At 69.1% G+C, this 56,710-nt stretch carries 47 protein-coding genes and 1 riboswitch; of the genes, 22 read left to right on the top strand and 25 right to left on the bottom strand.

The genetic code is table 11. The features are described 5' to 3' along the window. Positions 1-166: 166 nt before the first annotated feature. Positions 167-910, bottom strand: a complete 744-nt coding sequence (locus ABT352_RS38330) for a GntR family transcriptional regulator (protein ID WP_350949955.1) — start codon at positions 908-910, stop codon at positions 167-169. Between the two features lie 441 nt (positions 911-1,351). Here ABT352_RS38330 and ABT352_RS38325 point away from each other — a divergent pair, with 441 nt between their 5' ends. From ABT352_RS38325 to ABT352_RS38285, 9 genes are all read left to right on the top strand, one after another. Further along, a complete protein-coding gene (locus ABT352_RS38325) occupies positions 1,352-2,728 on the top strand; it encodes an extracellular solute-binding protein (protein ID WP_350949954.1) in 1,377 nt (458 codons plus the stop codon). Between the two features lie 47 nt (positions 2,729-2,775). Beyond that, positions 2,776-3,675 (top strand): carbohydrate ABC transporter permease, encoded by a 900-nt coding sequence (locus ABT352_RS38320; protein WP_350949953.1) that lies wholly within the window; start codon positions 2,776-2,778, stop codon positions 3,673-3,675. Then, positions 3,675-4,586, top strand: coding sequence for a carbohydrate ABC transporter permease (locus tag ABT352_RS38315; protein WP_350949952.1), 912 nt, complete (start codon positions 3,675-3,677; stop codon positions 4,584-4,586). Before ABT352_RS38320 ends, ABT352_RS38315 begins: the two co-directional genes overlap by 1 nt. Continuing rightward, positions 4,586-5,653 (top strand): ABC transporter ATP-binding protein, encoded by a 1,068-nt coding sequence (locus ABT352_RS38310; protein WP_350949951.1) that lies wholly within the window; start codon positions 4,586-4,588, stop codon positions 5,651-5,653. Before ABT352_RS38315 ends, ABT352_RS38310 begins: the two co-directional genes overlap by 1 nt. Beyond that, entirely contained in the window at positions 5,653-6,729 is a 1,077-nt protein-coding gene (locus ABT352_RS38305) for an ABC transporter ATP-binding protein (RefSeq protein ID WP_350949950.1), read from the top strand. The genes ABT352_RS38310 and ABT352_RS38305 overlap by 1 nt, the downstream gene beginning before the upstream one ends. Before the next feature lie 20 nt (positions 6,730-6,749). Then, entirely contained in the window at positions 6,750-6,926 is a 177-nt protein-coding gene (locus ABT352_RS38300) for a hypothetical protein (RefSeq protein ID WP_350949949.1), read from the top strand. Between the two features lie 76 nt (positions 6,927-7,002). Next, on the top strand, positions 7,003-8,463 hold the full coding sequence (locus tag ABT352_RS38295; protein WP_350949948.1) for an NAD-dependent succinate-semialdehyde dehydrogenase: 1,461 nt from the start codon (positions 7,003-7,005) through the stop codon (positions 8,461-8,463). After that, positions 8,460-8,660: a hypothetical protein gene (locus ABT352_RS38290; RefSeq protein WP_350949947.1), complete on the top strand. Its 201-nt coding sequence runs from the start codon at positions 8,460-8,462 to the stop codon at positions 8,658-8,660. Before ABT352_RS38295 ends, ABT352_RS38290 begins: the two co-directional genes overlap by 4 nt. A gap of 1 nt (position 8,661) precedes the next feature. Continuing rightward, entirely contained in the window at positions 8,662-9,900 is a 1,239-nt protein-coding gene (locus ABT352_RS38285; protein ID WP_350949946.1) for an iron-containing alcohol dehydrogenase, read from the top strand. A 257-nt stretch (positions 9,901-10,157) separates the two neighbouring features. Here the strand turns inward: ABT352_RS38285 and ABT352_RS38280 are convergent, their stop codons facing one another. The 4 genes from ABT352_RS38280 to ABT352_RS38265 all read right to left on the bottom strand — a co-directional run bounded on the left by ABT352_RS38280 (position 10,158) and on the right by ABT352_RS38265 (position 13,022). Further along, a complete protein-coding gene (locus tag ABT352_RS38280) occupies positions 10,158-10,505 on the bottom strand; it encodes a DoxX family protein (protein WP_350949945.1) in 348 nt (115 codons plus the stop codon). A 96-nt stretch (positions 10,506-10,601) separates the two neighbouring features. After that, complete coding sequence (sigJ, locus tag ABT352_RS38275; protein WP_350949944.1) at positions 10,602-11,528, bottom strand: RNA polymerase sigma factor SigJ; 927 nt, start codon at positions 11,526-11,528, stop codon at positions 10,602-10,604. Positions 11,529-11,701: 173 nt separating this feature from the next. Continuing rightward, a complete protein-coding gene (locus tag ABT352_RS38270; protein ID WP_350949943.1) occupies positions 11,702-11,905 on the bottom strand; it encodes a hypothetical protein in 204 nt (67 codons plus the stop codon). A gap of 169 nt (positions 11,906-12,074) precedes the next feature. After that, positions 12,075-13,022 (bottom strand): NAD(P)-dependent alcohol dehydrogenase, encoded by a 948-nt coding sequence (locus tag ABT352_RS38265; RefSeq protein ID WP_350949942.1) that lies wholly within the window; start codon positions 13,020-13,022, stop codon positions 12,075-12,077. 117 nt (positions 13,023-13,139) lie between these two features. Between ABT352_RS38265 and ABT352_RS38260 the strand changes: the two genes are divergently transcribed. Then, positions 13,140-13,817 carry a TetR/AcrR family transcriptional regulator gene (locus tag ABT352_RS38260; protein WP_350949941.1) on the top strand — a complete coding sequence of 226 codons (678 nt, stop codon included), beginning with the start codon at positions 13,140-13,142 and terminating at the stop codon, positions 13,815-13,817. A 32-nt stretch (positions 13,818-13,849) separates the two neighbouring features. Here ABT352_RS38260 and ABT352_RS38255 read toward each other — a convergent pair whose 3' ends face one another. Next, positions 13,850-14,842, bottom strand: coding sequence for a MerR family transcriptional regulator (locus ABT352_RS38255; protein ID WP_350949940.1), 993 nt, complete (start codon positions 14,840-14,842; stop codon positions 13,850-13,852). A 111-nt stretch (positions 14,843-14,953) separates the two neighbouring features. Next, complete coding sequence (locus tag ABT352_RS38250) at positions 14,954-16,891, bottom strand: AfsR/SARP family transcriptional regulator (protein ID WP_350949939.1); 1,938 nt, start codon at positions 16,889-16,891, stop codon at positions 14,954-14,956. A gap of 112 nt (positions 16,892-17,003) precedes the next feature. Here ABT352_RS38250 and ABT352_RS38245 point away from each other — a divergent pair, with 112 nt between their 5' ends. The 6 genes from ABT352_RS38245 to ABT352_RS38220 all read left to right on the top strand — a co-directional run bounded on the left by ABT352_RS38245 (position 17,004) and on the right by ABT352_RS38220 (position 22,356). Further along, complete coding sequence (locus ABT352_RS38245) at positions 17,004-17,882, top strand: alpha/beta fold hydrolase (protein ID WP_350949938.1); 879 nt, start codon at positions 17,004-17,006, stop codon at positions 17,880-17,882. A 116-nt stretch (positions 17,883-17,998) separates the two neighbouring features. Beyond that, positions 17,999-19,234: an epoxide hydrolase family protein gene (locus ABT352_RS38240; RefSeq protein WP_350949937.1), complete on the top strand. Its 1,236-nt coding sequence runs from the start codon at positions 17,999-18,001 to the stop codon at positions 19,232-19,234. A 252-nt stretch (positions 19,235-19,486) separates the two neighbouring features. Continuing rightward, positions 19,487-20,044 (top strand): hypothetical protein, encoded by a 558-nt coding sequence (locus tag ABT352_RS38235; protein WP_350949936.1) that lies wholly within the window; start codon positions 19,487-19,489, stop codon positions 20,042-20,044. Positions 20,045-20,188: 144 nt separating this feature from the next. Then, positions 20,189-20,842 (top strand): copper resistance CopC family protein, encoded by a 654-nt coding sequence (locus ABT352_RS38230; RefSeq protein WP_350949935.1) that lies wholly within the window; start codon positions 20,189-20,191, stop codon positions 20,840-20,842. Between the two features lie 58 nt (positions 20,843-20,900). Then, entirely contained in the window at positions 20,901-21,416 is a 516-nt protein-coding gene (locus tag ABT352_RS38225; RefSeq protein WP_350949934.1) for an MFS transporter, read from the top strand. Between the two features lie 340 nt (positions 21,417-21,756). Continuing rightward, positions 21,757-22,356, top strand: a complete 600-nt coding sequence (locus ABT352_RS38220) for a sigma-70 family RNA polymerase sigma factor (protein WP_350949933.1) — start codon at positions 21,757-21,759, stop codon at positions 22,354-22,356. Between the two features lie 158 nt (positions 22,357-22,514). Here ABT352_RS38220 and ABT352_RS38215 read toward each other — a convergent pair whose 3' ends face one another. The 5 genes from ABT352_RS38215 to ABT352_RS38195 form a co-directional block, all read right to left on the bottom strand. Further along, positions 22,515-23,315, bottom strand: a complete 801-nt coding sequence (locus ABT352_RS38215) for an alpha/beta hydrolase (protein WP_350949932.1) — start codon at positions 23,313-23,315, stop codon at positions 22,515-22,517. 28 nt (positions 23,316-23,343) lie between these two features. After that, complete coding sequence (locus ABT352_RS38210) at positions 23,344-24,114, bottom strand: alpha/beta fold hydrolase (protein WP_350949931.1); 771 nt, start codon at positions 24,112-24,114, stop codon at positions 23,344-23,346. A gap of 62 nt (positions 24,115-24,176) precedes the next feature. Next, positions 24,177-26,945, bottom strand: coding sequence for a helix-turn-helix transcriptional regulator (locus tag ABT352_RS38205; protein WP_350949930.1), 2,769 nt, complete (start codon positions 26,943-26,945; stop codon positions 24,177-24,179). A gap of 313 nt (positions 26,946-27,258) precedes the next feature. Next, positions 27,259-27,939 (bottom strand): alpha/beta fold hydrolase, encoded by a 681-nt coding sequence (locus ABT352_RS38200; protein WP_350949929.1) that lies wholly within the window; start codon positions 27,937-27,939, stop codon positions 27,259-27,261. A gap of 115 nt (positions 27,940-28,054) precedes the next feature. Beyond that, positions 28,055-30,349 carry an ATP-binding protein gene (locus ABT352_RS38195; RefSeq protein ID WP_350949928.1) on the bottom strand — a complete coding sequence of 765 codons (2,295 nt, stop codon included), beginning with the start codon at positions 30,347-30,349 and terminating at the stop codon, positions 28,055-28,057. A gap of 329 nt (positions 30,350-30,678) precedes the next feature. On the opposite strand from ABT352_RS38195, the gene ABT352_RS38190 reads away from it, so the two are divergent. Further along, positions 30,679-31,710 carry an alpha/beta fold hydrolase gene (locus ABT352_RS38190; protein ID WP_350949927.1) on the top strand — a complete coding sequence of 344 codons (1,032 nt, stop codon included), beginning with the start codon at positions 30,679-30,681 and terminating at the stop codon, positions 31,708-31,710. A 1,371-nt stretch (positions 31,711-33,081) separates the two neighbouring features. Here the strand turns inward: ABT352_RS38190 and ABT352_RS38185 are convergent. The 3 genes from ABT352_RS38185 to ABT352_RS38175 all read right to left on the bottom strand — a co-directional run bounded on the left by ABT352_RS38185 (position 33,082) and on the right by ABT352_RS38175 (position 35,306). Then, positions 33,082-34,227: an RNA polymerase sigma factor gene (locus ABT352_RS38185; protein ID WP_350949926.1), complete on the bottom strand. Its 1,146-nt coding sequence runs from the start codon at positions 34,225-34,227 to the stop codon at positions 33,082-33,084. Continuing rightward, the gene (locus tag ABT352_RS38180; RefSeq protein WP_350949925.1) at positions 34,224-34,628 is read right to left on the bottom strand and encodes a YciI family protein; all 405 of its coding nucleotides are present in this window, start codon (positions 34,626-34,628) and stop codon (positions 34,224-34,226) included. Before ABT352_RS38180 ends, ABT352_RS38185 begins: the two co-directional genes overlap by 4 nt. A 252-nt stretch (positions 34,629-34,880) precedes the next feature. Then, complete coding sequence (locus ABT352_RS38175; RefSeq protein ID WP_350949958.1) at positions 34,881-35,306, bottom strand: VOC family protein; 426 nt, start codon at positions 35,304-35,306, stop codon at positions 34,881-34,883. A 262-nt stretch (positions 35,307-35,568) separates the two neighbouring features. On the opposite strand from ABT352_RS38175, the gene ABT352_RS38170 reads away from it, so the two are divergent. Continuing rightward, positions 35,569-35,952: a MarR family winged helix-turn-helix transcriptional regulator gene (locus ABT352_RS38170; RefSeq protein WP_350949924.1), complete on the top strand. Its 384-nt coding sequence runs from the start codon at positions 35,569-35,571 to the stop codon at positions 35,950-35,952. 480 nt (positions 35,953-36,432) lie between these two features. On the opposite strand, the gene ABT352_RS38165 is transcribed toward ABT352_RS38170, so the two are convergent. From ABT352_RS38165 to ABT352_RS38155, 3 genes are all read right to left on the bottom strand, one after another. Next, complete coding sequence (locus ABT352_RS38165) at positions 36,433-43,104, bottom strand: LamG-like jellyroll fold domain-containing protein (RefSeq protein ID WP_350949923.1); 6,672 nt, start codon at positions 43,102-43,104, stop codon at positions 36,433-36,435. A 725-nt stretch (positions 43,105-43,829) separates the two neighbouring features. Further along, positions 43,830-44,711, bottom strand: a complete 882-nt coding sequence (locus ABT352_RS38160) for a hypothetical protein (RefSeq protein ID WP_350949922.1) — start codon at positions 44,709-44,711, stop codon at positions 43,830-43,832. Positions 44,712-44,812: 101 nt separating this feature from the next. Then, the gene (locus ABT352_RS38155) at positions 44,813-45,286 is read right to left on the bottom strand and encodes a nuclear transport factor 2 family protein (protein ID WP_350949921.1); all 474 of its coding nucleotides are present in this window, start codon (positions 45,284-45,286) and stop codon (positions 44,813-44,815) included. A 131-nt stretch (positions 45,287-45,417) separates the two neighbouring features. On the opposite strand from ABT352_RS38155, the gene ABT352_RS38150 reads away from it, so the two are divergent. Together ABT352_RS38150 and ABT352_RS38145 are read left to right on the top strand one after the other, a co-directional pair. Then, complete coding sequence (locus ABT352_RS38150) at positions 45,418-46,002, top strand: TetR/AcrR family transcriptional regulator (RefSeq protein ID WP_350949920.1); 585 nt, start codon at positions 45,418-45,420, stop codon at positions 46,000-46,002. Positions 46,003-46,179: 177 nt separating this feature from the next. Further along, positions 46,180-46,491: a winged helix-turn-helix transcriptional regulator gene (locus ABT352_RS38145; RefSeq protein WP_350949957.1), complete on the top strand. Its 312-nt coding sequence runs from the start codon at positions 46,180-46,182 to the stop codon at positions 46,489-46,491. 153 nt (positions 46,492-46,644) lie between these two features. On the opposite strand, the gene ABT352_RS38140 is transcribed toward ABT352_RS38145, so the two are convergent. From ABT352_RS38140 to ABT352_RS38125, 4 genes are all read right to left on the bottom strand, one after another. Beyond that, positions 46,645-47,412: a class I SAM-dependent methyltransferase gene (locus ABT352_RS38140; protein ID WP_350949919.1), complete on the bottom strand. Its 768-nt coding sequence runs from the start codon at positions 47,410-47,412 to the stop codon at positions 46,645-46,647. A gap of 133 nt (positions 47,413-47,545) precedes the next feature. Next, positions 47,546-48,289 carry an ABC transporter ATP-binding protein gene (locus tag ABT352_RS38135; RefSeq protein ID WP_350949918.1) on the bottom strand — a complete coding sequence of 248 codons (744 nt, stop codon included), beginning with the start codon at positions 48,287-48,289 and terminating at the stop codon, positions 47,546-47,548. Then, positions 48,286-49,335, bottom strand: a complete 1,050-nt coding sequence (locus ABT352_RS38130) for a FecCD family ABC transporter permease (RefSeq protein ID WP_350949917.1) — start codon at positions 49,333-49,335, stop codon at positions 48,286-48,288. The genes ABT352_RS38135 and ABT352_RS38130 overlap by 4 nt, the downstream gene beginning before the upstream one ends. A 56-nt stretch (positions 49,336-49,391) precedes the next feature. Next, entirely contained in the window at positions 49,392-50,477 is a 1,086-nt protein-coding gene (locus ABT352_RS38125) for an ABC transporter substrate-binding protein (protein ID WP_350949916.1), read from the bottom strand. Between the two features lie 168 nt (positions 50,478-50,645). On the opposite strand from ABT352_RS38125, the gene ABT352_RS38120 reads away from it, so the two are divergent. Together ABT352_RS38120 and ABT352_RS38115 are read left to right on the top strand one after the other, a co-directional pair. Further along, complete coding sequence (locus ABT352_RS38120; RefSeq protein ID WP_350949956.1) at positions 50,646-50,870, top strand: Fe-Mn family superoxide dismutase; 225 nt, start codon at positions 50,646-50,648, stop codon at positions 50,868-50,870. A gap of 256 nt (positions 50,871-51,126) precedes the next feature. Further along, complete coding sequence (locus ABT352_RS38115; protein ID WP_350949915.1) at positions 51,127-51,924, top strand: hemerythrin domain-containing protein; 798 nt, start codon at positions 51,127-51,129, stop codon at positions 51,922-51,924. A gap of 96 nt (positions 51,925-52,020) precedes the next feature. On the opposite strand, the gene metE is transcribed toward ABT352_RS38115, so the two are convergent. The 3 genes from metE to ABT352_RS38100 all read right to left on the bottom strand — a co-directional run bounded on the left by metE (position 52,021) and on the right by ABT352_RS38100 (position 56,683). Next, positions 52,021-54,255, bottom strand: a complete 2,235-nt coding sequence (gene metE / locus ABT352_RS38110) for a 5-methyltetrahydropteroyltriglutamate--homocysteine S-methyltransferase (RefSeq protein WP_350949914.1) — start codon at positions 54,253-54,255, stop codon at positions 52,021-52,023. A 119-nt stretch (positions 54,256-54,374) separates the two neighbouring features. Continuing rightward, positions 54,375-54,587, bottom strand: a riboswitch (cobalamin riboswitch). Between the two features lie 48 nt (positions 54,588-54,635). Next, on the bottom strand, positions 54,636-55,457 hold the full coding sequence (locus tag ABT352_RS38105) for a hypothetical protein (RefSeq protein WP_350949913.1): 822 nt from the start codon (positions 55,455-55,457) through the stop codon (positions 54,636-54,638). Between the two features lie 269 nt (positions 55,458-55,726). Next, positions 55,727-56,683, bottom strand: coding sequence for a ketopantoate reductase family protein (locus tag ABT352_RS38100; protein ID WP_350949912.1), 957 nt, complete (start codon positions 56,681-56,683; stop codon positions 55,727-55,729). Positions 56,684-56,710 lie beyond the last annotated feature (27 nt).

Raw genomic sequence — 56,710 nt, 5'->3', positions numbered from 1 at the left:
CACGGTAGTAGGGATACATGGTGTCGAGCTCCTCGGCGGCGTCGCCGGTCAGGAGCAGCGCTCTGGGCACCTGCTTCTCCTCGCATCTGGGCGGGTGAGATGGATCCAATCCGATCCGATCCGATCCGCTCCGGTTGGGTTAGCATTCCTCGGCCCGGCCCGCTCGTCAAGCCTTTGCCGCCATCGAGTCCGCGTCCTGGGCCTCGTCGAACAATCGCCGAAACCGCTCACCCGACAGCAGGATGTGCCGACGCATGGCGTAGGCGGCGGCGTCGGGATCACGCGCGGCGATCGCGGCCAGAACCTCTTCGTGCTCGGCCATGGCCAGGTGAGTGACCTGGGTGTCGTGCAGAAGCCGGAACAGGTGCACGTGCGTGTGCAGGCGAGCGAGCGCTTCGCGGATGACCTGGTTCTCCGCGCTCAGGGCGATGAGATCGTGAAAAGCGGCGTCGCGTAGCCCGAAGGCGCCATAGGCCATGGCCCCGTCGCCCCCCTCCAGCTCCGCCATCTCCTCCAGCATTCGTCGCATACCGTCCACCTGCTTCGAGGATGCGCGTTCGGCGGATCTGCGCGCCGCCGCCGGCTCGAGGAGCAGGCGGACCTCAACCATGTCCTCGAATCGGTCACGGGTGATCTGGGGTGGAATGCGATAACCGGCATGGGGCACACGCACGACCAGGCCCTCGGCCTCCATGCGGTTCAGAGCGTCTCGGATCGGTGTCTGCGAGACCCCGAGCTCTCGCGCCAGGGCATCGATCGTGACGCGGGAGCCAGGCTCGATCCGTAGCGACATCAGCTGTCCGAGCAGCGTGTCGTACACCTCGTCGGCAAGCCGGCCGCGAGATCTTCCCGGCGGCGTTCCGCCTCTCATGGCCCCACGGCGCCGCGCGATCACCGCTTCGTCGTCCATCGTGACGTGAGGTCCTTTCTTGCGCCTTCGGGAACCTGTTGACATCGGTCGCAACGCTACGGGATATTGACGCCCCCACCCGGATCGTATAGGAAAGGTGACGGATGCCAGCCATCCTTCACCAATCGGGGAACCGCCCGCCATCGCTCCGCTTCGATCAGTTGGAGCTCCCATGAGCATGCTCGACGTCCTACTCGATTCGCCATCGGGCCCACAAGGACCGAAGGACCTCTCGACTGCCTGAAGCCCATCACGTCGCGGCGTACTCGTGACGCCGGTCCGCGGGTCAGCCCCTGCGACAGCCGGCAACACGCCCGAACAACCCAGCAACTGCTCGGCGAAGCACATAGCAGGGCTCCAGAAGTTCCCACCCCCCAGAAAGCAGGCAAGAGGATGCGGTATCCCAAGCGGATAGGACGACTGTCCGTTCCCACTCGAAAGGTGCAGCTGGCGACGATGGCCATGGTGATGGCCACGACCATGGCGGCTTGCGGTGGCCAGGACGACGGCGCGGCGAGCGCCCCCAAGGCGCCGGCGGACATCCCGGAGCTCACCAAGGACCCGCTGACCCTCAGCTTCATCTGGTTCGAGTGGCCCCCCGCCAAAGCTCTGGAAGACTTCGCGAACGCGGAGTACACCAAGGAGCGGTCGAACGTGACCATCAAGGTCAACACCGTGCCGAACGCGAACTGGCACGACGCGATGTTCACCCAGTTCGCAGCGAACAAGACCGACTTCGACATCCCGATCCTGGACTCGCAGCACATCGGCGAGGCCGTGACGAACGGCAACATCCTCGACATCACCGACTTCGTCAAGAAGAACATCGACGTCGACGCCTACAACCCGTACCTCCTGGCGGCCTACGGCCAGTACCCCCAGGCGGAGACCGGGCAGCGCGACGAGAACGCCAGCCTGTACGGCCTGCCACTGCTCGGCGACACCTGGACGATGATCTACCGCAAGGACCTGATCGGCGACAAGCCGCCGCAGACCTGGGACGAGATGATCGCAGCCGCCGAGAAGTGCCAGACGGACAACCCCGGCGTCAGCGGGCTGGCCTTCCACCAGGCCAACGGCTCCGACGCCGCGGCCGTGACCTACAACACGGTCAACGGCGTCTACGGCGGCAAACTCTGGGACTCCAAGGCGCGCAAGATCGAGGGCGTCATCAACGACGCCGCGGGCCAGGAGGCGATGGACGTCCTGGTCAACAAGATGAAGCCGCTGACCGCCGCGGGCTCCGGCAACTGGTTCATCGACGAGGTGAACGCGGCGGTCGCCCAGGGCAAGGCATGCATCGCGTTCAACTGGATCGCCGCGAGCGGTGGCCTGCTCGACCCGAAGGAGTCGACGCTCGGCACCACGCGGGAGGAGATCCTCCAGAAGCTGGGCTTCGCCACCCTGCCGAAGCAGAAGACGGACCTGGTGCCGCTCGGCGGCATGGGGATGCACGTGTCGGCCTACTCCTCCCCGGAGAAGCAGGCGGAGGCCCTGAACTTCATGAAGTGGTTCGAGCAGGCTGACATCCAGAAGAAGTGGGCGGCCGCCGGTGGTGTGCCCGCGCGTACGGACGCCCTGGCCTCGCCCGAGTTCCTCAATGCCGGGCCGTTCAACCAGGTGTACGCCGACTCGGTCACCCGGATGCGGGACATGTGGAACGTGCCCGAGTACGCGCGCCTCATCGACATCGAGAACACCAACGTGAACGCGGCTCTCAACGGCGCGAAGAACCCGAAGGACGCGCTCAACGACATCGCCAAGGAACAGCAGGGCGTGCTCGACTCCGCCGGCCGCAAGGGTGGCGGCGGACTGTGAGTGACCCCGTCTCTCTGACGACGGACCACCCGGTGCAGGAGGCGTCCGTGACGCCTCCTGCACCGGGGCGGTCCCGCCACCTGAGCGACCGCTGGCTCACGGTGGCCTTCATCTCCCCCGCGTTGCTGCTGTTGCTGGCGATGTCGGTTTTCCCGCTGCTGTGGGCGTTGTACCTGTCGTTCACCGACTACTCGGCCACCCGAGGGGGGGCCGCCACCTTCGTCTGGTTCGAGAACTTCACCGCCATCCTGACTTCGGCGCAGGTCCACCTGAGGGCCTTCACGACGTTGATCTACGTGGTCGGTGCGGTCACCCTGCAGACCGTGCTCGGTTTCTCCATCGCGTACCTGATCTCACGGCGCACGCACGGGCGAGGAGTGCTGACCACGCTGTTCCTGGTTCCGATGATGCTGTCGCCGGTCGTGGTCGGGCTGTTCTGGCGATTCATGCTCGACGCGCAGTTCGGCGTGATCAACAGCATGCTCGGCTCGCTCGGCCTGGGGCAGGTGGAGTGGCTCACCCGGCAGAACACGGCATTGATCTCCCTGATCGTGGTCGACACCTGGCAGTGGACGCCGTTCATCATGCTCATCGCACTCGCGGGCCTCACCGCGGTCCCCAAGTACCTGTACGAGGCCGCCTCGATCGACCGGGCGTCCGAGTGGTTCCGGTTCCGCACCATCACTCTTCCGCTGGTGTGGCCGCTGCTCCTCATCGCCGTGCTGTTCAGGGCCATCGAGGCATTCCGGCTGTTCGACCTCGTCTACATCCTCACCAGCGGAGGTCCGGGAGTCTCCACCGAGACGTTGTCGTTCCACGTCTACAAGGTCGCGTTCCTGGGCTTCAACACCGGAACCGCCTCGGCGTACGGGATCCTCATGGTCCTCGTCGTCATCGTCCTCGCGCAGCTCTACATGCGCTACCTGAACAAGCTCAAGGAGGACTGATGGCCGTCTCCGTCGACGAGGCCGTGTCCCCAGGTCCTGTCCAGGATCACCGGCCCCCAGGGCGCCGCTTCGGCGGCCGGGGACGCGCCGTGCTGGAGGTCGCGCTGCTGGCCGTGCTGGCCACCGTGATGCTCTTCCCGGTGCTGTGGATGATCGAGACGTCCATCAAGGAGAACCGGGACGTCTACGCCATCCCGGCCAAGTTCTTCAACTTCACGGTCACGTTGGACCATTTCAAGGACGTGTTCGTCGCCTCCGGTGGCGGTCCCTCGACCTTGTCCGGCGCGTTCCTCAACTCCGTCGTGGTCGCCGGGGTCTCCACGGTGCTGGCCACCGTGCTGGGGGTCCCGGCGGCCTGGGCCTACTCACGCTTCGCCGTGAAGGCCAAGAAGGACCAGCTGTTCTTCATCCTGTCCACCCGGTTCATGCCGCCCGTGGTGGTCGTGATCCCGATCTTCCTCATGTACCGCCAAGTCGGACTCTTCGACACCAAGCTCGGCCTGATCCTCATCTACACCGCGTTCAACGTCCCGTTCACGATCTGGATGATGAAGGGGTTCGTCGACGAGGTGCCCGCGGAGTACGAGGATGCCGCCATGCTCGACGGTTACACCCGCCTGCAGGCGTTCTGGAAATTCACCCTTCCCCTGCTCCTGCCCGGCATCGCCGCGACGGCGGTCTTCGCCCTCATCTTCTCGTGGAACGAGTTCGTGTTCGCCATCTTCCTCACCTCCAGCGACGCCGTGCGGACGGCCCCGCCCGCCATCGCCGGCCTCATCGGCGGAACCACTGTGGACTGGGGTCTCGTGGCCGCCGCCTCCATAGTGTTCGCCCTACCGGTGCTCGTCTTCGCCTACCTGGTGCGCAAGCACCTCGTCGCCGGTGTGACGCTCGGGGCGGTGCGACGCTGATGGCGGGCATCGAGGTGACCGCGCTGCACAAGCGCTACCCGGACGGGACGGTCGCGGTCGAGCACGTGGACCTGTCCATCGCCGACGGCGAGCTGTTCGTGATGCTCGGCCCTTCGGGCTGCGGCAAGACGACCACGCTGCGGGCCATAGCCGGCCTGGAGAGGCAGACGACGGGCGACATCCGCATCGGCGACACACTGGTCAACGACCTGCCGCCCGCCGAGCGCGACATCGCCATGGTGTTCCAGTTCTACGCTCTCTACCCGCATCTGAGAACCCGTGACAACCTGGCGTTCCCCCTGCGGGCCGAGGGACTGCCCAAGCAGGAGGTGCAGGAGCGGGTCGACGAGGCCGCCCGGCTGATGCGGCTCGGCCCGCTCATGGACCGGCGACCGCACCGGCTGTCCGGCGGGGAGCAGCAGCGCGTCGCGCTCGCTCGCGCCCTGGTGCGACGACCGCGCGCGTTCCTCATGGACGAACCCCTCACCAACCTGGACGCGGAGCTGAGGGCGGACATGCGCACGGAGATCAAGCACCTCCAAGGGGAGCTGGGGACGACGATGGTCTACGTCACCCACGACCAGGTCGAGGCGATGTCGCTCGGTCACAGAATCGCCATCCTCAACAAGGGCCGCGTCGAGCAGGTCGGCACGCCGCTGGAGGTCTACGACCGTCCGGCGAGTCTCTTCTGCGCCGCGTTCATCGGCTCCCCGCCGATGAACCTGATCGAGGTGGAGCTGGCCGACGGGCAACTGCGCAGCAAGAGCGGACTGGCCCTCACGCCACCGCCGAACCTGCCGCGCGACCGTTCCCTGATCGCGGGCGTCCGGCCGGAGGCGCTGGAAGTCACGGAACCGGGGGCGGAACGTTCGGTCCCGGCCCGCGTGGTCTCGGCGGAGTGGCTGGGCGACGAGATCATCTACGTGGTCGACCACGGCGACCGGCGCGACGCACGGGTTCGAATGCCACTGACCGTCCGTTTCGCCGCCGACGCGCCGGTCGGGCTGCGGCACACCGGCGGGCCCCCGCCCGTCTACGACGCGAGCACGGAAGAGCTGGTGGCCTGATGGGAACCGTGGCAGTGCACGGGCTGTCCAAGTCCTTCGGTAAAGTCCAGGCCCTCGACGGGGTGACGCTGGACGTGCCGGACGGCTCGTTCTTCGTCGTGCTGGGGCCCTCCGGGGCAGGCAAGACGACGACCCTGCGAGCGATCGCCGGCCTTGAGAAGCTCGACGCCGGGTCGGTGCACCTGGACGGGAGAGACGCGACCGGTGACACCCCGGCCGCACGCGACCTGGCCATGGTCTTCCAGAGCTACGCCCTCTACCCGCGACTCACGGCGTACGAGAACATCGCCTCGCCACTGCGGGCACGCCGCTGCTCTTCCAGCGAGATCGCCGCCGCCGTCGAGAAGATGTCGAGTCTGCTGCACATCGAACGCCTGCTGCAGCGTCGTCCCGCGCAGATGTCGGGCGGTGAGATGCAGCGTGTCGCCCTGGCCAGGGCACTGGTCCGTCGCCCGCGCGCGTTCCTCATGGACGAGCCGCTGACCAACCTCGACCTCAAGCTCCGCGTCGAGATGCGCACCGAGCTCACCCGCATCCACCGGAGCCTCGGGGGAACCTTCGTCTACGTGACCAACGACCAGGTCGAGGCCCTGTCCATGGCCGACCAGGTCGCGGTCCTCAAGGAGGGGAAGGTGCAACAGGTCGGAACGCCGGCCGAGGTGTACGAGCGTCCGGCCAACCAGTGGGTCGCGGGCTTCGTCGGGAGCCCGGCGATCAGCCTGCTCGCCTGCCACGCCGAGGGAGATCGCCTGGTCGGGGCGGAAGGCTGGACGCTGCCGCGGCCCCGCTGGACCACGGCCGAGGACGGTCGTCCGCTGCTGCTGGGCCTGCGCGCGGAGGACCTGTCCGTCGAGCGGCGTGGGAGCGCGTCGTTGCCGGGTGAGCTCTACGGCCTTGAGCCGCTCGGTGACCGGACGGTGGTCGACGTCCGGGTGGGGACGGAGATGCTCAAGATCAAGGCACGACCCACCGTCACCGGTACGCCGGGCGAGCGGCTGCTTGTCACGGTCGACCTGGACCGTGCGCACCTGTTCGACGCGGACACCGGGCTGGCGCTGTCCGAGGCCGGGAGGTAACCGCGCGGGGCGACGTCGACATGTGCCCCTACGAGGCGATCGAGCCTCGGCGGACCGTCACCGGTGAGCACGGCCTGACGACGCCGAAGCGGCCATGGCCCGAGAAGGCGATCGGTGGCGCGGGGCGTCGCCTCTCGGCCAGGGCCGAGGCCACGTTCGACCCGCTCGGCGACCTCGACCCCGACGAGGTCGTGTGACCCGTTCGTCAACGCGCGTGGCGCGACCGCGGAGGTCACGCCGGACATCACCAAGCACATCACAGGAGGCGACGCGATGAGTGACCCGATGAACGTCCTGGCCCCCGAGCACCGGCGGCTCCGGATCGGCGACGCCTGGCGCGACGCCGCCGGCGGAGCCACCTTCGCCGTCGAGGACCCGGCCACCGGCAAGACCATCGCCGAGGTGGCGGACGCCGACGTCGTGGACGGGCTCGCCGCTCTGGACGCGGCGAGCAAGGCGATGGCGGAGTGGGCGGCGACCTCGCCGCGAAAACGGTCGGAGTTGCTGACCGCGACGTACCGGGCACTGACCGAGCGATCCGAGGAGGTCGCCCGGCTGATAACGCTCGAGATGGGCAAGCCGCTCGCCGAGGCTCGCGGAGAGGTGGCCTACGGCGCCGAGTTCTTCCGTTGGTTCGCCGAGGAGGCGGTGCGCGTCGAGGGACGCTACAACACCGCTCCCGCCGGTGGATATCGCATCCTCACCGTACCGAAGCCGGTCGGACCGTGCGTCTTCGTGACGCCCTGGAACTTTCCGCTGGCCATGGGTGCCCGCAAGATCGCTCCTGCGCTGGCGGCGGGCTGCACGACGATCACCAAGCCGGCGGCCCAGACGCCACTCACCATGCTGTTCCTGGCCCGCATCATGGAGGAGGTCGGCGTTCCCCCGGGCGTCGTCAACGTCGTGACGACAAAGCGTTCCGGCAAGGTGGTCTCGGCACTGCTGGCCGACCGCCGGACCCGCAAGCTTTCGTTCACCGGGTCGACCGAGGTCGGGCGCGTGCTGCTCCGACAGGCGGCGGACAACGTGCTGCGCACCTCCATGGAACTGGGCGGCAACGCGGCCTTGATCGTGTGTGCCGACGCGGACCTGGATGTCGCGCTCGACGGTGCCATGGTGGCCAAGATGCGCAACATCGGGGAGTCCTGCATCGCGGCCAACCGGATCTACGTCGAGGAGCCGGTGCGCGAGGAGTTCACGGCGCGCTTCGCCGAGCGGATGGCCGCACTCTCGGTGGGCCACGGTCTCGACGACGGCGTGAACGTCGGGGCGCTGATCGACGAGCCCTCGGTCACCAAGATCGACGAGCTCGTCGCCGACGCGGTCGATCGCGGCGCCCGTGTCCTGGTGGGCGGCGAGCGTCCGGAGGGGCCGGGCCACTTCTACCCGCCTACGGTCCTCGTCGACGTGCCCGAAGACGCGCAGATACTGGAGGCGGAAATCTTCGGCCCGGTGGCGCCGATCATCTCGTTCACGTCCGACGACGAGGTGATGGCGAAGGCCAACGACACCGAGCACGGCCTGGCCGGATACGTCTTCACCCGTGACCTCCAGCGGGCGCTCCGGTTCGCCGAAGGGCTGGAGACGGGGATGATCGGCATCAACCGTGGCCTGATCTCGGACCCGTCGGCTCCGTTCGGAGGCGTGAAGCAGTCCGGGATCGGCAAGGAGGGGTCGCACGAGGGCATCTTCGAGTACCTCGACGTCACCTACGCCGCGATCGACCTACCGTGACCGGCCTGCGGCTCCGGGTGCCCGCCGAGGATCACCGCATCGCGATGGACCCGAGGGCGCCCGGGCACGACCGGATCCGGGAGTCCGGCACGCGCCTGCGCCACCCGGCAGCCAACCCTGCCGACGCCGTCCCGGTCTCGCAGGTGACCTGGACGTCCGCCCAGCAAATCACCGCCGACGTTCCAGAGAGGCACTGACATGCTTGAGACCGTCCGCGGACCACGCCAGCTGATAGTGGGCGAAGGGGTCGCGCAGAACATCCCGCGAGTGGTGGCCGAGTGCGGCTCGCGACTCCTCATCGTGACCGACCGGGTTCTTCTGGGGCAGCCGGGCGTGGCCGAGATCGTGGCCGCAGTGCGGGAGAAGGTCGAAGTCGTCGGGGTGTTCGCCGACGCGACTCCGGACGTGCCACTCACCGATGTCGCCCTGGCCGTCTCGGTCGCCGCAGAGGTGGACGCCGACGTGATCCTCGCCATCGGGGGCGGCACGGTGATCGACCTCGCCAAAATCGTCGGCGTCATCCGGCGCCACGGTGGGACGCCGCGCGACTTCTACGGCGAGTCGAGGGTGCCGGGGCCGACGATTCCTCTCGTCGCGGTCCCGACGACGTCAGGCACCGGCTCCGAGCTCACGCCCGTCTCGGTGCTGACCGACCCGGACCGCGAGCTGAAGGTGGGGGTCTCCAGTGTCCACATCGTGCCCGACTTCGCCATCGTCGACCCCGAGCTCACCTACACCTGCCCCGCGACCGTCACCGCCCACTCCGGCATCGACGCGTTTTGCCACGCGGTGGAGAGCTACACCGCGCGTCCCCGGGCCCACGCACCTCGCGACCCGGTGGAGCAGGTCTTCCTCGGCCGCAACCCGATCACCGATCACTACGCGCTCCTGGCCGCGGAGCGGATCGCCCGCAGCTTGCCCCGTGCCGTCAGGGACGGAGGCGACAAGGACGCGCGCGCGGACATGTCCTATGGGTCCATGCTGGCCGGGCTCGCGTTCTCCCACGCGGGCAACGGGGCTCCGCACGCCCTCCAGTACCCCATCGGCGCAGCCACCCACACACCGCACGGCCTGGGCGTCGGGCTGCTGCTGCCCTACGCGCTGGACGCGGCCAAGGATGCCATCGGCGACCGGTTGGCCGTCCTCGCCGGGGCGTGCGGGCTCGACGTGACCGACGCCTCCGATGCCGAGGCCGCGGATACGTTCCTCACCTGGCTCGACGGGCTCCTTGCCGACATCGGCATCCCTGCCACCTTGGCGGACATCGGCGTGGCACGCGCCGACCTCCCGCGCTTCGCGGAGATGGCCAGTGGCGTCACCCGCTTGATCCAGAACCATCCGGGCCCGACCGACACCGCCAGCCTGACCGCGATCCTCGAAGCGGCCTGGACCGGGGACCGGACCCGACGCGTCCTGACTCCGGAGCAGAGACGGTGACGGGCCTTTCACCTGACGACGAGTTCCCTGCCCCACCCTGGGTATCGGAATTGTCGGCTACGCCGTAATGGGAGCCGCCCGTTCCCCGGCCTGGCGCACGGCTGCGCGCCCACCAGGCCGTTCGTCGCCGCCCCGCGATGCCCGGGTACCGGGCCTTCGGTGCGTCCGGGGCGGTGATCTGCCGGGTCCGCGGGTGGATGCCGTCGGTGCCGCTCATGACGTCCGCGTCGAGGCGATGTCTTCGCCCAAGTGATGAATCAGCGGCACGTCAGGTTGACGGCCAGGGCGGCCACCGCCATGCAGAAGAAGAGGCTCCAGGGGGCGAAGTGGTGGTCGTTGGCCCGTAGGTGTGCCGCGAATGCGCCGAGGAAGTACAGCACGAGCCCGCCGGCGGCGAGCGTGCCCAGGATCGGCACGGCGATTCCGGCCAGCAGCCCCAGCGCCCCGGCGGCCAGCAGCACCCCCAACAGGCGCATCCAGGACCGGGGAACGCCCAACATGTCCGCCTGGCTCTTGGGGTAGTCATGGCCGATGAGGTTGGCGATGGCTGCCATACCGTAGAGCGCCGCAGCGAGAAGTGTGACCGTGAGATAGACCGCGAACATCAAGCTGTTCCCTCTTCCGTGACAACGATCGGCTGGTTGATCGCCTCACGGACGAGACGGCGGCCCGAGGAGTGACGCGTCGCCGTGTGATCTGCGTTACAGCGCGACGCCGGTCAGCTTCTCCGGGTTGCTGACCACGTGGATCACCTCGATTTTCCCCTTCGTCAGGTGGAAGGTGGCCGCCAGCACCGGTGTGCGCCCCGAGTGGATGATGATTCCCGGGCCGTCGTTGACCTGGAAGATCTGCGCCAGCGAGTCGTACGGCCGACGTGCCGACAGGACGACGGCGGCGCGGGCCACACGCTCGCGGCCGTGGATGGCCCTGCGAGGGGCGCCGGTGAATCCGCCACCGTCGCTCACCATGGTCACATCCGGCGCCAATACCTCCATCAGGGCATTCAGGTCGCCGCCAAGGCAGGCCGCCAGAAACCGCTCGCTGGCCTGCCGCCTGGTCGCTTGATCGGTGTCATAGCGTCGGTGCCGCGTCTCCACCGCCTTCCTGGCGCGGAGCGCTATCTGGCGCACTGTCGCGTGTTTGCGCCCGATGAGGTGCGCTATCTCGTGGTGGCCGTACCCGAAGGCCTCGCTGAGCACGAACACCGCGCGTTCCACCGGGGAGAGCATCTCGAGCACCAGCAGCATCGCGGTCGACACCGACTCTTTGAGCAGCACGTTCTGCGCGGCATCCGGATCGGTCAGAAGCGGCTCGGGCAGCCACGATCCCACATAGGACTCCCGCCGCACGCGTGCACTGCGCAGCCGGTCGATCGCCAGCCGGGTGGCCACCCTGACCAGATAGCCTTCGGCGTCCGCGACGGTCGCCACATCGACGCGACTCCAGCGTAACCACGCGTCCTGCACCACATCTTCGGCTTCGGCGACGCTGCCGAGCACCCGGTAGGCCACGGCGTGCAGCAGACCGCGGTGCTCGGCGAATGTCTGCTCGATTGCCAGGGGAAACATCTTGACCCGCTCCGATACGGCTCGCGTGAACCTCGGGTACGCCGTCCGATCGATCGGCACCACCTGAACCTTCGAAATGTGACGACCGCAGCTTGTCGGGGTTGGCGATGATGCGAATCCCGCTGATCCGGCCGTTCGACGTCTCCGGCACCAGCACGCCGACCAGCTTCCCACCGGCCCGGGCCAGCAGTCCCGGTGCGCCGTTCACCTCCGTAGCCGACAGCCGCCCCCCCTCACCGGCGATGTTCAACGACCCCACCAGGTAGCGCCACCTTGGAGACACCGGAGATGGGCCGCCGAGCGGCGCCGACCCTGCCGCCACCGTCCACCCACACGGTCACGTCCTCGGCCTCCTCAGCCGAACCCGGCATCCGATAGGCCAACCCGAACAGCTTCGAACGATGCTGCTCGAACTCCTCAACCGCATCAACTGTCACGCGCACCAGACTCTCAGCCCCCTTACGCGCCCGGTCGCCTGGAGGCCACGACGGGTGCCGCTCGCCCTGCCGCAGCGATCGGGGATGCGTGGAGCGAGTCGTGCGGTTCACCGAGCCGGAGGATGAAACCCGTCCCGGAAAGGCTGAGGAGCCTCTGCGATCGTGACGATCAGTCGATCCTGACCACGTACTTGCCCCGTACCCCGCCCGCCTCCAGCGCCCGGTGTGCCGCCGCCGTCTCCTCCAGCGGGAAGCACCTGTCCACCGCGGGGCGCAGTCCCCCGTCCGCCGCCTGGCGGGCGAGGTCGTCGAAGAGCGCCCGCGTGGGGTTGCCGCTGAAGAAGCGCACCCGGCCGCGTCCGTGTACGGCGCTGGCGGCGATGTAGCCGAGTGAGGCGGCGAGCCGTGTCAGGTCGAAGGAGATGGCGACCATGCGTCCGCCGGGCGTCAGCAGGCGCCGGAAGGACCGCAGGTCGGTGCCCGCGGTGTCGAGGACCACGTCGAACAGGCCCAGTTCCCCCGGCGGGACGGTCCGGTGGTCGATGGCGTGGTGGGCGCCGAGCGTGCGGACGAAGTCGAGGTTGGCGGCGCGGGCCAGGGCCGTGACTTCGGCACCGTATGCCCGTCCGAGCTGGACGGCGGCGTTGCCGACGCCACCTGCTGCCCCCCGTACGAGCAGTCGTTCGCCGGGGCGCAGCCTCGCCTTGTCGCGCAGCGCCGTGATGGCCGTGGTCGCGACCGGCAGCGCGGCGGCTGCCACCAGATCCAGTCCGTCCGGGACCCGGCCGAGCCGCTCGGCCCGGACCGCCACGTACTCGGCGGCGCTGCCGAATCCGGTACGGCCCACGACGCCCCACACCCGGTCGCCGACCGCGACGCCCGTGGCGTCGGCGCCGAGCGCGGCGACCTCGCCGGTGAAGTCCAGCCCGACGCGTTGCGGGAACTTCTGTCCGGTGAAGAGACGGAGGCGGCCGGAACGGGCCGCCAGTTCGCCGCCGTTGACGCTGAACGCGCGCACCCGCACGAGTACCTCGCCGGGTGCCGGTTCGGGGCGTGGTACCCGGCCCACGTACAACACCTCGGGGCCGCCGAAGCGGTCGAAAAGCACTGCTCTCATCGTGCGGTCGTCCATTGTTCTCACCTTCGTCACCAGCGGCCGTGCGGGGGGCTGGCCCCGAGCGTAGGCTCTTAACCGGACGACACCGTCCGTTTAGGCCGGAGGTGAGAGACAGTGGTGGAGGAATCCTCTCGGATCGGGGGCCCGGGGCTGCGGGCCGACGCCCGGCGCAACCGGGGACGCATCCTCGTCGCCGCCCGTGCGGTCTTCGCCGAGCACGGGATCGACGCGCCCATGGCGGCCGTGGCGCGACGGGCCGGGGTCGGCGTCGCGACGCTGTACCGGCGTTTTCCGACCCGGGACGACCTGGTGCGGGCCGCGTTCGCGCAGCAGATGGAGACCTGCGCCCGAGCGCTCACCGAGGCGCTGGCCGACCCCGACCCCTGGCGGGGCTTCCAGCGGCTGGTCGAGACGGCCTGCGAGCTTCAGCGGGAGGAACAGGGGTTCTCGGCCGCGTTCGTCGCGGCCTTCCCGGACAGCACGGTGGAACACGCGCAGGCCCGGGAACGGGCCGAGCGGGACCTGATGACCCTGGTCCGCAGAGCCCAGGCAGCGGGCGCGCTGCGGGCCGACTTCCACCCCTCCGACCTCGCCGTGGCCCTGCTGTCCCATTGCGGGCTGGTCACCGCGCTGCCGCGTGACGGTGCCGCGTCTCGGCGCCTGGTGGCGTACCTGCTCCAGTCGTTCCGTGCCGAGGCGGCTCACGGGGCCCTGCCTCCGCCGAGTGCCCTGTCGCTGCGCGGTCTCCCGCTCGCGGCCGACGGCTCCCGGAGACAGCGGCCCTCCAAGAACTGACGCGAGGCGCCTGCGGCTTCGGGGCGAAGTGATCAGCGAGCCGGTGGGGCGGACGCGCGCAGTGCCGCGGCGAGCCATTCGTACGGGAACCGCTCCGTTGGCGCGTTGTTCACGGCGGTGACCAGCGCCATGTACCGGTCGAGCGGCCCCTCCGGCTCCGGTGGCGTGCGGTCCCACTCCGCGGCCACCAGCATGTGGTCGGCCGTCTGGATCCGGAACTCGGGCGTGTCCGGCATCCCGGGGCTGTCCGGTGTCGCGAAAATGCCGGTCAGCCACCCGATCCATCGATCGGCGATCTCCAGCCCTCGCGGCGAGTCCGGCGGCACCCGCTCCCGCGCCGCGTCCATCGCCGCCTGGCCGATCGGCGTGGCCGCCTCCAGGCTGTCCAGCATCGGCGACGAGGTCATCAGCGGTCCGGCCCCGGTGGTGCACACCTCGTGCAGCTCACGGCGCACGGCCTTCCGGGCCTCGGCGTCCCGGACCATCTCGGCCAGCTCGATCCACGCCTCCAGCTGGGCCGCGCTGGGATGTTCTGGCAGCTCAGGCCGGACCGCCCGCCACCACTCGACCATCCGCTCCGGCGGCTCCCAGCCGGTGGAGACCTCCGTCCAGAACTCGTCGATCAGCCGGTCGCGCTCCTCGTCCGGCATGCCGACGAGCTTGTGCATCAGCGTGACCTGCTCGGCCGTGGAGTCCTGTCGCAGGATGGTCGACAACACCGCGCGACGGCTGCGCAGCCGTGCCTCCTGCCGTGCCAGCAGGGCCAGGTGGGTGGCGGCCAGCTCGCGCAGCGTCGCCTCGCCGGCCAGCACCCGCCGGATCTCGTCCAGGCCGGCGTCGAGTTCCCGTAGCGTCCGGACCAGTTCCAGCCGGGCGATGGCCGACACGTCGTACAGGCGGTGGCCGGCCGACGTGCCAGCGGTCGGCGTGACGACACCGGCGTCCGCGTAGTACCGGACGGCGCTGACGCTCAGGCCGGTCCGCCGGGCGACATCCCCGATGGCATACAGCTCGTTCGTGTCCACGACGCCCACTATGCGACCTCAAGCGGCTTGAGATGCAAGCTCCCGATGCCGCGTTCCTGAACCGAGTCGAAGATCCCTGCTGAACCGGGGTCATAGGCGGATCGTCTTCGCCTACCTCGCTTCGGCGCATGCCTTCGCCTCGGCCAGATACCGCGACACCGGGCCCAGGGTCAGCATCCCGCTGGCGGCGCCGGCCTGTTCCGCGCGGGCACCGCTCAGGGCCGCCGCGGCGTGCGCGGCGATTTCGCGCTCGCCGAGGTGTACGGCGGCGCGGGCGGTCAGGCACCACATGGCCTCCTGCATGTGGTCACGCGGCGGTTCGGGCACCGCGGCGAGGGCGGTACGGGCCTGCTCGCCCCGGTCCTGGGCGAGCAGCACGAGGGGGCGTGCCCAGGGCCGGTACGGACCCCAGTCGAGGTGCGGGTCAACGGGCGCGGGCCGGTCGTGCAGCAGGCGCAGCCCCAGCAGGGCGAGCGGGAACAGGCCGCGGTGCAGCCCCGGCATTCCGGCCGCAAGGAGGGCGTCCTCGCAGGCGCGGTAGTGCGCTGCGGCCGTGGCGGCGCTCGGCCCACCGGGTTCGGTGCTGCGGGCGGCCGTGGCCCGGGCACTGAACCACCGGGTGAGGACGGCGACGAGGGGCGCCTCCGTGGTGGCGGCGAGCTGTTCGGCGGCCTCGGCGTGGGCGGTCGCGGCGTCGAGATCACCGAGGGCCGAGGCGGATTGCAGGCGGATGAGCCGGCCGAGTACGGCGAAGTCCGGCAGCTCGTGCCGGGTGGCCAGGTCGAGGATCTCGGCGCCGATCCCGTCTCGTACCGTCGCGAGTCCGGGGCGGGTGAAGGACTGCAGGAAGACCCCGTTGAGCGCGAACGCCAGCAGGGCCGGATCGGCCAGGTCCCGTGCCAGCGCCTCGGCCCGCAGCGCCGCCTGGTGCGCGCGTCTCAGCTCGGCCCCGGACAGATCGGCGCTGCGGCTCTCGACGGCGATCGTGGCCAGCAGGCGGCCCGACAGGTCGGGGGGACCGTCGGGGCCGAGTGCGGTGAGGGTGCGCTCGGCGGCCGTGACGACGGCGCGGGACTGTTCGGGGTCGTCGGCCCGGCTCCAGATGGCGGGCACGTCGTAGGCGCCGATGATCCGGGCGGTCAGAAAGAGGTCTCCCGTGCGTTCCGCCGCCTGGATGGCGGCGAGGCGGTCGCGCCGCGAGTGGATGAGGGCGTCGCCACCCGCCAGTGCGAGGGTGCGGGCCAGATTCACGGTGGTGCGCGGGCCGAGCCGGGCACCGGGACCGGTCCACGCGGTGCGCGCGCCTTCGAGGAGCGCGGATCCGCGGAGGATGTCCGTCTCCAGGCGCTGAAGATCGGCACCGGGGTCCAGTCCGAGTTGGTCGACGAGCATCGTGCGGGCGCGGCGGAGTGCGGCCAGCGCGTCGGCCTGGCGGCCCGCGCGGTACAGCGCGCGGGCGAGGAGCCCCCAGGCCGGCTCGCGCCACGGATGTTCGGCGACGTGAGCACCCAGTTCGGCGACGAGATCGGCCCCTTCCCCGGAGTCGAGGAGGATGCGGGCGCGCAGTTCCACCCCCTCCAACCTCAGTTCCTCCAGCCGGGTCCGCTCGCGCCGCACCCATGGGGAGCCGGGCACATCGGCGTAGGCGGGTCCGCGCCAGGCCGCGAGCGCCGCGTCGAGGTCGGCCACCGCGTCGGGGGTGCGGCGGGCGCGGGCCAGGGCGTCCTGGAACCGGTGGACGTCCACCTCCTCGCGTGACAGGCGCAGCGCGTAGCCGGGACCTTCGGTGACGATCACGCGCGGCGGGCTGCGCGGCGGCCGGTCGGGTTCGAGGGCGCGGCGCAACGCGGCGACGAACGTCCGCAAAGCGCCCACGGCGCGGGCCGGTGGATCGGTCCACAGATCGTCGACGAGGGTGTCGGTGGTCACCATCCGCCCCTCGGCGGCGACGAGCCTGGCGAGCACCTCACGATGGCGAGGCCCGCCCAGGTCGGCCGGGCTGCCGTCGTCGCGGAGCGCCCGCACGGCGCCGAGCACGTCGATTCGCATGCCCCCATCCTTCCTGCCGGGGGTCGGCCGCGCCCAACCGCACTGATCGGCTGCTGATCGCCGTCGCCCAGGCTGATCGGGTCAGTTCCCCACCAGAAAAGGACGGCCCCTCATGACGCTCACCATTCCCGGCTTCGATCACATTCGCCTGCCCGGCGCGGACGGCGTTGAGCTGGCCACCGCTGTCGGCGGCAGCGGCAGCCCGGTCGTGCTGTTGCACGGTTTCCCTCAGACCCACCTGATGTGGCGACACGTCGCCGAGCGACTCGCCGACGAGCACACGGTGATCTGTCCTGACCTTCGAGGCTACGGCGCCAGCGACAAGCCGGCGGCCACCGACCCCGACGTGTACGCCAAGCGCGCCATGGCCGCCGACGTCGTGACCCTGGCGGCGGCGCTCGGGCACGAGCGTTTCGCCCTCGTCGGCCACGACCGGGGCGCCCTGGTCGCCTTCCGGACGGGGTTGGACCATCCTGAGACCATCACGCACCTGGGCATCCTCGACATCGTGCCGACGCTCGACATGTGGAACGTCCTGCACGGCGTCTCGGCGGCGGTCGGCTACCACCTTTTCCTGATGGCGCAGCCGCCGGGCCTGCCGGAGACGATGATCGCAGGCAGCGCGGACGCGTTCTTCGGTTCCTTCCTCGACGCCTGGGCCAACGACCCGGCCGCCATGCCGGAGGATGTGCGTGCCGAATACCTGCGGGCGAGCGCCGCGGCGGTGCCGTCGATCGTCGCGGACTACCGGGCCTCGGCGGGCATCGACGTCCTGCACGACCAGGCGGACCTGGACGCCGGGTCGCAGCTGGCCATGCCCGTGACGGTCGTCCAGCAGGACTGGGGTGCGCGGCTGGGCTACGACGCCGCCGGCGTGTGGAAGGCATGGGCGCCGGACCTGGACCACCGGCTGACCCGGGCGGGGCACTTCATGGCCGAAGAGGCACCCGACGAGATCGCGGCGGTGATCCGGGGCCTGCTGGCCCGCTGACCCTCCTGTTCTCGGCTCGTCCGCACGGGTGGATCCGATCGGGGTGCCTGAGCGGCGACCGCCCCGTGACCGATTCAATGTCCCAAATGGTTGATGTCAGAGGAAGGAACCACGCGATGAGCACCCAGGACGTCTTCCCGCTGAAGCCCGTTGCGATCCACGTGTCCGACGAGGCCCTCGATGACCTGCGCGCCCGTCTCGCATTGACCCGTCCGCCGCTGGACGAGGGGAACGAGGACTGGTCCTACGGCGTCCCCGACGGCTATCTCCGTGACTTGGTCGCCTACTGGCGGGACGGCTACGACTGGCGCAAGGCCGAGGCCGCCATCAACGTCCACGACCACTACCAAGTGAGCGTCGACGGTGTCCCGGTGCACTTCATGCGCAAGGCCGGCCGCGGCCCCCGTCCGATCCCGCTGATCCTCACCCACGGCTGGCCGTGGACGTTCTGGCACTGGTCGAAGGTGATCGATCCGCTCGCCGACCCGGCCGCGTTCGGCGGTGACCCCGCCGACGCCTTCGACGTCATCGTGCCGTCTCTGCCCGGCTTCGGTTTCCCCGGCCCGCTCACCGGCTTTCCCGACGTCAACTTCTGGAAGGTCTCCGACCTCTGGCACACCCTGATGACCGAGACCCTGGGGTATGAGAAGTACGCCGCCGGAGGCTGCGACATCGGCGGAATCGTCACCAGCCAGCTCGGCCACAAGTACGCCGACGAGCTGTACGGCATCCACATCGGCTCCGGGCTGCCGCTCGGCTTCTTCACCGGCCCCCGGGCCTGGAACTTCGCCCGGAACCAGCCTCTCACCGACGACCAGCCCGCGGACATCCGCGCCCGCATCATCGAGCTGGACCATCGCTGGGCGTCCCACCTCGCCGTGCACATGCTCGACGGCGCCACCCTGGCCCACGGGCTGAGCGACTCCCCCGCCGGACTGCTCGCCTGGCTGCTGGAGCGCTGGAACGCCTGGAGCGACAACGGCGGCGACGTCGAAACCGTCTTCACCAGGGACGACCTGCTCACCCACGCCACGATCTACTGGGTGAACAACTCCATCGCCACGTCGATGCGCTACTACGCCAACGCCAACCGCTACCCCTGGGCCCCCGCCCACGACCGCACCCCGGTCGTGCAGGCCCCGGTCGGCCTCACCTTCGTCACGTACGAGAACCCTCCCGGCATCCACACCGCCGCCGAGCGCGTCCAGGCGTTCAAGAGCGGCCCGCAGGGCGACTGGTTCAACCACGTCAACGTCAACGCCCACGACCAAGGCGGCCACTTCATCCCCTGGGAGAACCCCGACGCCTGGGTGAACGACCTGCGCCGCACCTTCCACGGCCGCAGACCCTGAACGACCTTCGCGGGCTCCTGTGGCGACGGGCCGCCGGCCGGCACAGTCCACGGGAGCCGCTCCCGCCTCGACCGGCGTCGGCTTCGTAGGCATGTCCGGCGCGGAGCGCCGGACATGCCTACGGGTGAACCGCCGGACCGCCCATCCGCGTATCTCCGGACATGAGGTGTGCGCCCCAGGCAGCGACGGCCGATGACATGATCCACGGTCCCGGTCTTCTCGGCGGGCTACCCGCCTGACAGGATGTCGTTCGTGACCCCTCCGGCGTCGGCGCTGCGCGTGCCGCGAGCCGTCGTCTTCGCGACGATGTGCCTCGTGGTCTCCGCGGGCGGCCACGCCCTGGCCGGGGGTGGCCTGATCCCCCCGCACCTGGCCGTTCTCGGCGCGTTGATCGCTTTTTGCGTGGCGTACGCGCTGAACGGGCGTGAACGCGGGGTGGAGGTCGTGCTCGGCGCGACCATCGGCGCGCAGATCCTGCTGCACGAGCTGTTCGGCCGTGCCGCGCCCGCCTCGCACGTGATGTCGCCCGCCGAGCACGGCCATTCCGGGCTGGGCATGACGGTGGTCCATCTGGTGGTGGCGCTGGGCACCGGCTGGTGGCTGCACCGGGGTGAGAGCGCGCTGTGGCTGATGATCCGCCTGTACGGCGGGCCCAGGCCGCTGATCCGGCTGCTGTTCGCCGTCCCCGTCGAGGTGGCGGCACCGGTGTGGCGGGCCGTCCCGGCCGCGGAGGTTCGGCCGTACGGCGGCTGGGAGATCTCACCGGTGCTGCGGCGGCGCGGTCCGCCCGTGCCGCGACACGCCGGCTGAGGGACCTCGGAAGAAAGGGTCCGGCGGGCGGCGTGCCCCCGTGACCATGATGTCCTCCTCTCTTGTGTTTCGCCGGAGGCGTCTCTTCCGTTCTCGTCGGCCCGTATCGAGGGCGCGACGAAAGGTCCTTTTTCGGAGCCCACCATGGCATCCCTGCCGCGATCCGTCCGCACGACCGTTGTCACCACACTGTGCTGCGCCCTGTTCGTCCTGCTCAGCACCCCATTCGCCCCCGCCGCACTCGCCCACGACCGCCTCAAGAGCAGCTCCCCGGCCAAGGGTGCCAAGGTCTCGGCGGTCGAGCGGATCAAGTTGGAGTTCAGCTCCCGGATGCGCTTCCCCACGGTCGCGTTGCGCACGGCGGGCGATGTGGTCATCGACATCGGCAAGGCGAAGGGCGCGGGCGACACGGTCACCTCCGACGTTCCCGAGCCGCTGCCCGCAGGCAGATATGTGATCGCCTGGCGGGTGGTCTCCTCCGACGGTCACCCGATCGAAGGGGAGATCCCCTTCACCGTGACCGCCCCGGCAACCCCGTCTGCCATCCCCTCCCGCACGCCGATGTCGGAGTCGGACACCTCCGCCGTTCCTTCGGCGGACGCGCAGCCCTCCTCGCCCGCCCCGACATCTCCTACCTCCGCCGTGGCCGACGCCCCCGTTTCCGCGGCCGACGACCGGCAGGCTTCCGAGGGACTGCCGGGCTGGACCTGGATCGCGCTGGTCGCGCTCACACTGATCGGCGCGGGCACCTGGTCGCTGATCTCGCGCCGGGGCCGTCCCGGCGGCGGCGCGGAGTGATCCACTGAGCACGCCCGCGCACCCGACGCTCCGCCTAGCCCGCGCCGCGGTCTTCGCCGTGGTGTGCCTGGGGCTGGGCGCGCTCGCCCATATCGTGGGCGGCGGCGTCGTCTCCGCGCCGGCGGCGGCGGGAGCTCTGGCGCTGGCGTTCCTGACGGCGCTGCCCGCGACCGGCACCGAGCGCGGCCTGGCGGTGATCTGGCCGCTGCTGGCGGCCACGCAGGTGGCGCTGCACCTGCTCTTCTCCGCCGTTCACCTCATCACGCCACTGGCCGAGACCGGCGGACACGCGCATTCCGGTTCTGGGCTGGTGCCCGGCCTGGGCATGGTGGCGACACACGCCTGGGCCGCAGCGCTGGCCGCTTGGTGGCTGGCGCGCGGCGAGGCCGCGCTCTGGGCGGTGCTGCGCCGCCTCGCCGTCCGGGTTTTACGGTTGCTGACAGTCCGGTGCGACCGGACTGCAGAACCCGCCCGCCCCTGGCTCACCGCCTCCCCCGCACCGCCGCTGCTGCGCTCGGCGCTGTTGCGGTACGCGCTCAGCGGACGCGCCCCGCCGCTGTCGATCCGTAGCTGAACCGCTCCCCCATCACGGACCGACCTTCGTTCGAAGGCGGTTCCGTCTCCTCACGATGCCCTCCCGGGCGGACCCGTGTCCGTTCGGCCGCCGTCGTGCCCGAATTCACAGGCCGTACCCCTCACCGCAGGCCGGAGCAGGCCCATGCCCATCCCCCTTCTCGCCGCGAACACGAAACCCGATCGGTCCGGCCACGCGCCCCGATCCCGCTTCCGCGTTCCGCCTCGGCATTCGCGCTGTCCGGCCGCCCTCTTCCCGATCCCTGTCGTGGCCGGCCCCTCCGGGGCCGCGCCTTCGACCCGTGTATCCGTTCTGCACCGTGACCCGAGGAACGATCACCATGATTTCCGCCACGTGCGATCAACCCACTGCCGACCACGACGTCACCACGTGTCCCGATGACGATTTGACGCTGCTCGCGCTGACCGCGCGCTCGGGAGCGCCCGCGGACGTCGAGGCCTTCACCCGCGCGGTCTACACCGAGGTCCGCAGGTTCGTCGCCCATCTGGCCGGGAGCGCGCCGGCCGAAGACCTGACCCAGGAGACGTTCGTACGCGTCCTGCGCAGCCTGCCCCACTTCGCGGGCCGCTCCTCGGCCAGGACCTGGTTGCTGTCCATCGCCCGGCGGGTCGTCGTCGACCGGTTCCGGTCCGCGTCCCGCCGCCCCGTAGTCGCCGATCTCGTCGACTGGCAGGGCGTCGCCGAACGCCGTCAACCCGTCGGGCTACCAGGCTGCGAGGATCAGGTGGCTCTGGCCGACCTGCTGGCCAAGGTGCCCCGCGAGCGGCGGGAGGCGTTCGTGCTCACCCAGGTCGTCGGCGTGCCCTACGCCGAGGCCGCCCTGCTGATCGGCTGCCCGATCGGCACGGTGCGCTCCCGGGTGGCGCGAGCCCGAACCCAGCTCATCGAGTCCTTGGAAGCCGCCGACCGAGCCGCCTGAGTCCCGCTTCACAGAGCTTCGAAGGCCGGCAGGAGGGTGTGAAGGTTCAGCTGCGCCGGCGCGGCGGCGACGAGGCGGGCCGGGCCCGCGGCGGTGGCCAGGTCGACCTCGACGTTGATGGGTGACGAAGGCAGCGCCGCGGATCGTTTTCGGCTCGTCTAGAGGTTGTTCGCGGTGAGCCAGGCCAGACAGGCGTCGGCCACCTCACGCCAGCCGTGGTCGATGGTCAGGGAGTGGCCGCGGTCGGGGAAATCCTGGAAGTCGGTGATCGCGGTGGAGTCCCGGTACTGCTTGAGGGTCGCTTTGGTGACGGTCTCGGGGACGGTGTGGTCCTTGCCACCGGCGATCAGGAGCAGCGGTCCCCGGGAGTTGTTGCCGGTGTCGACCTTGGCGGGCGAATGAGGGGAGAAGTTGGCGGCGGCGGCCTCGAACAGCGGTTTGCCCGGGGCGGGGATGGTCCAGCGTTCGTACAGTTCGGCGGCTTCCTGAGGCGGGATGGCGTTGCCGAACGCGTAGGTGAACTGGTCGAGGGTGAGGGAGACCGCCCGGTGCTTGTTGGCCGGGTTCTTGAACACCGGCAGGGTCGAGCGCAGCGCCGACAGCGGCAGCGGCAGCACCCCCTTGATCTGCGCGGCGTCGATCGCGATCGCGGCTCTGGCCAGGTTCTGCCCGAGCAGCTTCTCGGCGATCATGCCGCCGAAGGAGTGGCCGATCAGGATCGGCTTGACGCCCAGAGCGTTGATGATCTCTGTGTAGTGGGCGACGACGTCGTCGATGCCATGGTCGGCGATGCTCTCGGGGTTCTTGCGGGACAGTTCGACGCTTTCGCCGTCGCCCGGCCAGCCAGGGGCCGTCGCGTCGTAGCCGACGGTCGTGAACAGCTCGATCCAGGAGGACCAGGAGGTGGCGTGCAGCCAGAGGCCGTGGATGAAGATGACGGGAACGGTCGGTGCGGTCATGGGGTGTGGCTCCTTGGGAACAGGGCTGTTATGCCGGATGGGTGTGCTTGACCGCCCCGGTCGTGGTCGTGGTCGCGGCGGTGCGGATGTGGTCGGCCACGGCTGCCGGTCGCGACAGCGCGATCGCGTGTGACGCGTCGACCTCGATGGTGTCGGCCCCGGCGCGCCGGGCCATGAAACGCTGGGCGGCGGGATGGATCGCCTGATCGGCGGTCGCCACGACGTACCAGGACGGGAGAATCTTCCAGCTCGCGTCGGGAGAGCTGTCCTCGAACGCCGTAGCCGCGATGGGGCGTTGCGCGGCGGCCGCCACCGAGGTGAAGGGCCCGGGCAGGTCGGCGGCGAACACCGCGGGAAACCGCTCGTCCTTGAGGAACAACTCCACGGTCTCCTCCCCGTCGGCTGCGCGCAAGACGGCCGGCCGCAGCGCCGGGCCCAGCAGGCTGCCGGGGAAGTGGCCCGTGACGTCCAGCAGGCTCTCCCCCGCCTCCAGCGCGAAGGCGGTCACGTAGACCAGCCCGACCACGTTGCCCGGTCGTGTTCCGGCCCAGGTGATGACCGCACCGCCGTAGGAGTGGCCCACCAGCAGGACCGGACCGTCGATCGCGGCGACGACGCCGGTGAGGTAGGCGGCGTCGGTGGCCAGGCCGCGCAGCGGGTTGGCCACCGCGGTCACGGGTATCCCGGAATCCTGAAGTTCGGCGATCACGCCCGACCAGCTCGACCCGTCCGCGAAGGCGCCGTGGACCAGGACGACGGTCGGCGTGCTGCCGTTCTTGAAGGATCTCTCTGCTGTCATGGCCTCACCGTAGGAAGTCCCGTGCGCGCCTCGCGAGCGTCACATGACTGTGTCACCGAGCGTCACCCGAGCAGGCGGTGAGGTGGGGCCGATACACGTAGCGCTGTGCTCAGAGCCGATCGTGAGGTGACCCCCAGCTTGGGGAAGATCCTGTAGAGGTGGGAGCTGACGGTTCGGTGAGACAGGTAGAGCTTCTCGCCGATCTCCCGGTTCGTCAGGCCGTCGGCCGCCATCTGGGCGATCTGGAGTTCCTGCGGGGTCAGCACGTCGCGCGCTTCGCTGCTGCGACTGTGGCTGCTCTCGCCCGAGGCCCTCAGCTCCTGGCGCGCTCGTTCGCTCCAGGGGATCACTCCCAAGGCGTCGAACGTCTCGCGAGCCATCCGCAAGGGCGCCCGCGACTCGGCCGTACGCCGCCGACGCCGCAGCCATTCCCCGTACGCCAGCTGCACCCGGGCCCGCACGAAGGGCCATCGCCGCAGGTCGGCGCCGAGCGCGGCATCGAAGAAGGGTCCTGCCACCGCCTCGTCGGCCAGCACGGCCCGCGCGTGGCGCAGGTCGGCGTGCAGGGACGGCGACGGTGTGGTGAGCGCCACCGTCTCCATTTCCCGGAGGATGCCGGCGACCGCGTGGTTCTGGCCGCTGTGCGCCGCGGCGTCTGCGAGTTCGGCGATGGAAAAGCAGCGTAGCGCCAGGTGGAAGGCCGGATCGGCGGGGTCGTGCATTCTTCGCAGCTGGTCGAAGGCGTCGGCGTAACGTCCTTCGCCCAGCGCGGCGAGCCCGCGCGCGAGCTGTACCGTGGCCAGTACGGGGCGGGCTCCGATGGGCAGGGCCACCTGCTCGGCCGCCGCCGCGAGGCTCTCCACCCGATCCTGTTCGCCGCGTAGCGCGGCGAGCACCGCGCCCGAGGCCTGAGCGATGGCGTGCATCAGCGGCTGGGATGTCTCGTGCGCCAGACGGGCGGCCTCCTCGGCAGCGGGAATGGCCACGCTCAGATCGGCCAGCCGGGCCGCGCTCCATGCCTGTGCCCCGAGGTCTCGTGCCAGGAGGCTGAGCCGGCCCTGTGCGCGCAGGGCCGGTAGCGACGCGGCGCAAAACTTCTCTGACAGGTCGAATGCCCCCACCATCAACGCCGAACTGCCGAGCAGTCCTGCCACCGGCCTGCCGTCGGCCGGGTGGGCGGCCAGGTGGCGTAATCGCTCGATCACGACCTTGCCACGCTCGATGGGAGCCGCGAACGCCAAGACCGTCAGCAACCGCCCGTCCATATCGTCGACGGGCAGGCCCTCGGCCACGGTGACGACGCGTTGCCGTGACTCCTCGTCGGCATGAGCCCAGAAACATCGCAAGGCCGCACTGGACAGGAGTTTCAGCGCGAGATCGACGTCTCCCTGCGCCGCCATGCTCTCGGCGAGGTCGGCCAGTGAGTGCGCTGCCTCGCTGTCGTCACGGATGCCGTCCTCGAAGTTCTCACGGATCCACACGATACGGGCCCGCTGCCGGGCCGAAGGCCGCAGCCGCTCGCCTTCGCCCAGCAGCCGCACGACGATGTCGCGCCGTCCCATCTCAGCCGCGTACTCGGCGGCCCGCACAAGCCGTTCACACCGGTGAGCGGGATTCTCGCTGAGCCTGACCGCGTGCTCCAGCGCCGCGACGGCCGACAACAGGTCGCCTCGGCGTCGCACGCCTTTGGCCGCGGTCTCCAGCTCGGCGGCGATGCTCTCATCCGGTCTGGGGGTGGATGCCGCGCGGTGCCAGAGGCGACGGTCGGGCCGGCCGATGAGGACGTCGGCCAGGGCGGCGTGCACCGCGTGCCTCTGGGAGATGCTCGCCCCCTGGTAGATCGCCGAGCGCATGAGCGGGTGCCGGAAGGACACCCCGGCTTCGTGCACGTCGATCAGCCGTACGCTGACAGCGGGAGCCAGATCGTCTGCCGTGACCGCTACAGCGGTGATCAGCGCAGTGGCGTCGAGGGTCTCGGAAAGAGCGGTGCTGTCGTTGAGCGCGGCCACCAGCAGCAAGGTCCGAAGGGTCGGCGACAATCCCGACATGCGGGCGGTGAAAGCCTGCTCCAGCCGGGTGGTCAGCGGGAGCCATCCCGGCGGCAGGGGCCCCTTCCCGTCCCGCGTGTCCGAGGCGATCGGCAGTTCGACGAGGGCCAACGGATTTCCCGCCGCCTCCCGCAGCAACCGTGCGCGCACCGTCGGCGCCAGGGCGGGGCTGTGGGCGTCCAGCAGGGCGGTCGCGGCGGTGTCGTCGAGCCGATCGAGGAGCAACTCCTGCAGCCCCACCCTGTCGAGAGGACTCTGGAAACCGTCGCGTATCGCGGCCAACAGCACGATCGGTTCGGAGTCCAGCCGCCGCGCGACGAACGCGAGCACGTCGGCGCTGGCACGGTCCAGCCAGTGAGCGTCCTCGACGAGGAACAGGACGGGCGAGCGGACGGCGGCCTCGCCCAGGAGATTCAGCGCAGCCAGGGCGATGAGGAACGGGTCCGGCACCCGGGCGTCGGTCAAGCCGAACGCCGCTCCCAGCGCGTCGCGCTGCGGAGCGGGCAGTTTTCCGATCTCGGCACGAAGCGGAAGCAGGACCTGATGCAGGCCGGCGAAGGGCATGTGTGTCTCTGATTCCACACCGGCCGTCCGCAGGACGCGCATGCCACGCGCGGCCGCGATCTCCGCCGTGTCCAGCAACAGGGCCGACTTTCCGATCCCCGCCTCGCCACGCACCAGCAACGCCCCGCCGCTGGTGTGGACGCCGTCCACGAACTCGCGGAGACGCCGCTGTTCGGACTCTCGCCCGAAAAGTGATCTTCCTGGCGGGTTCGCTGGCATATATGGCCATGATTGCCTGCGCCAGAGGTCCCGTCCAGCGAGCCCACTGTCAGGCCCGTTGACAGGTCGCTTCTGACCGGGCCGGTCTTGCGCAGCGGCGAAATCCGCCGGGGCGGCGTTCCTGCGGTCGGATATCGCGCTTTCTTCGGAAACGCGGGTCATGAGGATTCCGGCCTTTCACTGATGCGTTCAGTGCTGCGGGTGTCCGTGTTCTGGGCGGCTCGCATGCGGCGGCCGCGATCTGTGCTGCGGCGAGGGCTCCCAGGCCGGCGGGAAGAACATGGCCTGGCCTCCCGCGCGAGGGCGGACGTCGTCAGGCGGCGGCCTCACGGATGAGGTCGGCGACCACGGCGGGCTGGGAGACGTGGACGGCATGGCTGCCGATGACCTCGACGACCTTCGCCCCGGCACGCTCGGCCATCCTGTGCTGAGCCGGCGGCGGGATCATCCGGTCCTCGGTCGCGATGAGGTACCAGCTGGGCCTGTGCCGCCAGGCCGGTTCGGTGACCGGCCCGCCGAAAGCGTCCACGCCCCACGGGACCTGGGAGTCCGCCATGAACGCGGCCACCCGGCCGGGCAGGTCGGCGGCGAACGCGGCGGCGAACCTGTCACGGTCGAGGAGGAGAAAGCCCTCCACCGCGGGCAGGATGGGCGGCGCCGGCGCGCCAGGGGGTGCGGCGGCGATGAGGGTGCCGACCGACTCACCCCTGTCGGGGGCGAACGCGGCGACGTACACCAGCGACGTGACGTTGGGGTGGGTGCCGGCCTCGCTGATGACGACCCCGCCGTAGGAGTGGCCGACCAGGACGGCTGGACCATCGAGGCCGTCCAACACCCGGCGGGTCACCGCGGCGTCGTCCTCCAGCGACAGCGTCGGGTTCTGCACGACGTGGACGCGGAGTCCATCCCTGGTCAGCTCGTCGTGGACGCCCCGCCAGCCGGATCCGTCCACGAAGCCCCCGTGCACGAGCACGATGTTCCCGACAGCGGTCATGGTCGCTCCTGACCTGGACGGACAGGCCCGGCGCCTGTCCCTGACGCTCTCCATCCAAGTCGCGCGCGCGTGGTCAGGCCACGCAGAACAGGACGCAGAAGTGGCGCGGAAACCGTCAGGGCGCGGCGGTCGCCAGGCTCCGGCAGCGGCCGCTCGCCTCGGCGTCGCCGACGGCCTGGTACACCTCGGCCGCCCGCGCGTAGGCACGGCGGCTCTCCCCGATCCGGTCCTCCTCGGCCAGCAGGGCCGCCAGTGTCTCCAGGGAGCGGGCCTGCGGGACAGGCAACTGCCCCTGCTCCATGAGGCTGATCGCCTCGGTGAGCTTGAGGATCGCCTCGGCCCGGCGGCCGAGCAGTCCCAGACAGTCGCCGACGCGGGCCAGCGCGATCGGCCGGATGATCGCCACGACGCTCGGCGTCACCCCCGAGCGGTCGTCGTTCAGCAGAGCCAGCAGGCCGAGGTAGCGCTCCAGTGCCTCGGCGTGGTGCCCGGCGTCGCGCAGGCAGGTGCCGATGGCGCCGAGAGAGTGGCAGTACCGGTCCATGTCGCCGTTGGACCTGTGTAACTCCGCCGCCCGGGTTTCCGACGCGATGGCCTCGTCGAGGCGCCCGAGCCGCCGAAGCGCGCCCCCCGCATGGTGGTGGGCCAAGGCGATCTGGATCGAGGCACCGCTGCGGGTCGCCAGGTCCATCGCCTGGGCCGTGTAGCGCAGTGTGGCCTCCGGGTCGTCTCGCGACAGCAGATGAGCCCAGGCCAGCATGTTCAGCTGCACCGCCTGCCTGGCAGGGTCGCCCAGGGCGGCGGCGGCCTCGGCACCGAGGGTGAACACCTCGTACCAGAGCGGCGCGTGCATCCACCGGTCGGAGAACCAGTCCATCGACTCGGCGCAGTCGAGGACGACGTCGAACCGGCCGATGCTCGTCGCGTGACGTAACGCGCCCAGCCAGTTGTCCGCGTTCACGCGCAGCCAGTGGTCGGCCTTCTCCGCGGAGGACAGCTCGGCGGCGTCGGGGGCGGCTTGGCCGGGATCGCCGTATCCGGGCTCGAACCACCGCCCGGCGGTCGTGGCCGTCGACAGCAGCCACGACGTCAGCGTCACGGTGAGCGCGTCACACTCGGCCGTGGTCTCCTCCTTGCGAAGCCGGTCGCGGGCGAACAGCCGGACCAGGTCGTGGAAGCGGTAGCGTCCCGACGTGTTGTCCTGCAGCAGGCCGAGGTCGACGAGTTCGTCGAGGGCGTTCCATGCCTCCTCGATCGATGTGCCGCCCGCCACGGCGGCCAGAGCGGCGTCGAAGTCACGGCCAGGAACCAGGGCGAGGCGGCGGAAGAGGCGTCGCGTCGAGATGGCCAGCTGCTCGTAGGACAACCCGAACGCGGTGGCGATCTTGAGGTCGCCGGCGCTGAGCTGGTCCAGGCGGCGCTCCTCGTTCGTCAGCCGGGCGGCGAGATCGGCGGCGTTCCAGCCTGGCCGGCTGACCAGCCGATTTCCGGCGATCCGCAGCGCGAGCGGCAGACCACCGCACAACTGCGCGAGCCGCCCGACGGCCGATTCTTCGTCCGGGGCGCCGCGATCTTTCAGGATTCCGGTCAGCAGCATGGTGGCTTCCAGCGGGGGCAAGGGCCCGAGGGCGAGTCTGCGCACTCCTTCCAGACCGGCCAGCAGGCGACGGCTGGTCACCAGGGCCTTTCCCGCACCACCGCCCGGCAGCAGCGGCCGGACCTGCTCCTCGGAGGCGGCGTTGTCGAGCACGATCAGCGCGCGCCGGTCGCGCAGCAGGGAGCGGTACAGGGACGCACGCTCGGCGACGTCGCCCGGGATCTGCTGATCCGCGATGCCGAGTGCGCGAAGGAGCATGCCCAAGGCATCGTCGACGGGTAAGGGCTGCGGAGACATACCGAACAGGTCGAGGAAGAACACCCCGCGGGGGAAATCCGGCCGCAGGACGTGCCCGGCGCGGACGGCCAACGTGGTCTTGCCCAGCCCGGCGGAACCGGTGATGAGCCCGACCCCCGCCGCGCCCGGCGCGTCCCCGGCGCGTAGGAGTTCGCTCGTCCAGGCCAGTCCCGCGGCTCGACCGGTGAAGTCGCCGACGGAGCGCGGCAGCTCGCACAACCCGGTCGGCCGGGCCCAGCGATCACGCAGGCGGCCCTCACGCGCCAGCTCGACGAGCTGGTCGCGGTCGGCGTCGTCCAGGCCGAGAGCGTCGGCCAGCGCGGTGACGGTCCGATGCTGGGAACCCTTGCTGCGTCCGCGTTCCATGTCCGACAACGTCCGGGCGCTGACCCCGGAGGCCTCGGCGAGCTGCTCCAGTGTCAGACGTACCGCGTGCCGATGACGACGCAGCACCTCCGCGAAGCTGGGTGTGGTGATCGGGTGCTCCTTCTCCGCGACCTGGTGGAGATGCCCCAAAGCCTATGGGAAGACCGGTGACAGCCACAGGTCACCGCATGATCGAGGGTGAGACGCCGCTTCGTGCGCCTTCGGCCTGGAACAAGACCCGCAGTCACGTGGCGCTCGGTGACGCAGTCAGGTGACGCTCGCGCGGCCGGCGAGCCGGTTTCTACGGTTTGCCCCATGAACACCCAGTGCTCCATCGCTCCTTGAGCGGCGACGCCGAGGCTCTCGGCGAACCGTGCGCGACGTCCCGGTCCACCGTGGAGAGACCGGAGAGCCGGACCGCACGGTCGGCACGTTCAGCAGCCTACGACCCTCACCCGCCTCGGAAAGGGAAACGTCCTGTGAAAACGATCCAATCCGCTCCTGCCCCGAAGATCCGCGGCCGCGCCGTCATCCCGATCGCGGTGATCGGCCTGCTCGCCTCCCTCACCCCTGCCGCCTCCGCCCTGGCCACGCCGGCGCCCATCACGGCCATCGCCGCCGAGACGCCCTCGAAGAGCGGCGATGAGCCACGCGTTCCGGCGGGTTTCCGCGAGCGGAGAGTTCGGGTCGGCGACATCTCGATCAACTACGTGCGCGGTGGACGCGGGCCGACGCTGGTGCTGCTGCACGGATATCCGCAGACCTGGTACACCTGGCGCGAAGTCCTGCCCGAGCTCGCCAAGCACTACACCGTCATCGCTCCGGATCTACGCGGAGCGGGCCAGAGCGACGCACCCGCCGACGGCTACGACAAGAAGACCCTCGCCGCCGACCTGCACGGCTTGTTGACCGAACTCGGCCTCAAGCGGGACATCAGGCTCGTGGGCCACGACATCGGCACGATGGTCGCCTACGCCTACGCCGCCGCCCACCGCCGCGACGTCACCAAGCTGGTCCTCAGCGAGGCCCCCATCCCCGACAAGTTCCTCTACACCTTCCCCGCCCTCACCGCGAAGGGGCCGGGCTTCTGGAACTTCGGCTACTTCAGCCTCACCAACGGCCTGCCCGAGCGCATGGTGAACGGCAGGGAGGAGCAGTGGGTGGAGCGTTTCGTCGACTCCCTCGAAGTCAGGAAGAACGGCGTCAGCGACAAGCAGGTCCGCGAGTACGCGCGCTGGCTGCGCGACGACGCGCACCTGCGGGCGAGTTTCGAATGGTTTCGTGCCCTGCCACAGGACGTCACCGACAACCGCGCGTACGGCGCGAAGAAGCTCACCATGCCCGTGCTCGCCATCGGCGCCCGCGGCAGCCTCGGTGACTTCGTCCCCGCCCAGGTCCGCCGATACGCCGACCGCGTGACCGGGGTCGTCATCGAAGACTCCGGTCACTGGATCTTCGAAGAACACCCCGAACAGCTCACCCGCACACTTCTGCGCTTCCTCAAGAACTGACCCGACGCCGAAACAGGAGCAACCGCATGAACAAGAGGCACCCACCCCATACCGGCGACACGCAGAACTCCTTAGCCTCCCGCTGCCTCAGCGCCTCGCCTGACACCTTCACCTCTGACCAAGGAGATCCGCCATGTCGGCCTTCGGGGAGTCTGAGTACAGAAATTAGCGGTAGAGGCCGCTAACTGCGGAAAAGCGGGTACATAACCATTCTGCCCGGTATGGCCAGCCCGGAATTGATGGCCGTGAGCTGGAGAAACGTCTCCGCCCTCAGCTCTACCGCCAAGATCTGTACCGATCCTCCCGGGAGGCATGGAAACCCCAGAGTTCCCGCGAACCCAAGGGTCGAGCCCAGGCGCTTGGGGTGGTCTGGGAGGTTGTGCGCCCTTGGGTTCGCCGGAACCCAAGGGCGTTGAGGAAGAAGCTTCACCGATCCCGAAATCCCTTCAACCGCCAGAGCGACGTGCCCTGTACGGAGAATGCCCAGGTCCTGAAGCTATGGCGAAGATGGAAGGCTCAGGGAACTGTGGGGTTATTCCTTACTCAGGAGAATACTTAGGAGAATCGCCACTCCTGGTTCTGTGCCCCGGAGGTGCAGGTCCACTGGATGAGGGGGTCCCCATCCTTGTTGTTGCTGTCACCGGTGTAGCGGCCCGTCACGGTCAGACACTTATTGCTGTGACGGGCTGCCAGGTTTGTGGTGACCTGGGCAGTGACGGCGTTCGCTGCCGGCATCGCAACGACCGGGCCGGCGAGCAGAGCGACAGCGAGAACTACGGCTTGACCAGCGTGAGTGAATTTCCTCGAATCCCCTTCCTTCCACTCCTTAATCGCACGCCTCTCCGCCGGAGACTTGCGGCGAAACCAAGACATCTTCGATCCTTCCGGTCGCGCGGACAGCACTGAGAGTCCTCCATCGTTATGGAACCTCGACCACAGGAATCCGTAAAGCCGCTGGCCGAAAGAATCGAGTGGTCTAAGAAATAACCCTTGAGTTCGTTGGGCTCGTTTTGGCCTGCGTAAACCCAGGAACTGGGCTTATTGGCTGGCACTCCGGCTTCTTCTTCGAGAGTTGCTGAGATTTCAGAGATTCTGAAGGTCTACCGTTCTCGTCGTTCGTCTTGCTCCAACGGTGAAGGCGAGGAGGCCGGAGTCGGTGCTGGCGGTAGTGAAGGACCTTCGAGTGGTGCGTGCCCGGCTCCTCATGCTCCCGGACGGCAGCACGCGCACGCACGGGCCGGTGTTCCTGTCCGAACGCCGCCCCGTCCCCGCCCGCCGCCCAGACGCCGGCGACATCTGCCCGCACACCGGCCGCGCCACACCCGCGTCGGCGACGACAGCGGTCTTGGGTGAACGCCCGGTGTCCGCGGCTCAACCGCGCAGTCGCGCGTTGAGCCGTGCGGCCTGTCGCGTGAGGTGGTCGCGTTCGGAGAGGTTGGGTGCCGATCGGGCGGCTTCGGCGTAGAGACGCGCCGCGTTCACCGGGTCGCCGTCACGTTCGCGCAGGTACGCCGCGGCGGCGGTGTGGCGGGGCAGGGAGGGGTCGAGTTCCGCGAGGGCGGCCAGACCGGCCCGCGGGCCGTCGGCCTCGCCGACCGCGACGGCCCGGTTGAGGCGGGCCACCGGATTGCCGGTGAGGCGCACCAGTTCGTCGTACCACTCGACGATCTGCACCCAGTCGGTCTCCTCGACCGTTCGGGCGTCGGCGTGCAGCGCGGCGATGGCGGCCTGGGCCTGGAACTCGCCCAGCCGGTCACGGGCGAGGGCCGCCTGGAGCACGTCGACGCCCTCGGCGATCAGGCGGGTGTCCCACAGGCCGCGGTCCTGTTCGGCCAGAGGGACGAGCCTGCCGTCGGGGCCGGTTCGTGCCGGTCGCCGGGCGTGGTGCAGCAGCATGAGCGCGAGCAGGCCCGCGACCTCCTCGTGTCTGGTCGCCGCGGCCAGCCGGCGAGTGAGCCGGATCGCCTCGGCGGCGAGGTCGATGTCGCCGGAGTAGCCCTCGTTGAAGACCAGGTAGAGCACGCGCAAAACCGTGGCGACGTCTCCAGGCCGGTCGAACCGGACGTCCGAGACGGTTCGCTTGGCCCTGCTGATCCGCTGGGCCATGGTCGCCTCCGGCACGAGGTATGCCTGCGCGATCTGACGCGTCGTGAGGCCGCCGACCGCGCGCAGCGTGAGCGCGACGGCCGAGGCCGGTGTCAGGGACGGGTGCGCGCACAGAAAGTACAGGCGGAGTGTGTCGTCCACCGCCTTCCCCGGGCCGGGTACGGGCTCGGTCTCGACGCGCACCTCGCGGTGCCGCCGCGAGGCGTCGGCGCGGGCGGCGTCGAGGAACTTCCGCCACGCCACGGTGATCAGCCACCCACGGGGATCCCGTGGTGGATCGCCCGGCCACACACGTACGGCCTCGACCAGGGCGTCCTGCACGGCGTCCTCGGCCGCCGCGAAGTCGGCTCCACGACGGACGAGAACGCCGATCACCGCGGGCACCAGCTCCCGCAGCAGCGACTCGTTCACTCGACCACCGTGGGCTGCCCGTAGAACGGTCGCAGCTCAAGCCACTCGTGGATCGGCTTCCCGCCCGCTCCCGGCGCCGCGGACAACTCACCGGCCAGCTCAAGCGCCCGCTCGTAGGTCTCGACGTCGATCACCATCCAGCCAGCGATCAGGTCCTTGGTCTCCGCGAACGGGCCGTCGGTGACCGGCGGACGCCCTTCGCCGTCGTAGCGGACAAAGCTGCCCTCCGGGGAGAGCGCCTGGCTGTCGACGAACTCGCCGGTGCTCTCAAGCCGGGCGGCGAAGTCACGCATGTACTGCATGTGGGCCGAGATCTCCTCCGGCTCCCACTGGTCCATCGGCACGTCGTTCACCGATGCCGGCGCGCCCCGGTAGTGCTTGAGCAGCAGGTACTTGGCCATCGTGTTCTCCTTGGTGAGGTACGGCCCATTGTGGCGGTGTTCACCACGGGGACGGAGCGGCGCGCGGCTTCTCGACATCCCGTCGCGACATTTTCCGGCGGACTTCACGGAGTCCGCGTACCGCTGCGGGGTCGAGGCGTGGGAGATCCATCCCACGCGAGCGATCGTGTGTTGCCCGGCCGCCCTCTTCGCTGTCGTTCTCGGTCCATCCGGCGGATCGTTCCGGTTGGTCGCGGGTCGCCCCGGGAGCTGTCAGCCGATCTGCTCGGCCAGCGCGACGATGATCCCCCCGGGGCCGCGGAGGTAGCAGAGCAGGTAGATGTTCTCGTAGCGCACCAGATCTCCGAGGAGTTCGGCGCCGTGGGCGCGCAGGCGGGCGACGGTGTCGTCGATGTCGTCGACGGCGAACATGACCCGATGCAGGCCCAGCGTGTTGGGCGGCGGGTTCTGCGGCCCGGCGCTGATCGCCGCGGGGGCGTGGTACTTCATCAGCTCCAGTTTGTTGTGACCGTCCGGGGTCCGCATCATCGCGATGTCGCTCCGGATACCGTCGAGTCCGACGGTACGGTCCGCCCAGAGGCCTTCGATCTGCGCCTCGCTTTCCAGCTCCATGCCGAGTTCCACGAAGAACGCGATCGCGGCCTCGAGGTCGTCGACGACGATGCCGACGTTGTCCATCCGCTGAATCGCCATGCTGGTTCTCCTTCTTCGCTGGGCGGTCCGTTGTGGCCACCGGTGTACCTGGGACGGAGCCGGCACCACATTCTCGACATCCGGTAACGTACCGAGTTCGATCGCCCTGGCGCGGATCATCTCGGTCACGCCGGATTCGGCCGCGACGAGCCATATTCTCTGCATCTTCGTGAACCGCTCGCGGAGCGGGAAGGCGCGTCGGCCGGAGCCGCCCTGACGCGAAGGAGAGTGACGTGCGACCGCCTCGATGTGCGAGAACGGGATCAGCCGTCGACGATCACACCTCCGATCTCGCCCCCGTCACCTGTCGCTGCTCGCCTACCTGCAGTACGACGGCCCCAGCACGGTGAACCGCCTGGCGGAACGACTGGAGGTCGCTCCCACGACCATCAGCCTCATGGTCGGCGACCTGTCTCGACGCGGTGTCCTGACACGGGAGGAGGACGACGCCGACCGGCGGCGGGTCGTCGCGATCGCACCGGAGTACGCCGAGCCGATCCGCGAGTGGCTGGCGGGCAGCGCGCTGGCGTGGGCCGAGGTCCTGGCCGACCTCACACCGGCCGAGCGCGCCACGATTGTACGGACGATGCGTGCCTACGAGACCGCCCTGGGCAGGCGGATGCACACCTGACGCGAAACCGCCCACGTCGACGGTGACGGCTCACGGAGGTTTCCCGGCCATCAGCCAGGTCGGCGCCTACGACCTGCCGCGTATGGTCGCCCGAAGCGGCGGTGTCCGGTCTGGGCCAAGGGGCTGGGAAACATCGGGGTGGGTGGCTGTGCCGACTGGGCGGACCCACGATCAGCCGGTCTCGTTGAGACCACCGAGGGAGGCAGGAGGCGGGCGGTGCCGGCATCCCAGTACACCCATTCGATGTCGCCGCCCTTGGACGTCAGTGGCGCTTTGCGGTTCTCCAGGTCGAGGTCTTCGACGTTTCATTCGACGACGCCCCTGACCGGCGCACGACTATGCCAGGTGATCTACATGAGCCGTTGGGTGTCTGCCACGTCAGCTGGGACGTTTTCCAATGTAGGCAAGGTGTGTCGAATCGGTCCTGCGGCGCCGGGCGAGGTCGCCCGGCGCCGCAGGTAGCTCGTCAGTGACGATGGGTCATGTCACGGTGAACATGAGTACGCCTGTCAGGGCGGTGTAGCCGTCGTTGTGGAGGTACCAGGCCGCGTAGGTGCCCGGGCCGGGCAGGGCGGTGGTGGGAATGGCGATGGTGCCGTCGGCCCCAGGGGCATATCCCCAGGCGAGGGCCTCCACCTCCGAGGGCTTCTTGTCGACCGGATACAGGCCGACCCAGTTCTTGGCGCTGACGGTGCCGGCCGGGGTGGAGTAGTGGACGGTGAAGTTCGTCCCCTTGGCGACGGACTTGGTGGTGCTGGTCAGGGTGCTCATGGGCGCCGGTGCGGCGGGCGTGAGGGCAGGGGCGTCGGAGGGGAGGCTGTAGTAGGCCGCCAGGCGGCCCACGATGGTCTCGGCGTAGGGGACAAGGCTGGCGAAGTGTGTGGCCAGAGCGGTTTTGGCTGCCCCGCTCAACGCGTTGAAGTCGCCGGTGGCGCCGGTCAGGTAGGGCTGCAGGCGGTGGATGAGCCCATAATCGCTGGTGATGCCGAGGGCGCCCATGGCTTGGGCCAGGGACGGGGTGGTGGTGGCGGTGTCCAGGACGCGGCTGACGAAGGTGACGCGGTGCATGATGCGCCAGCAGGGGGGTTTGCGATCGGATTGCTGGGCGCGCTTGAGCGCCAGCGCGTTGGGGTCCTTGCCGCGGTCCAGCCATTCGGGGTCGATGACCTTGCCGTAGAAGTCCTCGAAGTTGTCGGTGGTGGTGTCGAGATAGAGGGTCATGAAGCGGTAGGCGTCGACGCGACCGGGCACCAGGATCGGTTTGCCGTCGGCGTCGAACACCGGAATGTCGCCGTTGTGTTTTTGTAACTGGTTGCCGGGGGCGCAGGTGACGTCCAGGCTGAAGGTGCGGGTGGCGTCCTTGGATTTGCTGCGGGTGACGCTGTAGCCGGTGGTCGTGGTGGACTCGAAACCGAACTTGGCGCCGACGTTGCCAATCGCGAAGCCCCCGACTTCGCTCCAGCCGATGGCGGCGGTGAAGGTGAAGGAGCCGGCCGTGGTCTCGGTGACCTGGTCGGTGGTGCCGGTGGTCTCGGCGAAGAACCCGCCGGCGGCTGTCCACACGTAGGTGTTGACGATGTTGCGGCGTGAGGCGGCCCGGGTGGCCGCGCGTCCGGCCTCGGGGTTGCCGCCCTGGGCGATTTCGGCGCCGGTGCCGCCCATCATGCCGTTCAGTACCTTGGCCGCCTGGCCGTGGGTAGGGTCGGGGGCGTGGGTCTCGGTGGACACCGATTCGTAGAAGCCCTGCAGCTGCTGCTGTTCGCGCTGGATCCGCTTCTTGATCCGGTAGGCCTCCACCGGCCGGTAATAGCTGAACTCGCCGCGCTCCCCCTGGCCCGCCTTGGGGAAGTGCGGGTCGGGGAAGGCACGCAGTCCTGGGGCCGTCTCGTGCTTGGCGTAGCCGACGACGCCGTCCAGGGTGCCCTGCTTGGTGTAGCGGGGGTTGATCGGGAAGGGGATCAGGTTCCAGTCGCGGGGGATGTCGGGGCTGGGCAACATCCGGTAGGCGACCAGGGCGCCGCTGTGGACCAGGCGCAGCGCGTACAGGTCGGCGGTCTCGGACTGCACCACGGCGAATCCGGTGTTGGCCGGCACCCAGCGTCGCCCGGCGGTGGGGTTGACCTGCTTGGTCGGGTCGGGGTCCTCCCAGCCGCCGGTGACCTCCACCTTGCTGGTACGGGTGGTGTTGGTGCCTTGGGAGACCTTGGTCTCGTTGCTCCAGGTGTTGGCGTACTTGAGTTCGATGTTGAGCCCGAGATCCAAGGTGGCTTCGGCCAGGGGTTGTGCCGTACCGGCGCCCAGGGGGGCGGCGACGGTCCAGATGCTCTGGGCGGTCGCTATCTCGAATTTCACCTTCGCGGACGTGTCGATGCTGTTGTTCTTGTTCGACGACAGGGCGTTGACGACGTTGTCGGCCTGGACGAAGGCGACTGAGGAGGCGCCCTTGTAGTCGCCGGCGGTGCCGGCGATGAGGTTCTCCGACGGGATCGGCGGGGCGCCTTCGATGTAGCCGATCAGTTGCGGGTCGAACTGGGCCTGGCCCACCCAGGTGGTGGTCAGCTCACCGACCTTGTACCCGGTGTTGAGCACCCACGATTTGTCGGCCTGCAGGTAGGTGTAGGCCCGTTTCAGCACCCCGATGAGCGAATCGTCGGTGAGGCGCTGGATGTCGCCGTATTCGGTGGCGGCCGGGGTGGCTGCGATCAAGGTGTGGAAGGCGGTGCGGATACCGGTCAGCGCGGAGCGGACCTGGGCGGTGTCGGTGGAGATCGGCGCGGTGGACAGCACGATCTTGGGGGGCGGACTCGACTGGGTCAGGTGATGGCCACTCAGGCCGGCGTCCTTCACCACCACCCCGGCCACGGTGTCATCGGCATCGAAGGGATAGTAGGCCAGCAGATCCTGGCGGTCGCCGCGGACGCGGCCGAACATGTTGTCCAGGATCTGCTCCTGGGTGCGGGCGGTGCGCCACACCCGGATCTCGTCCAGGTCACCGGTGAACCCGTCGGCCACCACCGAGCGCGAGGAGGTGGGCCGCACCACGCTCGACGTCGTCGAGATCGTCTTCCCCGAGGGGACGGGGCTGCCGTTGCGGTAGAAGGTGAACCGGTTCCCGTCGGGGTCGGGGGTGCGGACGCGGGTCACCGCGTGCAGCGTGGCCGGGTAGGAGCCGCACAGGTCCTGGGTCTGGGAGCCCTTGCTCTCAGGGAAGGTCCACCACGCGGTCAGGCCGGAGGCCTTGGCGGTGATCGGCACGCCGATCTGGTCGCCGTTCCTGACGACGGTCCAGATCCGCACCTCCGACAGCGCGCCCTTCAGACCGGAGGCCGTCTTGCCCACCATCATCCGGCCCAGCTCGGCCGGCGCGTCGTTGCCCACGGGCTTGGCGCCGCCGTACCACTGCGAGTCGCCGACCTTCTTGCCGTTGATGAAGAAACAGATCTCCACCTCGGTCGTGGTACCCGTCGGGTTCTTGCGGGTGACGGCGACCTTGTTGAAAGTGCCCGCCGTCAGGGCCGTCGTCGACTTGTAGACCTTCGCCGCGTCCGAGCCGGAGCCGGGTTCGAAGGTGAAGGCGAGGCGACCGTCGGTGTCCACATACAGGCAGTAGGGGACGGCGGTGTGGTTGCCGGCGCCGAACGTGCCTTTGCCGACCAGTCCCTGCTTGGCGCCGATGGAGTCGAGTTTGACGAACGCCTCGATGGTCAGGTCGTCCACGAGGTCCAGGCCGCCCGGGCCGCCGGCGTTGAGGTGGCCGGTGCCGTCCATCTGGATCGCCCAGTCCTGCTCGAACGAAACCGCCAGATGCGCCCATTCGGCCAGGGGGAACACCTCGGAGCTGCGGAAGACCTGCTTGTTGATGTTCGCGTTGATGACGTAGCCGGACTCCCCGTTGGTCCGGGTGCCGTGCTCCACCCCCAGCGCGTACCAGGTGTCGCCGACATCGGTGTGCAAGATGGTGTCCAAGCCGTCGACGAACGTCGGCTTGGCCCAGGCCTCAAGCGTCAGGTTCCCGGCCGCGGCCAGGGCGGAGATGTTCGCCGTACTCGTCAGTTCCAGACGGTGCTTTTGGGCGGCGTCAAAGGAGAACGCCCGTCCCGGCGCGTCACCGTGCCAGCGCGGCCCCAGCGGTTCGCTGAGATTGGACGCGGTTCCCGCGGGCACCGACGCGGTGAGAGACCCGGCGTAGGCGCTGATGAGCAGCGAGCCGTGAGCCGGCGACATGCCGGCCACGTTGCACGAGGCCAGCGTGTAATCGTAGGCTGCGATGCGGACCTTGGCGCCCGTGCCGGCGGTGAGGTTGCCGGTGGTGAGGGTGATCTGCGCCGACCCCGACTGCCCGCCTGCGACCGTGCGGCTGTCCCCGCCCACCGTGATGACCGAGCCCGCCGTCAGCGTGGTCGTCAGCGGCTCGGCCAGCGTCACGGTCTTGTCCTGGACCGACAAGACCGTCCCCAGGTCCGATCCTCGTGCCGAGCCGTTCAGCACCGCGGCCAGGAGGTCGGCCCGGTCGGGTACCGAGGGAAACGTCTCGACCGTCGTACCCCGGCTCACCTCCACCTTGCACATGCCGGTCCCGGTCGCGGTCACCTTCACGTCGAAGTCGGCCAGTTTCATCGCCACATCGCGGCCGGACAGGCGCAACGTGCCGCCCGTCATGGCGATCTCCTTGACAGCGGGGGAAATGGTGGTCGCGTAGTAGACGGCGAAGAACTGGCCCTCCCCGCCACGGAAGTACAGCGCCACCTCACCGGTGGAGCTGTCCAGCAGCGCGGGGGCGTGACTTGTCCAGGCGACCGACAACAGGGCACCCAGCACGGTCAGGCCCGAGCGGTCGATGCACACCTTGGGCATCGCCAAGACCGCCTCGGCCGCACCGAGCAGCGCCCCGGTCAGCGTGGCCTGCGCGTTGAGAGCCGTCTCCAAGGCCGCCTTGTCCGCACCGAGTCGCTTCTGGGCCTCGAACTGGCGATCAGCTTCCGGATTCAGGACGGCCGCCTCGGCGAAGAGATTTCTCTCCCTCTCCCGGTGGCCGCCCCAGTCGCGGGCCGGGCCAACGATGGTCCGGTTGAGCGTGTACAAGCTGATGGCGCCTCCGTCGTACAGCTCGTGATCGATCTGGGCCAACCGCGCCCTGGTGCCCGCGAGCCGCGCAGCGAGCACCTGGTCGTTGTAGAGCTGACCGCGGGCCGTGGTGACGGCCTCCTGGGCGGCCCGCAGCTTGTCGCTGTCCTTGGTGGGGTCGGGCACGCCGATCCAGGTCAGATCGATCACTCCCGGCGCCGTGGCCAGTCTCCCCTCCCGCGACAGTGCGAAGTCCAGGGTCGCGACGTAGGAGCGGCCGGTCGGCTCACCCGTCGGCGGCGGCCCCGAGGTGGCGAAGGCCAGCAGTACCCGCGCCTGCCCCTTCTCCGGCGACGGCGTGTGGCCGTATCCCGTCACCGCTGGTTGCTGCTGGTAGTACAGGGTCGCGGTCAGACCGCAGACCACCTTGCGCCCGGTGATCGAGAACGACTGGCGGCTCACCCCCGGGCCGTCGAACAACGGTGCGTCCGAATCCGTCCACACCGGACCGGCCTCGAACGTGCCCTCGAACTTGTTGACACCGCGGTCGTGCACCTTGGTGCCCGAGCCCTCGTCGAAGGGAAAGTAGGCATACAGCCCGGCCTCCGTGCCGGCCGGCCGTTGCCCCCGCGCCGAGAAATCACCGCGGGAAAGCGTCCAGATCCGCACCTCGTCGATGTGCCCGTTAAAGGGATCAGCCTGTGCCGGGCCAGAAACGACCCGTTTGCCGACCATGAGCTGGGCGGTGACCTCGACTTTCGTGGCCGTGGCGAGGGTCCCCACGGCCACGCCGTCCAGGAACAGTTGCATCTGCGATCCGTCGAAGACCGCCGCCACATGCGAGTAGACGCCCATCGGCACCGCCGAGGTGGAGGTGAGAGTCTGAGAGCCGTGGCCGAACAGCAGCTTGCCGTCGGCCTTCAGACTCAAATAGGCCGGGGTGGCCAAGCCGGTCGTGTCGGTGCGGCCCACGATGAGCCCGGTGGTGGTGGCGGTGGCGGGCTTGATCCAGGCTTCCATCGTGTACGGCCCGGCGGTCACCGCCGTAGAGGTCCTCCCCGCGATGACCGGGGCGCTGGCCGTGTTGTCGAATCGCAGCGCGGTGCCTCCCCGGTTCTGCGGTGGGCGCACCGGCACCAGCAGTTTCCCGGTGTGGGAGTCGATGCCCGGGGCCCGCTCCAGCACTGAGCTGGCGAATTTGGGGTCGGGACTGGTGTAGAGCTGGGTGCCGGCGACGTTGAACAGCCCTTCGGGACTTTGCTCCAGGTTGTAGCTGTGCAGGAGGCCGGCGTCGTCGGCGGTGAAGATCTGCCAGCGCGAGAACCCCGAGATCGCGGTCGGCAGCGACAACACCGAGAAGATCCCGCCGCTGAGCTTGCCCGCGAACGACAGCTTCAGGGTCGGCTCGTAAAACAGCCGCCCCTCCATGTCGCGGGTGCCGAGTGTGTCTCCGCCCGAAGCGGGGGCGATTCGGCTGCGGCTGCGCTGGTAGCGCGCCTCTACGACCGGTTTGAGTTCGGCGCCGACCAGCACGAACCGGTCGCACAGCAACGCGGAGTCGGCTGCGGCGACCTTGGCCTCGCCGACCAGGGTGTAGTCCTTGCGCGCCGAGTCCCCCGACCACAGGCCCCCGGTCGTCTTGTACACCGACCCCGAGTCACCGGCCGCGACCGACTGGCGAAACACCAGGATGTGCCGGCCGTCGGAGAGCACCTGGATGGGGAAGGTAGAGGTCAGCCGAGCCGTCGTCGACAGGAACGGGTCGTCCTCTCCCGGCAGCAGCTTCTCCGAGAACGATGCCTCCACCGAGCCGCGCCTCTTCACCGTCGGCATGACCGCCGTCAGCGGCGTCTCCGTGCTCACCTCGACCATCTCGGTGGGGAAGGGCAGAAGTCCCGGGTCGCTGTTCCAGTAGGCCGCATCCAGTGCTCCCCGCGCCCGGTCGGCCTGGTCCAGGCTCAGCACGCTGTAGTAGATACGCCGGTCGGCCCCCACCGCGAAGGCGACGACCATGCCGTCGTGGCGGACCATTGTCGTGGAGGTGTACTCGCGGTCCTTGTAGACCTTCACCAGGTTTTTGTCGTGCACGAAGAAAACTCCTGACCATTGACGCCCGAGAAACACGTGAAGACATCCGCGCACCACAAAACAAAACGTGATGCGGCCGGATTGAATGCGTGCGTGAACATGCGCACGCGAAAGAATTAGATTTGCGCGCCCGTCAAGGGGGTGCGCAACAACGGCTCAAATATCACACGTCGGCGCCGTGAGCCGACGTGTACGACCCATGCCCGGCGGCGCCGTAGAGCTTCTACCTCATCACCTAGACAGACAGCGCCACCCCCAGTTCGACTTCCTCTCTCCGTAGGACTGAGGCGCGTCTTAGGCGACAGCGATGCACATCCCGCCGATACCACCTGCCCAACACGAACCATCAACTAAGACATCACATTGCGTGGCAAATAACAACAGACGGTTTCGGTATGTTGTGCCGATTTTCGGCGTGGCTGCGATTTCCGCATCGCCGACTCTCGATCCTTACTATCTCAACTGTCGCCAGAAATATTACCTGACCCTTTCCTCTGTGGGTCGCGGCCGATATCATGCAGCAGAGACAGCTGTTTTGATGTGCGTTTTCTGATGGTTTCACTGCGCCTCGGTCAGTCCGAAATAAGGGATTGTCCACCTGCCGTAATTTGCGCCTCGCCGATACCCGTTCCGTCGACGGGCAGTGCGCCCGCGCACGGCACAACCGTCGAGGCCACCGTGGACCGGCATCGACTGGCGCCCTGGAGCGCGACGAAGATCCGTTATCACGCCGCCACACGCCAAACCGTCACCTGGTCAGTGCCTACACGCCTTCGTACGGTCTGGGAATGGGCAAACGACCGGTTAGGTCCCACATGCGCAGGCTGTCTAGCGGTCGGCGAATCCGGGTGCGTACTCACTCCCGCAGGACCGCGGCAGCAGCGATTGACATCAGCGCGGCCGCCGTCCTGGTCATCGTCATGGCCGCTCTCTTGACCCGTTCCTCGACGAGTGACCCAGCCCAGGACCCAAGGCCGGCCGTCCCCGCCGAAACCAGCACGGCGCCGGCGGACCCAGTAACCGAACCTCCGCCGCCAGAACCAACCTGATCCCCCGGCCCATGTTGGCAAGGGGCGGTTGCGCCCAAGGTGGGTGAGGTCAGGAAGTGATGGGCAGGTCGCGGCGGGCCTGGTCCAGATCGGTGGTCCAGATCCACAGCCGCTGCGCGGGGGCACCTGGTGGTAGCCGTAGAGGCCGACCTCGGCCAGGGTGCGCAGGTCCACACACACCCGCTGAAACGCCTGCCCGATCGTGGCGGCCGGGCCGTCGGGCAGGTCGCGGGCGCCGAGTTTGATGCAGGCTCGGTACTCATAGCCCAGCAGCAGATCCTCGCCGAACTGCGCCCACACTCCGCGTTTTTCGGCCCAGGCGGTCTCGGCGTCGGCGACCAGCAACGTCAGGTCGGCCGTTGAGGGCAGAGAGGGGTAGATGAGGAAGGTCGCGGCCCAGCCGGAGGCGACCATGTCGAGGTTGAAGGTGCGCCGGCGCGGGTCATCGCATGGCGGCAGCGGGTCGCTGGCGCTGCCGGTGAACCAGGCCCTTTGTCGGTGTGAATGGCTGCCCGCGGGTTCCTCCACCCCATCGTCGGCGGGCTTGACGAGCAGCACCCGCCCGGCGTCCTCGGTGATCGGCGGGACTCACACGTTCAGACCGCCACTCAGCGGTCCGTGGGACTGTACGGTTTTCGGTGGTTGCCGAGAAGGCGCCCTCAGAAGCCGAGATCGCTGAGGCCGGGGTGGTCGTCGGGACGGCGGCCCAGCGGCCAGAAGTACTTGCGCTCGGATTCGGCGATGGGGAGGGTGTTGATGGAGGCGTGGCGGGTGTGCATCAGGCCGTGCTCGTCGTATTCCCAGTTCTCGTTGCCGTAGGAGCGGTACCAGTTCCCGGCATCGTCGCGGTGCTCGTAGGCGAAGCGCACGGCGATGCGGTTGCCGTCGTAGGCCCACAGCTCCTTGATCAGCCGGTAGTCGAGCTCGGTGTTCCACTTGCGGGTCAGCAACGCGACGATCTCGTCTCGGCCCGTGGCGAACTCCGAGCGGTTGCGCCAGCGGGAGTCCACCGTGTAGCCCAGCGACACCTTCTGTGGGTCGCGGGTGTTCCACGCGTCCTCGGCCAATCGGACCTTCTCGATGGCCGTCTCCCGGGTGAACGGTGGCACCGGCGGGCGGGTCGTGTCAGCCATGTCGACTCAACTCCTTCGAACTCCGGGGACTCACCGCAGGTCCGGTGAGCCCTGGAAACATCGGAGAACGTTCGTTCTCTCAACTACTTGCTAGAGTAGAGAACGTCGGTTCTCCGCGCAAGGGGGCACAGATGGTGGATCGGGAAGCGGCACGGGAACGGGTGCTCGACGCAGCCCAGGAGCTGTTCTACAGCCGGGGCATCCAGGCGGTCGGGATGGATGCGGTACGCAACGCCTCCGGGGTGTCTCTCAAGCGCCTCTACCAGCTGTTCCCCTCCAAGGAAGCGCTCGTGCTGGAATTCCTGCAGCAGCGGGATTCACGGTGGCAGCGGGCTCTCGCCGACTACGTCGAGGCGCAGCCGACGCCCGAGGAGCGGATCGCCGCGGTGTTCGACTGGCTGCACAAGTGGTTCTGTGAGCCGGATTACCGCGGATGCGCCTTCATCAACTCCTTCGGCGAGTTGGGCGCCGTCTCGCCCGAGGTCGCCGAGCAGGCCCAGCAGCACAAGAGGGCCTTCCACGACTACCTCGCCCGGCTCGTGAAGGCATCTGGGCGGCCCGCCAAACTGGCCGATCAGCTCGCGCTCCTCGCCGAAGGAGCGATCACCACCGCAGCGATCTTCGGCACACCCGAAATCGCACACCAGGCACGAGACGCTGCGTGCCTCCTGATGCACACGCATCCCGGCCCTGATCTCCCACAACTACGGCGATGACAAGTAGCGACAGATGATCACAACATGCCTCGTTGTTCGCTGAATCGCAACCAAGCCAGCGCAAATGGTCACCGACCATGCATCGATAGGGCCTCTGACCTGCGGTCTGCCCCTTTCTGGCTTACTTGGTCCGCCCCCACGTAGGCTCTCTTCGTGAGACAGCCACTCGATCCAGACATGTTCGCGGGGTGCCGCGCCTCGGAGGTCCCTCTCATCCGAATCGGCGATAAATGGACGGGGCGAATAATCCGGTGCCTTGAATCCGGACCTCGGCGTTTCTCGGAATTGCAGATCCCACTGCGTGGAATTACACCGAAGGTGCTTACGGAGACGCTCCGCGCGATCGAACGCACCGTCTACCCTGAGATGCCCCCGCGAGTCGAATACGAGCTGACCTCACTCGGCCGGACGCTTCACGAACCCATGGCCGCCTGCTGCGCCTGGTCACAGGCACACATGCCGGAAATATTAGATGCACGTGAAGCCTGACGCGCCGCAGGGAGAACCGACCGAATTCGGTTCTCCCCATTGGCCTGGCACTTCAGCTTTTCAAGCTGGATGACGCATCACCTGCGGCTCCACCGGTTGTCCTCACCGCCGATCATGATCTCTGCGCTTGGAATCGATCACCTCAGACTCCGGCTACGGTTCGTAGCGGCGGCGTGCGAGGTGAACGGTGACGTCGGCGGTGATCTCGACCGTCTCCGGTAGAACCCTCCTGATCTGGCGAAACACCTGCTCGCGCTCCGCGTCCGGCAGGACGAGATAGGCCGAGACGGTCGAGAGGTGGCCGATGTAAGCGTCGGCGGTCAGCGTGAAGCGGCGTTCGATCACGGCTTGCCGGACATCGGTGAACCATTCGGACCGTTGAAGCTCGGTGCCCGGCCACTGCATCTCCGCCTCCGGAGGTGTCCCATCCGGGGACGGGACATCATCTCTCGCCAGGAACGGTGCCCGTGCCGCGCGGACGGTGCGCGCCACGGCCGGGTCGGCCGGCTCGATCGGCCCGCCGAACGAGGCGACCACTCCGCCCGGCTCCACCAGCGAAGCCATCCGTGACCACCGATCCTCCGGGCTCGTCCAATGCAATGCCGCGGCCGCGTAGACCAGGTCGTATCTCTCCCCCGGCCGCAGATCCTCGAACGCGGCTCGCACGGTCCTGACATGTGCCGGTACGTGCTTGCGCAGCTCGGTGAGCATGGCCTCATCGGGCTCGGTCGCGGTCACCGCGACCCCTCGCTCGGCGAACAGGCGGGTCGCCTTGCCCGTGCCGGCACCGATTTCGAGGGCGGTCCTCAACGGCCGGGCGGCGTACGCCGCTACCGTGTCGAAAAGCTCCTCGGGATATCCCGGCCGGAACCGTTCGTAGGCTTGCGCCATCATTCCGAAGCTCAGCGCGCGATCGGACACGCTGAGCACGATAGTCCCCCGACGGCGCTCAAGCGATGTTGCTGGAGAGTCCCACGTAGATGGCCGTGCTGAACGGCGGCAAGGACACGCGGCGCCACCCGGATGAACGGCGACAGGGGCGGCGGTCAGGGAATCACCGCTCCTCCTTGAGCCGCTCGAAGACGAGCTGGGTTCGGTGTACGGCGCGCACGCCGTACACCTGACAGATCAGGTCCGGGGTGAGGACCTGCTCGGGCGGCCCGTCGGCCACGATGCGGCCGGCGTTCATCACGTAGAGGCGGTCACAGAAGGCGGCGGCCTGGTTGAGGTCGTGCAGCACGGCGAGGGTGGCGATGCCCAGCTCGCGCACCAGATGCAGGATCTCCAGCTGGTGGCGGATGTCGAGGTGGGAGGTGGGCTCGTCCAGCAGCAGCAGGCGGGTCTGCTGGGCCAGGGCGCGGGCGAGCAGGACGCGTTGTTTCTCCCCGCCGGACAGGGTGGCGAAGATCCGCTCGGTGGCGCCGGCCAGGCCGACGCGCTCCAGCGCCCGCGCGCACAGCTCCTCGTCGCCGGCGGCGTCGGCCCTGTAGGGGGTGCGGCCCATGAAGACGATCTCGGCCACCGTGAAGTCGAGGTCGGACGGGGTCTCCTGGGCGACCACGGCGGTGCGACGGGCGGCCTGGCGGGCGGGCAGCCGGTGCACGTCGTCACCGTCGACGGTGATGAGCCCGGCGGCGGGGCGCAGCGCCCGGTAGATCGAACGCAGCAGGGTGGACTTGCCGCAACCGTTCGGCCCGACCAGGCCGACGAACTCGCCGTCGTCCACCACCAGGTCGGCCTCGTGCACGATCGGGTGGCCGTCCAGTGTGACGGACACGCCGCGCAGATCGAGTTTCACGTGACGCTCACCGCCCGGTCCACGGAGCGGCGGCGCAGCAGCCACAGGAAGAACGGCACGCCGAACAGGGCGGTGACGATACTGAGCGCCAGTTCCTGCGGCGCGTTGACGGTGCGCGCGGCGATGTCCACGAACTGCAGGAACACCGCTCCGAGCAGGGCACTGACGGGCAACACGCGGCGGTGGTCGGCGCCCACCAGCAGCCGGGCGGCGTGCGGCACGATCAGGCCGACGAACGCGATCGCGCCGCTGGTGGCCACCAGCACGCCGACCAGCAGTGAGGTCAGCACGAACAGAATCAGGCGGAAGCGGTGCACGTTCACGCCGAGCGAGACGGCCGTCTCCTCTCCGGCGGCGAGCGCGTTCAGCGGACGGTGCTGCAGCAGCAGGTACGTCACCCCGGCGGCGAGGACGACGGCCGGCAACGGAAGCATGTGCCAGCGGGCGCCGCCGAGGCTCCCCATCAGCCAGAACAGCACCTGCTGTGCGGCCCGGCCGCTCTGGGCCAGCTGCAGGACGAAGCTGTAGGCGGCCTGGAACAGGTAGGCCAGCGCCACCCCGGCCAGCACGAGCCGGGACGGGGACAGGCGGCCGGACCGCTGCGCCAGCGTGTACACCAGGGCGAGCGAGAGCAGGGATCCGGCGAAGGCCGCGGCCGACAGTGACAGCCCGCCCAGCGCCGAGGCGCCCAGGATCAGCACGAGCACCGCGCCGAACGAGGCGCCGGAGGAGATGCCGAGCAGGAACGGGTCGGCCAGCGGGTTGCGTACCAGGGCCTGCAGCACCGCGCCGACCACAGAGAGCCCGGCCCCGACCAGGAGTGCCAGCAGCGCGCGTGGCAGCCGGAACTCCCACACGATCTGCTCCTGCACCGGGGTCCAGGTGCGCGCTCCCCCATCGGTCAGGACGCCGGGCAGGAGACGGTCGGCGACGATGCCCCAGGCTTGGGGCAGCGCGACGTGCACCGCGCCGATGCTCACCGCCAGCCAGGTCGAGGCGACGACGGCGACGGCGAGCACGGCGATGAGCAGGAGAAACCCGCTCACGCGGCGCCTTTTCGGCACGATCCCGGTCTGTGCCGGGCTCTGCCGGGTCGCGCCGGTCACCGGGTGAAGGCGTCGGGGTGCAGGAAGCGGGCGATGTCGGCGATGGCCAGGATGTTGCGGTAGCCGGGGTGCTGGGCCGCCACGGGGAGTGCGAGGTAGCGCTGCTCCTTGGCCGCGGGGCTGTTCTTGGCGATGGCGAAGGCCTCGGCGGCCTTGGCCGGTGAGCTTGGCATGTCCTCGCCGCGCAGGGTGGAATAGTCGCTGATCAGGACGGCCTCGGGCTGGGCGGCGCTGACCTTCTCGGCGCTGACCTCGGTGTAGTCGCCCTTGACGTCGGCCAGCACGTTCGTCCCGCCGGCGGCGGTGATCATCTGGTGGGTGATGCCCGAGCCGCCGTAGGCGTTGACCGGGCCCTTGCCGCCGTCGGTGGCCAGCACCTTGACCGAGCTACGGCCGGCGACGCGCTTCGTGACATCGGCGAGCCTGCCCTGAAGTTCGGCGATCAGCGCGTCGGCGCGGTCGGGGACACCGAAGATGGCGCCGAGATTGCGCAGGTCGGTGTAGGTGTCGTCGATGGTGAACTCGAGCACCTCCTCGGGGCTGCACCAGCCGCCCAGGATGTACACCGGGGAGCCGGCCGCGTCCAGCTCCTCCACGGTGGCGTAACCGCCGGCGGCGTCGAAGCCGGCCATCGCGTTGTCCAGGACGAAGTCCGCGCCCTGGGAGAGCATGACCTCTTTCTGCGGCAGCATGATCGTGCCGGAGATCTCCGGGATCTTGGCGTACTGCTCCTGCTGCCCCGGCAGGAACGGGCTCTCGGAAAAGTTCGTGCGCCCGGCGACCTGATCGCCCAGACCGAGCGCGAACAGAGTCTCCAGAGAGGGGTGGTAGCCGGTCACCACCTTGGCGGGCGGCTTGTCGAACGTGAGCTCGCGCCCGCAGTTCTCCACCGTGACCGGGAAACCGGCCTGCGGCGCCGCCTGTTCGGCCTTCTGGCCGGTCCCTTGAGTGGCGGGAGCCGGTGAGCAGGCGGTCAGCGTCAGAGCGACTGCCAGGACGAGCAGTCTTCTCATGATCGGGGTACCGCCTTCGGTGGCGCGTCGCCGCCAGATGGTCGGGGTGATGTGGGGCGGGCGGCTCATGTGGTGAGTCTCCGGAGGTTCGAGATCAAACGATCGTTGTGCATCAAAGCACCACATTCTGCACATAAGTTGCAATTGCCAGCAAGTCGCACTAGGTCGGCGATGATCGGAGGGGCCTTCCGTGCGAGGTGGAGCACACGGCACACCCACAGGTAATCGGGCTGGGGCATCCTGGCCTGGGAACCGCTGAGCCGACGCCTGGTGGTGGAGCAGGTGTACGACCATCACGGCAACGTCGGTGTGAACACCACCCCGCTGCTGGTCTTCGACGCCTGGGAGCACGCCTACTACCTGCAGTACCGCAACGTGCGCCCCGACTACGTCGAGCAGCTGTGGTCACTGATCAACTGGAACGACGTCATCGCCCGCTTCGACGCGGCCAAGGGCGCCTGACCTCATGACCGCGGCGCCCGACCGTCCGTCCTTCCTTGATGAATGGTCCAACAGGACGGCCGGGCGCCGCCCCCTGCACATCCAGATAGTCGCCTCCCACGTCATCACCCGGTTTCCTGGGAGCGTCATGGGGGCCACGAGAACACCGAGATGATGCGCCCCTGGCAGATCGTCCCCTGATCGGGGCCTTGATCAGGCATTACCCGATTCGTCGTATCGGATCGCCTGAACCCGGGCATGCCCGTGATGCGCGGGCATGCGGCAGATGAATTGGGGGCTCGGGATGCGGCCGGTGGGACAGGACGACCAGACGTGCGCCGACAGGCCGCCTGTGCACCGGCGCGAGTTGCTCGGCCTGCCGGTCGTGGTGGTCTGCGGATCGGCGCTGACGGCTTGCGGGACGCATACCACCAACGTCTCCTACGCCACCTCGCCGACGCCTTCCGCCCCGGCCGAGCAGATCGAACCCGTTACCCCACCTGAGGATCTGATGCGCGAGCACGGTGTGCTCAAGCGCATCCTGCTCATCTACCGGGACGGGATCCGGCGCATCGACGGCGGCCAAACCGTACCGGCCCAGGCGCTGCACGCCTCGGCGGGTCTCATCCGCTCCTTCATCGAGGAGTACCACGAGCGCCTGGAAGAGAAGTACGTCTTCCCGCCGCTGGTCAAGGCCGGCAAGCTCACCGGCACCGTCACGGTGCTGCTCCAGCAACATCGGCGCGGACGCACGGTGACCGGCCGCATCCTGAACGCCACCGGCACCACCGGCGTCGCGACGCCGTCCGCCCAGGCCCGCCGCGCCCTGGTCGCCGACATGGCCGCCTTCGTCCGCATGTACGAACCGCACGAGGCGCGCGAGGACACCGTCGTCTTCCCCGCCCTGCGCGAAGTCGTCTCCGCCAAGCAGTTCGCCGAGTTGGGCGAGATCTTCGAAGACGAGGAACACCGCCGTTTCGGTACGGCCGGCTTCGCAGGCGTCGTCAACCAGGTGGCCGACATCGAGAAGAGCCTCGGCATCTACGACCTGGCCCAGTTCACTCCCCGGGGGTGAGCTGTCGATGACTTGAACGCGATCATGCGGTGTGTGGCCAGGAAGCTTCCTGAACGCCGGCCCGAAGCAGGGCTTCGGGCCGGGAAGCGGCACTGATCAGAGATCCGCTCGGACAGCTCGGGCGGCGGCGACCATGTTGGCCAGGGCTGCTCGCGTCTCGGGGTAGCCGCGGGTCTTCAGCCCGCAGTCGGGGTTGACCCACAGACGGTCGGCCGAAACGGCCTGGAGGGCGTTGCGCAGGTTGTCCTCGATCTCCTCGGCGGTCGGGACGCGCGGTGAGTGGATGTCGTAGACGCCGGGGCCGATGCCGTTGGCGTAGCCGACCTCGGTCAGGTAGGGCAACAGCTCCATGTGGGAGCGGGCGGCCTCGACGCTGGTGACGTCGGCGTCCAGGTCGGCGATCGGGCTGATGATCTCGCCGAACTCCGAGTAGCACATGTGGGTGTGGATCTGGGTGGAGTCGGCGGCGCCGGAGGTGGCCAGCCGGAACGCCCCGACCGCCCAGGCCAGATAGACCTCCTGGTCGTCCTTTCGGAGCGGCAGGAGCTCGCGCAGCGCCGGCTCGTCCACCTGGATGATCCCGATCCCGGCGGCCTCCAGATCCGTGATCTCGTCCCGGAGCGCGAGGGCCACCTGGCGGGCGGTCTGCGCCAAGGGCTGGTCGTCGCGGACGAACGACCAGGCCAGCATCGTCACCGGCCCGGTGAGCATGCCCTTGACCGGCCTGGACGTGAGCGACTGGGCGTAGGAGGCCCACTCCACCGTCATCGGCTCGGGGCGTGAGACGTCGCCGTGCAGGATCGGCGGGCGCACGCAGCGGGAACCGTACGACTGGACCCAGCCGTGGTCGGTGGCGGCGTAGCCGTCGAGTCGCTCGGCGAAGTACTGGACCATGTCGTTGCGCTCGGGCTCGCCGTGGACGAGCACGTCCAGGCCGAGCTCCTCCTGAAGCGTGATCACGCGGGCGATCTCGGTGCGCATCGCCTCGACGTAGGCGTTCTCGTCGATCCGTCCCGCCTTACGGTCCGCGCGGGCCTTGCGGATCTCCGCGGTCTGCGGGAACGAGCCGATCGTCGTCGTGGCCAGCTCGGGCAGTCCCAGTTTGGCCCGCTGCGCCACGAACCGGACCGCCCGATCGGCCCGCCGCGCGTCACCAAGAGCCTCCAGCCGGGCCCGGACGTCGGGATCGGCCGGTACGACAGGGGGTTTCACGGCCGACGGGTTCTCGGAGCGCAGGTCGGCGGCGAGACCGACCAGCTCGGCGACCTTCTGCCGGGCGAACGCCAGCCGCGCCCGGACCGCCGGGTCCAGCGCCGCCTCACTGTCGAGGTCGACCGGGACGTGCAGCAGTGAACAGGAACTGCTCAGCTCCACCGTGTCGGCGAACCCGAGCAGGACCGCATACGTCGACTTCACCCGCGCCGGGTCGGCGCGCCACACGTTCCTGCCGTCGACCACCCCGGCGACCAAGGTCTTGCGGGCCAGCCCGCCGACCGAGGCCACCGCCTCCAGGTTGCCGGGTCCGGCGACGAAGTCGAGCCCGATCGCCTCGACCTCGGTAGAAGCGATCGTCCGCAGCGCCTGCGCACCGACGGCGCCGAAGTACGTGGCGAGCAGGATCTTCGGACGGCTGGGCAGGCCGCCAAGCCGCCGGTAGGCCCGCCCGAGCGCGTCGATCTCCCGGGCCCCGAGGTCGCGGGCCAGGGCAGGCTCGTCGAACTGCACCCATTGCGCGCCCGCGCCCGCCAGCCGTTCCAGCAACTCGGCGTAGGTCTCCACCAGGGAGTCCAGCAGGTCGAGCGGGGTGAATCCCTCAGGTGAGTTCGGCGCGGCCTTGGCCAGCAGGAGATAGGTGAGCGGGCCGACGAGCACGGGCCGCGTCTCGATCCCCAGATTCCTGGCCTCCAGATACTCGGCCACGGGCTTGGCGGCCGAGCCTCCGGCGAGCTGGAACCGGGTGTCCAACGCCATCTCGGGGACGATGTAGTGGTAGTTGGTGTCAAACCATTTGGTCATCTCCAGGGGCGGAAGCTCGGCAGTGCCTCGCGCCATCGCGAAGTACCGGTCGAGCCCGGTGAGGTCGCGGTAACGCGCCGGCACGGCGTCGATCATGACCGTGGTGTCGAGCACCTGGTCGTAGAACGAGAACGTGTTCGACGGGATCGCATCAAGGCCCGCGTCACGCAGCTCGGTCCAGACCGAGCCGCGCAGCGACGCGGCGGTCGCCTCCAGCTCGTCGGCGCCGATCGTGCCGGCCCAGAAATCCTCGGTGGCGAATTTGAGCTCCCGATGCGCGCCGATGCGCGGGTAGCCCAAAACGGTCGTCCTCATGGCAACTTCCCTCGTCTCGCCAGTATGCGGCCAGGCAGGAGAGAGAAACGCAACGCGGAGCAGGCCCCCGGCGAGCGCGTCCCAGGCCCTCCCACGAGGCCGCGGACCACCGCGCGCCGAGCGGCACGCGGGCGGAGGCAGGTCTTCGGACTCGCGGGCACCATGCCTGAGGCATGACCTACTGGCCGTCGCTTCCCAGGCACGCGCCCAGTGCTTGTGACGGCGGTCGTTCCTGCTTACCGCTGCGGGGCAGTCCCGGATTCACACCGGGTTCCCTCTTACGACGCCCACCCCCGAAGGAGACGGGCGAACCATCCACACCGGAGAGCTTAACGGCCCGGCCACCGTTCGGGCCCAGTCGTGTGCGCGTCGGTGGCTCACTACGGGCGAACGGCGACCGATTCGGCGGAGAGCGTGACCTCGATGGTGATGTGCGGATTGTCCACTTGCGGGAGCTGAAGCCCACGCTTGAACTCCTCCGCATCGTCCGGCATCATCTTCGGCTGAACTGTGACCTTGACGTGGCCGGTCTCGTCATCTGGGTGCGTCGTCATCGTGGCCACCTCAGGACGGGATTGGAGCCAGGACACGACCGTGTCCTGGGCCTGCCGAAGCTCCGCGGCCGAGAATCCCTTGCCGCCGATCAGGGTGACCTCCACGGGGAGGGTCCTGGCCAACTCGATCGCGCGAGTCGGAATGGGCCCCTTGAAGCCGACGCGCAGCCCTCGCTGGTCGTCGACGTACCTGACGCCGGAGATCTCGTCGGGAAACTCCGTATTAAGTTTGTCGATCACCTGACTGTTGGACGACTGCGAACCGAAGCGGTCGATGGCCTCCTCGTAGGAGATGCCCTCCGATCTGGCGATGGTCCCAAGGTCGACCAACTCGGCGTAGGGAATGCCGTCGATCGTCACGCCCGGGTCGGTCACCGCGGGGTCGTAACCCTCGAAGTCCGTCGGCTTGGGCGACGAGGTAGCAGCCACCCGGGTCGCGTACCGCTTGACGACCTCCTCCAAAGGCCGACCCGACGACGCTGCCTCTCGCTTGAGCCGCTCCAGGGTGGGCCGATGCGCTTTGGGCTGATCGGCCCGCGGCAACACGATCGTCTCGCTTCCGGCCACAGTGAGTGCCGGACCGGCACCGGACTGGCCGCAGGCGCACAACGACGCAAGCACCGCAATGGTCAAAAGCAATTTCTTCACACCTAAGGGACGCTCCGCCGCCCTGAAGGGTTCATCCAGCCGCTCCCGGTACGGCGAAGTCCGTTCGTCAAATAACTTGGGTCTCCTGGCGCACTCCGGAAGGCACGGTCCGGCGCCGTTACGCGGGCGGAGGACGGTTGTGACCGGGCTCTCGCCGTTGCGGAGCAGGCGTGGTGCCGATGCCGGCCCGTGTCCTGGTCGCCCCGGTTGCCTGCCGAAGTGAAGCGCGGCCGGTTGCCCGTACTCCGCTGTCATGGGTGGCCGTTCACTCAGTCCGTCATCGCGCGGGCGAAGTGCGGTTCCGCCGCTTCCAGTCGCGGTACCGAGATGCCCAACCGTCGTGCTTCGGCCAGGGTGTCCCGGCAGACCTCACGCGGCTCCTCGGCGTCGGGATCGGAGTGCGCCGCGAAATTCACGCGCGCGAGCGCGACATGAGCGGTCAGCCAGGCGAGCACGGGGGCCGTCAGCCAGGTGGGCGCACGCAACGACAGCACACCGCGGTGACGTCGCAGGTCGACACCGCGCGCCTGGAGGAGCGGCAGAAGCTCGCGGATGGCCAGCAGTGCCTCGCGCAGGTCGCCCGTCGCCCCTGTCAGCTTGGACAACGAGCCCAGTCTCAGGCCTTGGGAGTGCAGGCCCGCGTCGAACACGAAATGGATCCACAACCAGCCGCGGAAATCGGATTGTTCCCTGAGCCGGAGTCCGGCCTCGCGAAACGCCTGGCGTACGGCCCGCTCCCGGTCGGTCGGGGGCGGGCCGAGGGTGCCGAAGACCACCGACGGCAGCAGCGTCCCACGGAGCACGCCGTCTTCGCCGAAGCCGCCGCCGGAGCCGGGAAAGCCCCAGGCGACCTGCTCGCAGGGGAGGTCGCCGATCGCGGCCGGCGGTTCGGTCCAGATGTTGCCGAAGACCAGCACCGTGGCCCGGCCGACGCGCGGGGTCAGGAAGGCCGCCGCCTCGGCGAGGCGGTGGTGCGACACGCTGAGCACGATCAGGTCGAAGTCGTGGTCGGGCTCCAGCGTCTCGCGTAAGCGCACCGGCCACCTTTCGACGACGCGTTCTCCCCACGGCCGCCGTCGTGCGTCGAGCAGGTCGAGGTCTATCGCTTCGCCGTACGTCGCCGCGCGTCCGGGCCGGACGTAGAACTCGACGTCGTGGCCGGCCCTCTCCAGGGCCCAGCCGTAGATGGTGGCGATCACGCCTCGGCCGAACATCAGGATCTTCACGCCGCACCTCATGGGATACAATCGAAT

Source organism: Streptosporangium sp. NPDC000563 (assembly GCF_040299985.1).
Lineage (GTDB): Bacteria > Actinomycetota > Actinomycetes > Streptosporangiales > Streptosporangiaceae > Streptosporangium.
Note: the sequence above shows the minus strand (reverse complement) of the source record. Positions and strands in the feature narration are given on the sequence as shown.

What these genes read in the sequence shown, in the direction of transcription:
- ABT352_RS38215 (WP_350949932.1), bottom strand. Translation starts at nt 23,315, where the DNA reads ATGACCGCACCGACCGTTCCCGTCATCTTCATCCACGGCCTCTGGCTG.
- ABT352_RS38230 (WP_350949935.1), top strand. Translation starts at nt 20,189, where the DNA reads ATGGCATCCCTGCCGCGATCCGTCCGCACGACCGTTGTCACCACACTG.
- ABT352_RS38265 (WP_350949942.1), bottom strand. Translation starts at nt 13,022, where the DNA reads ATGAGAGCAGTGCTTTTCGACCGCTTCGGCGGCCCCGAGGTGTTGTAC.
- ABT352_RS38330 (WP_350949955.1), bottom strand. Translation starts at nt 910, where the DNA reads ATGGACGACGAAGCGGTGATCGCGCGGCGCCGTGGGGCCATGAGAGGC.
- ABT352_RS38200 (WP_350949929.1), bottom strand. Translation starts at nt 27,939, where the DNA reads ATGACCGCTGTCGGGAACATCGTGCTCGTGCACGGGGGCTTCGTGGAC.
- ABT352_RS38115 (WP_350949915.1), top strand. Translation starts at nt 51,127, where the DNA reads ATGCGGCAGATGAATTGGGGGCTCGGGATGCGGCCGGTGGGACAGGAC.
- ABT352_RS38285 (WP_350949946.1), top strand. Translation starts at nt 8,662, where the DNA reads ATGCTTGAGACCGTCCGCGGACCACGCCAGCTGATAGTGGGCGAAGGG.
- ABT352_RS38155 (WP_350949921.1), bottom strand. Translation starts at nt 45,286, where the DNA reads ATGGCTGACACGACCCGCCCGCCGGTGCCACCGTTCACCCGGGAGACG.
- ABT352_RS38250 (WP_350949939.1), bottom strand. Translation starts at nt 16,891, where the DNA reads ATGCGAATCGACGTGCTCGGCGCCGTGCGGGCGCTCCGCGACGACGGC.
- ABT352_RS38280 (WP_350949945.1), bottom strand. Translation starts at nt 10,505, where the DNA reads ATGTTCGCGGTCTATCTCACGGTCACACTTCTCGCTGCGGCGCTCTAC.
- ABT352_RS38220 (WP_350949933.1), top strand. Translation starts at nt 21,757, where the DNA reads ATGATTTCCGCCACGTGCGATCAACCCACTGCCGACCACGACGTCACC.
- ABT352_RS38205 (WP_350949930.1), bottom strand. Translation starts at nt 26,945, where the DNA reads ATGCCAGCGAACCCGCCAGGAAGATCACTTTTCGGGCGAGAGTCCGAA.
- ABT352_RS38295 (WP_350949948.1), top strand. Translation starts at nt 7,003, where the DNA reads ATGAGTGACCCGATGAACGTCCTGGCCCCCGAGCACCGGCGGCTCCGG.
- ABT352_RS38210 (WP_350949931.1), bottom strand. Translation starts at nt 24,114, where the DNA reads ATGACAGCAGAGAGATCCTTCAAGAACGGCAGCACGCCGACCGTCGTC.
- ABT352_RS38175 (WP_350949958.1), bottom strand. Translation starts at nt 35,306, where the DNA reads ATGGACAACGTCGGCATCGTCGTCGACGACCTCGAGGCCGCGATCGCG.
- ABT352_RS38315 (WP_350949952.1), top strand. Translation starts at nt 3,675, where the DNA reads ATGGCCGTCTCCGTCGACGAGGCCGTGTCCCCAGGTCCTGTCCAGGAT.
- ABT352_RS38145 (WP_350949957.1), top strand. Translation starts at nt 46,180, where the DNA reads ATGTTCGCGGGGTGCCGCGCCTCGGAGGTCCCTCTCATCCGAATCGGC.
- ABT352_RS38125 (WP_350949916.1), bottom strand. Translation starts at nt 50,477, where the DNA reads ATGAGCCGCCCGCCCCACATCACCCCGACCATCTGGCGGCGACGCGCC.
- metE (WP_350949914.1), bottom strand. Translation starts at nt 54,255, where the DNA reads ATGAGGACGACCGTTTTGGGCTACCCGCGCATCGGCGCGCATCGGGAG.
- ABT352_RS38240 (WP_350949937.1), top strand. Translation starts at nt 17,999, where the DNA reads ATGAGCACCCAGGACGTCTTCCCGCTGAAGCCCGTTGCGATCCACGTG.
- ABT352_RS38300 (WP_350949949.1), top strand. Translation starts at nt 6,750, where the DNA reads ATGTGCCCCTACGAGGCGATCGAGCCTCGGCGGACCGTCACCGGTGAG.
- ABT352_RS38310 (WP_350949951.1), top strand. Translation starts at nt 4,586, where the DNA reads ATGGCGGGCATCGAGGTGACCGCGCTGCACAAGCGCTACCCGGACGGG.
- ABT352_RS38150 (WP_350949920.1), top strand. Translation starts at nt 45,418, where the DNA reads ATGGTGGATCGGGAAGCGGCACGGGAACGGGTGCTCGACGCAGCCCAG.
- ABT352_RS38305 (WP_350949950.1), top strand. Translation starts at nt 5,653, where the DNA reads ATGGGAACCGTGGCAGTGCACGGGCTGTCCAAGTCCTTCGGTAAAGTC.
- ABT352_RS38170 (WP_350949924.1), top strand. Translation starts at nt 35,569, where the DNA reads ATGTGCGAGAACGGGATCAGCCGTCGACGATCACACCTCCGATCTCGC.
- ABT352_RS38180 (WP_350949925.1), bottom strand. Translation starts at nt 34,628, where the DNA reads ATGGCCAAGTACCTGCTGCTCAAGCACTACCGGGGCGCGCCGGCATCG.
- ABT352_RS38245 (WP_350949938.1), top strand. Translation starts at nt 17,004, where the DNA reads ATGACGCTCACCATTCCCGGCTTCGATCACATTCGCCTGCCCGGCGCG.